Origin of the sequence: Flectobacillus sp. (genome assembly GCF_049240685.1) — a bacterium.
Lineage (GTDB): Bacteria > Bacteroidota > Bacteroidia > Cytophagales > Spirosomataceae > Flectobacillus.
Genome location: NZ_JBMLSD010000113.1, coordinates 7587 through 49758 on the forward strand (window position 1 = coordinate 7587; position 42172 = coordinate 49758).

General features: G+C 37.5%; 34 protein-coding genes. 12 read left to right on the plus strand and 22 right to left on the minus strand.

The window, feature by feature from the left end:
* Window positions 1–245: 245 nt before the first annotated feature.
* Window positions 246–1736: a cysteine--tRNA ligase gene (cysS, locus tag ACOVQ4_RS04985; RefSeq protein ID WP_421819554.1), complete on the minus strand. Its 1491-nt coding sequence runs from the start codon at window positions 1734–1736 to the stop codon at window positions 246–248.
* Window positions 1737–1901: 165 nt separating this feature from the next.
* Window positions 1902–2282, minus strand: a complete 381-nt coding sequence (locus ACOVQ4_RS04990; protein ID WP_421819555.1) for a HEPN domain-containing protein — start codon at window positions 2280–2282, stop codon at window positions 1902–1904.
* A 227-nt stretch (window positions 2283–2509) separates the two neighbouring features.
* On the opposite strand from ACOVQ4_RS04990, the gene ACOVQ4_RS04995 reads away from it, so the two are divergent.
* The gene (locus tag ACOVQ4_RS04995; RefSeq protein ID WP_421819556.1) at window positions 2510–3685 is read left to right on the plus strand and encodes a hypothetical protein; all 1176 of its coding nucleotides are present in this window, start codon (window positions 2510–2512) and stop codon (window positions 3683–3685) included.
* A 90-nt stretch (window positions 3686–3775) separates the two neighbouring features.
* Window positions 3776–4690 (plus strand): PfkB family carbohydrate kinase, encoded by a 915-nt coding sequence (locus ACOVQ4_RS05000; protein ID WP_421819557.1) that lies wholly within the window; start codon window positions 3776–3778, stop codon window positions 4688–4690.
* Between the two features lie 221 nt (window positions 4691–4911).
* On the opposite strand, the gene ACOVQ4_RS05005 is transcribed toward ACOVQ4_RS05000, so the two are convergent.
* The 12 genes from ACOVQ4_RS05005 to ACOVQ4_RS05060 all read right to left on the minus strand — a co-directional run bounded on the left by ACOVQ4_RS05005 (window position 4912) and on the right by ACOVQ4_RS05060 (window position 19628).
* Window positions 4912–5349 carry a CBS domain-containing protein gene (locus ACOVQ4_RS05005; protein WP_421819558.1) on the minus strand — a complete coding sequence of 146 codons (438 nt, stop codon included), beginning with the start codon at window positions 5347–5349 and terminating at the stop codon, window positions 4912–4914.
* 114 nt (window positions 5350–5463) lie between these two features.
* Entirely contained in the window at window positions 5464–6753 is a 1290-nt protein-coding gene (locus ACOVQ4_RS05010) for a M16 family metallopeptidase (RefSeq protein ID WP_421819559.1), read from the minus strand.
* Window positions 6754–6867: 114 nt separating this feature from the next.
* A complete protein-coding gene (gene porV, locus ACOVQ4_RS05015) occupies window positions 6868–8028 on the minus strand; it encodes a type IX secretion system outer membrane channel protein PorV (protein WP_421819560.1) in 1161 nt (386 codons plus the stop codon).
* 96 nt (window positions 8029–8124) lie between these two features.
* Window positions 8125–11541 carry a type IX secretion system sortase PorU gene (porU, locus tag ACOVQ4_RS05020; protein ID WP_421819561.1) on the minus strand — a complete coding sequence of 1139 codons (3417 nt, stop codon included), beginning with the start codon at window positions 11539–11541 and terminating at the stop codon, window positions 8125–8127.
* Between the two features lie 22 nt (window positions 11542–11563).
* Window positions 11564–12172 (minus strand): SprT-like domain-containing protein, encoded by a 609-nt coding sequence (locus ACOVQ4_RS05025; RefSeq protein WP_421819562.1) that lies wholly within the window; start codon window positions 12170–12172, stop codon window positions 11564–11566.
* 96 nt (window positions 12173–12268) lie between these two features.
* Window positions 12269–12457, minus strand: coding sequence for a hypothetical protein (locus tag ACOVQ4_RS05030; protein ID WP_421819563.1), 189 nt, complete (start codon window positions 12455–12457; stop codon window positions 12269–12271).
* Window positions 12458–12778: 321 nt separating this feature from the next.
* Window positions 12779–13276, minus strand: a complete 498-nt coding sequence (locus tag ACOVQ4_RS05035) for a GtrA family protein (RefSeq protein WP_421819564.1) — start codon at window positions 13274–13276, stop codon at window positions 12779–12781.
* A gap of 2 nt (window positions 13277–13278) precedes the next feature.
* Window positions 13279–14700 (minus strand): NADH-quinone oxidoreductase subunit N, encoded by a 1422-nt coding sequence (locus ACOVQ4_RS05040; RefSeq protein WP_421819565.1) that lies wholly within the window; start codon window positions 14698–14700, stop codon window positions 13279–13281.
* 52 nt (window positions 14701–14752) lie between these two features.
* Window positions 14753–16204 (minus strand): complex I subunit 4 family protein, encoded by a 1452-nt coding sequence (locus ACOVQ4_RS05045; protein WP_421819566.1) that lies wholly within the window; start codon window positions 16202–16204, stop codon window positions 14753–14755.
* Between the two features lie 75 nt (window positions 16205–16279).
* A complete protein-coding gene (gene nuoL, locus ACOVQ4_RS05050) occupies window positions 16280–18181 on the minus strand; it encodes an NADH-quinone oxidoreductase subunit L (RefSeq protein ID WP_421819567.1) in 1902 nt (633 codons plus the stop codon).
* A 67-nt stretch (window positions 18182–18248) separates the two neighbouring features.
* Window positions 18249–18578, minus strand: a complete 330-nt coding sequence (gene nuoK / locus ACOVQ4_RS05055; protein WP_421819568.1) for an NADH-quinone oxidoreductase subunit NuoK — start codon at window positions 18576–18578, stop codon at window positions 18249–18251.
* A 234-nt stretch (window positions 18579–18812) separates the two neighbouring features.
* Window positions 18813–19628, minus strand: a complete 816-nt coding sequence (locus ACOVQ4_RS05060; protein ID WP_421819569.1) for an exonuclease domain-containing protein — start codon at window positions 19626–19628, stop codon at window positions 18813–18815.
* 550 nt (window positions 19629–20178) lie between these two features.
* Between ACOVQ4_RS05060 and ACOVQ4_RS05065 the strand changes: the two genes are divergently transcribed.
* From ACOVQ4_RS05065 to ACOVQ4_RS05085, 5 genes are all read left to right on the plus strand, one after another.
* Entirely contained in the window at window positions 20179–21150 is a 972-nt protein-coding gene (locus ACOVQ4_RS05065; protein ID WP_421819570.1) for a polyprenyl synthetase family protein, read from the plus strand.
* Window positions 21151–21334: 184 nt separating this feature from the next.
* Window positions 21335–21967, plus strand: a complete 633-nt coding sequence (locus ACOVQ4_RS05070) for a rhomboid family intramembrane serine protease (RefSeq protein ID WP_095160132.1) — start codon at window positions 21335–21337, stop codon at window positions 21965–21967.
* 127 nt (window positions 21968–22094) lie between these two features.
* Window positions 22095–23246: a 1-deoxy-D-xylulose-5-phosphate reductoisomerase gene (locus ACOVQ4_RS05075; RefSeq protein WP_166552300.1), complete on the plus strand. Its 1152-nt coding sequence runs from the start codon at window positions 22095–22097 to the stop codon at window positions 23244–23246.
* Between the two features lie 136 nt (window positions 23247–23382).
* Window positions 23383–24771 carry an RIP metalloprotease RseP gene (gene rseP / locus ACOVQ4_RS05080; RefSeq protein WP_421819571.1) on the plus strand — a complete coding sequence of 463 codons (1389 nt, stop codon included), beginning with the start codon at window positions 23383–23385 and terminating at the stop codon, window positions 24769–24771.
* 141 nt (window positions 24772–24912) lie between these two features.
* The gene (locus tag ACOVQ4_RS05085) at window positions 24913–25452 is read left to right on the plus strand and encodes a DUF6702 family protein (protein WP_421819572.1); all 540 of its coding nucleotides are present in this window, start codon (window positions 24913–24915) and stop codon (window positions 25450–25452) included.
* Here the strand turns inward: ACOVQ4_RS05085 and ACOVQ4_RS05090 are convergent.
* The 5 genes from ACOVQ4_RS05090 to ACOVQ4_RS05110 all read right to left on the minus strand — a co-directional run bounded on the left by ACOVQ4_RS05090 (window position 25415) and on the right by ACOVQ4_RS05110 (window position 31611).
* Complete coding sequence (locus tag ACOVQ4_RS05090) at window positions 25415–26458, minus strand: 5-methylcytosine restriction system specificity protein McrC (protein ID WP_421819573.1); 1044 nt, start codon at window positions 26456–26458, stop codon at window positions 25415–25417. The genes ACOVQ4_RS05085 and ACOVQ4_RS05090 overlap by 38 nt on opposite strands.
* A 244-nt stretch (window positions 26459–26702) precedes the next feature.
* Window positions 26703–28028 carry an AAA family ATPase gene (locus ACOVQ4_RS05095; protein WP_421819574.1) on the minus strand — a complete coding sequence of 442 codons (1326 nt, stop codon included), beginning with the start codon at window positions 28026–28028 and terminating at the stop codon, window positions 26703–26705.
* A gap of 102 nt (window positions 28029–28130) precedes the next feature.
* A complete protein-coding gene (locus ACOVQ4_RS05100) occupies window positions 28131–29687 on the minus strand; it encodes an Rne/Rng family ribonuclease (RefSeq protein ID WP_421819575.1) in 1557 nt (518 codons plus the stop codon).
* A gap of 686 nt (window positions 29688–30373) precedes the next feature.
* Window positions 30374–31240: a tetratricopeptide repeat protein gene (locus tag ACOVQ4_RS05105; protein WP_421819576.1), complete on the minus strand. Its 867-nt coding sequence runs from the start codon at window positions 31238–31240 to the stop codon at window positions 30374–30376.
* Between the two features lie 86 nt (window positions 31241–31326).
* The gene (locus tag ACOVQ4_RS05110) at window positions 31327–31611 is read right to left on the minus strand and encodes an HU family DNA-binding protein (protein ID WP_095160139.1); all 285 of its coding nucleotides are present in this window, start codon (window positions 31609–31611) and stop codon (window positions 31327–31329) included.
* Between the two features lie 569 nt (window positions 31612–32180).
* On the opposite strand from ACOVQ4_RS05110, the gene mutY reads away from it, so the two are divergent.
* The 4 genes from mutY to ACOVQ4_RS05130 all read left to right on the plus strand — a co-directional run bounded on the left by mutY (window position 32181) and on the right by ACOVQ4_RS05130 (window position 36263).
* Complete coding sequence (mutY, locus tag ACOVQ4_RS05115) at window positions 32181–33263, plus strand: A/G-specific adenine glycosylase (RefSeq protein ID WP_421819577.1); 1083 nt, start codon at window positions 32181–32183, stop codon at window positions 33261–33263.
* A gap of 134 nt (window positions 33264–33397) precedes the next feature.
* Window positions 33398–33865, plus strand: a complete 468-nt coding sequence (locus ACOVQ4_RS05120; protein ID WP_421819578.1) for a single-stranded DNA-binding protein — start codon at window positions 33398–33400, stop codon at window positions 33863–33865.
* 83 nt (window positions 33866–33948) lie between these two features.
* A complete protein-coding gene (gene gldE, locus ACOVQ4_RS05125) occupies window positions 33949–35319 on the plus strand; it encodes a gliding motility-associated protein GldE (RefSeq protein ID WP_421819579.1) in 1371 nt (456 codons plus the stop codon).
* A gap of 20 nt (window positions 35320–35339) precedes the next feature.
* Window positions 35340–36263, plus strand: coding sequence for a hypothetical protein (locus ACOVQ4_RS05130; protein ID WP_421819580.1), 924 nt, complete (start codon window positions 35340–35342; stop codon window positions 36261–36263).
* A gap of 29 nt (window positions 36264–36292) precedes the next feature.
* On the opposite strand, the gene ACOVQ4_RS05135 is transcribed toward ACOVQ4_RS05130, so the two are convergent.
* The 3 genes from ACOVQ4_RS05135 to ACOVQ4_RS05145 all read right to left on the minus strand — a co-directional run bounded on the left by ACOVQ4_RS05135 (window position 36293) and on the right by ACOVQ4_RS05145 (window position 40953).
* Window positions 36293–36814, minus strand: a complete 522-nt coding sequence (locus ACOVQ4_RS05135; RefSeq protein WP_421819581.1) for a DUF192 domain-containing protein — start codon at window positions 36812–36814, stop codon at window positions 36293–36295.
* A 45-nt stretch (window positions 36815–36859) separates the two neighbouring features.
* Window positions 36860–39190, minus strand: coding sequence for an ATP-dependent helicase (locus ACOVQ4_RS05140; RefSeq protein WP_421819582.1), 2331 nt, complete (start codon window positions 39188–39190; stop codon window positions 36860–36862).
* A 152-nt stretch (window positions 39191–39342) separates the two neighbouring features.
* The gene (locus ACOVQ4_RS05145) at window positions 39343–40953 is read right to left on the minus strand and encodes an acyl-CoA carboxylase subunit beta (RefSeq protein WP_421819583.1); all 1611 of its coding nucleotides are present in this window, start codon (window positions 40951–40953) and stop codon (window positions 39343–39345) included.
* 338 nt (window positions 40954–41291) lie between these two features.
* Here ACOVQ4_RS05145 and ACOVQ4_RS05150 point away from each other — a divergent pair, with 338 nt between their 5' ends.
* Complete coding sequence (locus tag ACOVQ4_RS05150; RefSeq protein WP_421819584.1) at window positions 41292–41972, plus strand: response regulator transcription factor; 681 nt, start codon at window positions 41292–41294, stop codon at window positions 41970–41972.
* The last annotated feature ends 200 nt before the right edge of the window (window positions 41973–42172 follow it).

Sequence of the window (42172 nt, forward strand, 5' to 3'; positions counted from 1 at the left end):
ATTTAGCTTACGGCTTTCAGCTTTGAGCCTTCAACAAAAACATGTCTTTTCTTACTAAAAGCAATTTAACACTCTTTGCCTAGTGCCTGTTGCCTAGTGCCTTCAACAAACCATTTACTAGAAATAAGCCTTTAGCTTTGGGCGTAAAGCATAAAGCTAAAGGCGCTTTGTTATGAGCTAAGGTATTGATATTCAAAGTATAACATCCTGGACTATTGTTTGCAAAATAGCAAATTTTATGTAATCTATTCTTCGTAAGCCCAATCAATTTTTGTTTTCATATCCTTAATTACAAGACCATTCGCCTTGAAGTAGGATCTGATTTGGTCTACTTTGTCATATTGTTTAGCTTCTTTGTATTCTGAATAAAGCACCAACATGCCATTAGCAAAAGCATCGATGTTGGCATTTGATTCTTCTTTCAAGCCTAAGACATCTTCGGTTATTGCTACAAACGTTGCCTTCAATTCATTGAATACTTCTTCTCCCAATTGTGCTGGTAATACTTGTCCCATATACAGCTGGTTAATTTTTTTCAATAAATTAAATAAGCCTGCAATAGCTACTGCCGTGTTAAGGTCATCGTTCAAACCATCATAGCAGCTTTGAATTCCTTTTCTAACTTCTAAAACTTGTTTTTCATCTGATGCAGTGTTATCGTCGGCTTGATAGCTTAGTTTTTTGATAATTCTTAAACCATTCATCAAGCGTTTATAGCCTTTTTGGGCAGATTTTAATGCATCGTTAGAAAAATCTAGCGTACTTCTATACTGTGATTGCAACATAAAAAATCGCACTGTCATAGGCGAATACGCTTGTTCGAGCAATGGATGCGATCCTGCAAACAATTCAGCAGGTAGGAAAGAATTTCCTAGTGACTTTGACATTTTTTGGCCATTGACGGTCAGCATATTTGAATGCATCCAATATCTTACTGGATCAATTCCTGTACTACCTTTAGCCTGAGCTATTTCACATTCGTGGTGTGGAAATTTGAGGTCCATGCCACCTCCATGAATATCAAAGGTTTCGCCCAAGTACTTGGTACTCATGCACGTACACTCCAAGTGCCAGCCCGGGAATCCATCGCCCCAAGGCGAAGGCCAACGCATAATGTGCTCTGGAGCAGCTTTTTTCCACAATGCAAAGTCTAATGGATTGCGTTTTTCGCCTACTCCATCCAAATCGCGAGTTTCTACTAAAAGATCTTCAATTACACGACCTGACAATTTGCCATATTCACCGCCTTGCTCGTTGTATTTTGAGATATCAAAATAAACCGAACCATTAGATTCGTAAGCAAGTCCTTTTTCGATTAAAGTTTTGGTAGTTTCAATTTGCTCTACAATATGACCTGTGGCCGAAGGCTCAATACTAGGCGGCAATAAGTTGAATTGGGTCAAAACATGATGGAAGTCGTTGGTATAGCGCTGTACGATTTCCATAGGCTCTAGTTTTTCTAACTTCGCCATTTTCCCAATTTTATCTTCACCCTCGTCGCCGTCACCTACCAAGTGTCCCACATCGGTAATATTGCGAACATAACGAACTTTGTAACCGATATGTGTTAAATAACGATAAAGCGTATCAAAAGTCGTAAATGTTCTTACATTGCCAAGATGTACATAATTGTAAACAGTAGGGCCACAAACGTACATGCCCACATGTGGAGCGTTGATGGGTTGAAAAAGTTCTTTTTCTCTGGAGAGGGTATTATATATTTTTAATGGTTGCATCGGATTGATTGATTATCCAAATGTACAGCGAGGCAGTACATTTAAGTAAAATAAAAGGTTGTTTTTGGAAAAGCAATGTATCAGAGGCAACATCGAAAATGTGCACTAAGTTCTGTAGGATTAAAGTTCATAAGAGTATAACACATTGAAATTGATTCACAAATTCTAATTACTACGCTCGGACAAATCGGCTTGGGTTTTGACAAAGCACAAAAAGTCTTCCGTTTTTTCGATATATGACAAAATTTCATCTGCCACAAAATCTCCAGCTATATCCTTCTGAAGTACTTGATATTCTTGCACAAGTATTTTGATAAATTGCTGAATTCCGTTTGGAATAGGCTCGTTTTTGGCGATATATTCCTCAAAGAAAGCAAATGCTGAGTCTAGCATTTTGATAATGATGCCTCTTTCTGCAAGCAATCCACGCATTAGCCAAGTACAGGCATAATAGCAGTGGTTGAGTGTGCCACGATAAAAATCATTTTGATAAAGGTATTTGGCACTTTCTATCTCGTCTTCGGCTCTGAGTATATAATTTTTCATCTTGAGCTATCCGATAGGATTGAGTTTACAAAACTAATAAAACTTATTGGCTTTCGCCTGTTGGCTAGAGGCTTTCGGTAGAAGTATTTCGAAATATACTAATTCCCTGTTTAACTTGGGTAAATGGCTCGCTTAGTCTCCAGAAGAATCTCTCCAATCAAATAACGTAAAAAAGACTATCTTTGAAGGATTTTTTCGCTCAAAACTTTTAATCAACAACCAAACAGATGAGGATTTTAGAAGTTGCTAATGATAAAAAGCTTCAAAAAGAGTTTTTGGAATTTCCAGTAAAATTATATGCATCAGATAAAAACTGGATTCGCCCTCTTGATCAAGATATTGAAAATACTTTTAACCCAGCTAAAAATAAACTTTTTAAACATGGCGAATGTACGCGTTGGGTTTTGCAAGATGACCAAGGCGAAACGCTCGGTCGTGTAGCTGCTTTTATTAATCATGAAACCTCCAAAAACGAACCACAACCTACTGGCGGGATGGGTTTTTTTGAATGTATTGATAACAAAGATGCGGCTTTTTTACTGTTTGATACTTGCAAAGAGTGGCTCCTCAACCGTGGGATGGAGGCTATGGATGGGCCAATCAATTTTGGCGAGCGTGATTCTTTTTGGGGCTTGATGGTGAAAGGTTGGGAGTTTGAGCCTACTTATAAAATGCCTTGGACCAAGCAATATTACATTTCATTTTTTGAAGAATATGGCTTCAAGGATTATTTCCAACAGTATGTTTATTCGGCTTATATTTTGGCTTCTACGGCCGACAAGAGCGTAATGGATAAGGCTTATCGAATTTATGCAAATACGAATATTACCTTCCAGCATATTACCAAGCGTGAGTTATCAAAGTTTGGTGAAGACTTCCGTACGATTTATAATGAAGCCTGGGCAAAATTTCCTGGCGTAAAGGCCATGAATCAAGAGCAGGCTCAAAGCTTGGTTGCCCAAATGAAGCCAATCATCGAAGAAAAGCTGATTTGGTTTGCCTACGATGGCGATAGACCCATTGCGTTCTTTATCGTAATTCCAGATTTGAACCAAATTGTGAAACATTTGAACGGAAAATTTGGTATTTGGGAGAAAATCAAATTTATGCTTTTACTTTGGAAGGGGGTTGTTACTCGTACATGTGGATTAATTTTTGGGGTTGTGCCCGATTATCAAGGGAAGGGAGTCGAATCGGCTATTGCTATTAAACTTCGATTGGAGGCACAAAGTAATCCATTCTTTCAGTATGAAACGATTGATATGAACTGGGTAGGAGACTTCAATCCCAAAATGAACCGTTTTGTATCGCAATTAGGTACTACTCGCGACAAAGAATATATAACTTATCGTTATTTATTTGATCGTGAAAAACCATTTACCCGTTGCCCTAGGGTTGGTTAAACCGCAAATATGGGTTTCCTGTTTCTAACACTCTCAGGATTGCAGAGTATTTTGTATCTTTGCCAATTATTCAACTATAACAAAAACTAAATGAGTTTATTAGCTATTGGTTCGGTAGCATTTGATGCTATCGAGACGCCTTTTGGAAAGACAGATAAAATTATTGGTGGCGCAGGAACATTTATTTCTTTGTCATCTTCATATTTCAAAACACCAGTAAACCTTGTAGCTGTAGTAGGAGAAGATTTCCCTCAAGAATATATTGAATTACTACAAAATAAAGGGATTGACACTACGGGTCTTCAAATCAAACAAGGAGAAAAATCTTTCTTCTGGGCTGGTCGTTACCACAACAACATGAACTCTAGGGATACCTTGGTTACGGAACTGAATGTATTGGCAAATTTTGACCCAATTGTTCCTGCTGAATACCAAGATTGTCAGTATCTTATGTTAGGTAATTTGACACCAGCGGTACAAAAAACTGTAATCGAGCGCTTATCAAATCGCCCTAAGTTGATTGTGATGGATACCATGAACTTTTGGATGGACATTGCCATGGATGACCTCAAGGCGGTTCTTAAAATGGTAGATGTGTTGTGTATCAATGATGAGGAAGCTCGTCAATTATCTGGCGAATATTCTTTGCGCGTTGCTGCAAAGAAAATCTTAGGAATGGGACCCAACACCTTGATTATTAAGAAAGGTGAACATGGGGCATTACTTTTCCAAGGAGATAAATTATTCTTCTGTCCAGCACTTCCTTTAGAAGAAGTATTTGACCCAACTGGTGCTGGTGACACTTTCGTTGGTGGTTTTATTGGCTACCTTGCTAAAACAGATGATATTAGTTTCGAAAACATGAAACGTGCTATTGTTTATGGTTCGGCTATGGCTTCTTTCTGTGTCGAAAAATTCGGTACCGAGCGTTTGATTGATTTGTCATACGAAGAGTTGTTGTCGCGGGTACAAGAATTTAAAGAGTTGGCTGGTTTCGAAGTATAGAGATTTTCTCCACTTTATTTTCAGGAAAAATGGGTTCTCTCGAATAATAGTATTGGGATAATTCTCCAAGTTTTCATCAAAAAAGGCGTTCGAAAAACTAATTTCGAACGCCTTTTTTGATACTATATTTCAGAATGACAATTCTTCATACGCAATGCTTTGCGTCTTTATGGTAAAATTCATACTAAAAAATAATCACTCATTTGCACAATGAGTTATGATTATGAGACTGCTCCTGAGATGAAATTTTGTAAATGATTAATCGTGTTTTTCTGATCTTCGATAATAAAACGAACCAAATCCCCCATCGAAACAAGTCCAACCACGTGCTTATCGGCAATAACAGGTAAATAGCGAATATGTTTGTCGGACATAATTTCCATACATTTCTCGATAGAATCCTCAAATTTGACCGAAGCAGGGTTGGTTTGCATAATCTCTGAAACCTTTGTATCATGGGAGTTTTTACCCATAATAGCAACCTTTCGGGCATAGTCACGTTCTGTAAGTAAGCCCTTGTACTCACCATCCTGATACACTATGAGTGCTCCAATATTTTTGGAAATCATGATTTCCAGTGCTTCAAAAACTGGTTTGTGAGCCTCAATAGTGTTAACCGTGTTCCCTTTGTGTAAAATAAGATGAGATACTTTTTTCATAATTGTCGGTTTTAAGAATTTGATTACTAATAAATTAGCCATCTTCTTTCTTAAAAGCAAATAATTCTTTCAAAAATCCATCTTTTTGTCTAAAAATAAAGGAAACTACCTATCTTATTTGCCACCAACAACCACTTCGACTAGCGTTTGTGGATCCAAGTGCTTTTGGGCTGCCTCTAAGATATCCTTAGAAGTAATTTGTTGAATATGCTGAAAATATCGCTGATAAAAGTCAAGTGGCAATTGTTCTGACATGATAACCTTATAGCGGTCTGCAATTTCAAATGGTGTGTTTAATGAACCTGCAAAAGACCCCGACATATAATTTCGAACAGTAGTTAATTCTTCCTCAGATACAAGCTCTGTTCGGAGAAGTTCAATCTCCTTCATTATTTCGTCGATGGTGAGCTGTGTAAACTCTTTTTTGACATCAGTTCCAATGATGAAATATCCTTCTTTCGAGAAAGGCACTACGTTTGAGCCAATGCCATAGGTAAGTCCTTTTTCCTCACGAATATTTTTCATAAGTCTAGAGCCAAAGTATCCGCCCAAAATCTCATTTACAATAAGCATGGTATAATAATCGGGGTGTGAGCGAGTAAATAGTTGTTTTCCCAATCTTATTGAAGATTGAAGTGCATTTTCTTTTTCGATTAAAATAGGACTAGAGCCTTGCGGAAATAGATTATGATTTGGCATCGAAACAGTCGTATCGCTGATAGGAATATGGCCAAGTATGCGGTCAACTAAAGCTATTTCGGTATCAGTAATTTTGCCTGAAAGAAACACTCTAAAGGGTTGATGCTGCCAGTGTGATTGATAATAAGAAATCAAGTTTTCTCTGGTAATACCTTCAATAACCTCTTGAGTTAGGCCTGCACCATAGGGGTGGCTTTCGTCAAAAAGGGTATTTCGCATTTGTTGATTAGCCAGATAAGACGTTTTTTCCTGATTTACCTGAATCGTTTGTTGCTGTATTTTCTTGATAGTATCTAACTCTTTTTGTGGAAAAACAGAATCCAGCAAAATCTCCTGAACCATTGGTAGAAGATGCTCCAAGTGTTTGCTTAAACCATATAGAACAAAACTTGCTCTGTCTACGGTATGTGTAAATTCTGTAAAGGCGCCATATTGGTCAAAAAACTGACTTATACTTCCTGAATTATGAGAGGAAGTGCCTTCATTGAGCATTTTTGAAGTGAAGAAAGACACACCTCGACCTGCTTCAAACCAATTACCTGCATTGAAAATCAGCTCTAATTTAATAATAGGTTGTTCGCCCACATTGATAATATGTAGAGGTAAACCATTAGAGAGGGTTTCATTTCTTACAGCGGGGATAAACACCTCATTGATAGTTTGAAAAGAAGGAGTAATAGAACGATCTAAAATATCTATAGCCATGAATTGAGAATTCTTTGTGTATAAAGTGAAAGTTGAAATTAGCAAGAGAACTGTATAAAAACAAAAAAGACATTTCTCAAGAAATGTCTTTTTTGTTTTCAAGATTCTAAAATCTTAATTAGCCGATACTTTTGGCGCCGAATTTAGGTTGGCTTGTAACGAAACTCTAAGCGTATTTGCTAACGGACTTCCGCTTCCTGTAGGAACCAAGTAAGAGAAATCTAAGCTATATTTCTTCTCGAATTTGATACCGAAACCAACGGTAGCGTATTTACGATTACCTTTCCATCCGTTTTCGTAGAAGTAACCCACACGACCCGCAAACATATCGTTATATAAGTATTCTGTACCAAATGAAAGACTCACTTCTTTCAACTCTTCACTAAAGCCACCAGGCGCATCACCAAATGAACCCAAGATACCACCGATAGCCGTAGATGGTTGAATCAATTTGCCATTTGAATCATATTTTGGCGTTGGTACCATCAATTTGTTGATATCCAATGTTAACGTAAGCTTATTACTAGCATCGATAGAGTTGATAGCAGCAAAACCAGCCTTTAAGTTAGTTGGAATGAAGTTAGATTCATTACCACCATAAGATACACGACCAGAGATATTCTGGATTGCTACCCCCCAGTTGTAGTTCCAAGGCTTATCAGTTTTTGATGTATGGAAAATACCGATATCCGCAGCTACAGAGTTTACTGGTTGAGCCGTAAATGAACCACCAGAAGAGTTTGTTACCGTTCCGTTAAACAATGTAGAGTTGATATACTTGATATTTACCCCTAAACCTAGTTTGTCTGACAACTTACGAGAATACGAACCAGTTAAAGCATATTCTTTTGAGTTGAAGTTACCAAGAATAGCACCAGTTCCATCAGTTTGTTGGAAAACGCCCATATCGAAATAATGGATGGATAAACCAATTACCTGATCTCCTTTAAGTTTTTTATAGCCACTAACATTAAGTAATGCCATGTCATTTACCAATTGGCGTAGCCATGGAGTGTATGATAAAGAAACGCCAATATCTTTATTTGAGAAAGGCATTTTTCCTGGATTCCAAAAGATTGCATTCGCATCACCATCAGCGTTTGATGTTGCAACGCCAGCGTCACCCATACCAGCAGCGCGCGCATCTGGAGTTTGAATTAAAGAAGTAATTACCGGTGACGGTGCATTTCTAACTTGAGCTACAACACTTGCAGCAGACATTGTCAATCCAAGCATCAAAGACGCTCGTAGAGCGTTTGTAACTTTTCTAATCATTGTTTTTAAAGTTAAAGTTGTTCGGATGAGGCACATTCCAAAAGTAATATATTTTTAACCTAAACTGAAGCTGTGCCCTAAAATCCTTTACTTAAATTATTTAACGGATACCAATTTGCCGTTTGCTGAAGCCTGATATGATATTGTTAGTGACTTTACAAAAATACGATAAAAGTAAATATCTCTTACAATCAAGCCAGAATCTTCTGTTAAATCCCAATAAATTTTATCGTAGGGACTGGGAATATCGAATGCCTGTTGAGAAATCTCTTTGACAAGTGTTCCTCGTGAATCAAATATTTGGAGAGTAATTTCAACATCATCGCCCTCTCTATTATGCTCAAAGCTAAAAAAAACTTTATCAATAAATGGGTTAGGAAAGGATTTGATGTTTTTTAAAGAAGAAATGTTTTCTTGAATAACCTTAAATCGCAACGTTTTTTCTGATGAATTATTGTACGTGTCCCAAACTTTTATTGATAATTTATGTTCTCCTTCACTCAACCCCTTCAAATCATAGATAATATTGCCTCTTTGATAGGTGTCGAGTGCACTTGTATAATAGGGATTTAATATAATTTGGGTTGTATCATCAAGGGTTAAAAGAATTTGATGACCCAAGCCGTCTGTTGCAATATTAATGCCACTTTCATCCTCTAAATCTATGAGTAAGCGCGAGTTAGAAGTTGTAATATACGTCTCTTTTTCAATTTTTTCATCCAAATATGCTTGAATTTTTGGCCCTGTATTATCAACTTTTTCTATTTTGCCCGAACCTCCAATAATAGGTCTCTCAAAACCTGCCGCATCTTGAGTTCCTGCGCTGTTTTGAGCATACAAAGATAGCTTCCCTTCTCCGTATTGATAATTGATATCTTTAGGTAAAAGCATATTTATTTCAAATCGCCCTTTAGTGACAGTTGCGGTTCCTTTAAACAAAATATTATTATAATCTTGATAAATAAAAGCTGGGCCGCTTGCACCAAGGGTACTTACTTTTTGAACTTTATCATAAAGTATTACTGATATGTTTCCATTAAATTGTGTATCTATTAGGCCTGTATTTGTTCGAATTTTTCCTACAAATTGTACTCGCTCCAAAGCTCTTATAGTATCAGTTAGGCCTCTATTTTGTACTATGGTACTATCAATGTATATATCTTTTTGAGGATAAAGTAATTGCATTGACGGATCGCCCAACAAACTAAAGTTGCGGTTGACTACCCCTACAATACTTGCATTCTTCGTAACTTTGACAATGTCACCTAGTCGTTGCGTTGCCTGTGTGGCCTTCGGAAACACGTTTTTATAGAATGCTTCATTGATTAGGTAGTTAGTACTTTGATATACTGGCCTTGTCGTAGTAAGTAGTGCTATGGCACCACCTTTATTACTTAATACTGCCAATTCTGCCCCAGAAACCTGATTTGGGTCATCATAACGCCCAAACTGACATGTTGCAGTGAGCATGACAGGGAGAGTTTTCAAATTACTGAGCTGGTCTATATCGCTAATCGTAAGAATTTGTTCTTCTGTCCAGCCTGTTTCTGCTCCGTGTCCGTTGTAATTTACTATTAATGAACCATTTTGTAAGGCTTGAAAGAGCGTATTTTTGGCTTGTGGGCTTCGCTGTCCTTCAGCTAGTGATAATAATGGATAATTATCCAAATATATCTTCTGACTGCGATAGGTAGGTGAAAGTTGCTCTATAAGTTGAGAAAAATCTTCTGCATCATTTTGATGAAGGTTGTTGTCTCCATTATCTGCTACAAAAGTGATGGTTGAGCGCCAGTCACCGATTTTACTGGTATTTTGATAGTTAATAATTTTATTGACGACATCCTCTGCTTCCACTCTGGTTTTTGCAGGAAGTCTTCCCACTCCTATGTCGAGTGTATGGGTATTGGCACCATTTTCATCCCAGTCGCCCTCTTCAGGTTCCATAAAGCCAAAGTAATCATCGGAGGCATAACTCAAAATAGGATGCAATGATTCCCTGCTTTGATAGGATGGTATGTAAATATTCTTAACCTCATCATTTACGACCTGACTTCTCCTCTTAAAATCGTACGAAGCATCGCCCAACAAGAGAAGATATTTAACTTTAGAGGGATTTTGGTCATATAAAAATTTGACAAAATCTCGAATGGCAGTTATGTCTTGTTTTCCAGATGAAAACTCATTATAGATTTTCTCTTTTGTTGCTACTACTACCTCTAATTTATCATTACTTCTTCGAAAACTTGCTAAAGTTTCAGCACTTTTTTGGATGGAAGCTCCACATACAATGATTAAATCTGCAGCTTTTAAGCTATGAAGGTTTTGGTTATCAATTTTCTCACTCGATACAGGCGCTAGTGCTAAGGCCTCATTAAATAGTAAATACTCTTGAAGTAAACCTTGATTTCCCGAAATAGTCCAACCTTCTGTGTTTTTGGTAAGGGTCTGATTTATAGGAAATAAAGGGTTTGTGATATTCCAAACGCTAAGGTCGTTGTTGGTCTCACTGATTAACAATTGAAAGTCATTGTATTGCAATTGTTCGAAAGACCTAAAGCGGAGCGACGGCGCACCATTGAGTTTTATGCTACGTTTTAGTTGTATTGCCAAAAAATTTAGAAACGCTCCTCCTGAACTGATATTTTTTCGGTCGAAGGTCAAGCCTACAGCGATAGCATCGGATGTGACAATACTACTGCTCAGATTGAATGAATTTTTTATTCCTTTTCCTTTGTAATCATAAGTGCTAGCGGTAATACCTTCCATATTTTGGGTACCTATACTTTGGCTATTAAGGCTGAGGTTAAACGCAGTAGAACCAAACGAGGTGTTCAATACCGAAGAGGTTAGCAGTACTGTGCTGTTGCTTACTATACCTTGTCCACTGAAGTTGAAAACTTGTTGAATACCTGGGATAAACTCTTCACCGTACCATTCTTGACCCGAGCCAGCAAATGGAGCTTGTGCCAAAATGTTGCGTCTATCTATTTCATGAAACTGATAATCATCAAATGATTTAATCAAATTTGTGGATTTGGCATCAATTGCGGTTTGGATTCTCTGACCTTTGGTATTTGCAAGGGTCAAAAAATAATAAGTAGTATCGGAGTAGACATTGACTTGATGCGAGATGAGTTTTTGATTACTGTCAAAAGATAACTGTTGAGGTGCATCTCCATAAAACAAGATGTAGTCTGTATCATCCCATTTGCTGTCTTGTTCTCCTCTCACGACGATTGCGTTCTCGATAAGATCGACGGGGCGAGGGGGACTATTTTTTTGAGGGAGTTGTTTTCCTCCGTTGCCAAATAATTTGATATTTTGAGGATTGATTTGGTTTAGATTCCATCCTCCTTTTGTTAATATATTTTTATCAATTTTATAGACTCCGTTTTGAGTGATGCCTATTTTTATCCAATTTCCATCTGATAGAACACTGTTTTGAGCGAAACCTTCAGGCAAAAGGCACATCAACAAACAAGTAATTTTTACTCCCAACAACCAATTTTTCATTTTTAGAGATATTATCCTATTCTTATAACAATTCTACTAGCGCATTTGCTGCTACTACATAACGTTTGCCAGTAGCCTTTTCTGTACACAAAAAGCGTGTTCTTCTTAGTTCTCCTTTGATGAAACTCCGTCCATTTATGACAAAATCTTTTCCTTCCTCTACTTCTGTGAGAGGAATACGGCTTTCTGCGTGTGTGGGTTCATCAAATGTTCGAAGTGCGTTACTCAGAGGTATACATCCTTGCGTACTAGCCGAAGGATTTTCTAAGTATTGAGTTAGTGGTAAAAGGATACTTTCTGGAAAAACCTCAAGATTAAGAATAGGAAGAAATATTTTTTTAAACATCATCTTCCACTCTTTTCCATGTGGCTCCTTACGTCGTTTATAGTGGGTAAAAGTTACCAAATGAGCAACTTCATGAATATAGGTGATTGTAAAAGCATAAGCGTTTAAGTTACCATTTACGGTTATTTGATGCCCAGTTTCACGTCGAAAAGAATAGTCTCCAAGTTTTGAATTTCTAGGACGAGTAATTTTGAAATTAAACTGATATTTTTTCCAGAGTTGGAAACAGTAAGGGACAGCTTTTGCAGGAAAAAACTGTTGAAAGGTTGCAATATCGTTTTTCATAACACTAATATACAGAAAAACGGAAGTAGTATAAAAGCAAAAAGCCTCATTCTAAATGAGGCTTTTCCTAATTTCTTTCGAAACCGTTCAGAAATACTAGTGAGCAGCAGGAGCAGCAGCAGCAGTATCAGCAGCAGCTGAATCAGCAGCAGCAGTATCAGCAGCAACTGTAGTATCTACAGGAGCAGCAGCTGAATCAACAGCAGTAGTTTCAGCTTTCTTTTCTGAACAAGCAGCCAATGACATCATACCAGCTACTAATGCGAATGCGAACAATTTTTTCATTTCTTTTGTGGTGTTTAAGGTTTGAGTTACAAAGTTAAGTACAACTTATATTCCCTCCAAGTTATTAGACAAGATTTTTAATTAATTTTTAATAATTCCTGATAAATTCTTTATTTATTACCTGTTTTTACTTGAAAAGTTATATTTTTAGGGCTTAATCCTTGTAAAAAATAATTAGAAAGTTTTAATTTTTAGTATTTAATGCACTAGCAATGACGAGTTTATATCTTGTTTTTGTGATATTTTATGGCTAAAGCATTTGGGAGTAATGCCAAGTATACTAAAAATCCCTGCCAAGAATATCTCAGCAGGGATTTTTATTTATCGAATAAAAGCTTTTAGTCTATTATAAAAACCAGTACTTCTAAAGGTGAATGTCTTGTGCATGATATAATTGAATACAAAACTAAACCCCATTCCAACTATCTGGCATCCTAATTCATTTGGATTGATACTTTTGTGTAAAATAGGTAGCACAAGCGTGTGTGCTCCCAAAAGGTCATTGACAAAAGAAAGAGATGCTACAGCAAAAAACCATGTTACTCCCCATGAGCCAGCTGCTACCATCATAAATTTTATCATTTCACGTCGTGTTTGATTCGAATTTCTTGCATCAAAAGCAAACATTTTTGTCAATGTAAAACCTACAAAAAAGGAGATGATATAACCATAGGAAACCGAAGCTCCGTAAGTTAAGTCAAATTGATTTCTTAATATACTACCTGAGACTAATTGAACTACTGCTCCTGTACCTGCTACGAGAAAGTAAGCAATGAAATCTTTCTTGTTTAGCAGCTTTGATTGTTTTTGTTTAGACACTTTTAGAAAATATTTTTAACTAGGTCTGGAGCAATACCCAATAGGATTGTCAAGGCTGTTGTTATAATCAAGGTTAGTTTATAAATAGGAGATAATTCTATTTTTTCTATATCTCCTTTTTTCATGTAAGATGCAATAATTGGCTTGAAGTAATAGTAAATACCAACTGCCGACATTAAAATAGCAACAACCGCAATAGTTTTAAATAAACTTGATACATTACTAAATGCATCTGCAAAGATGAAAAATTTACCAAAGAATCCAGCAGTAAGTGGAATACCCGCCAAAGATAACATGGAGACGGTCAGTGCAAATGCCAAAAATGGGTTGTTTTTTGAAAGCCCATTAAGAGCATTGAAACTTTCGTCTGGATTTCCTGATTTTGACTTTGCTTCAGATACAACCATTAATACTGCAAAAGCAGAAATTGTAGCAATTGAATAAGCTAAAGAATAAAATAGGATAGAAGAGTTTGTTGTAGGTGTTTTGGCCAAAACTGTAATCAATAGATAACCTGCATGCGAAATACTCGAGTAAGCCAACATACGCTTGAAGCTCTGCTGATATACTGCTGTAATATTACCAATGATGAGTGTTAAGCAAGTGATGTATACTAATGGATTACCCCACAAACCATATACTGCTGGGAATGAAATCGAAAGTAAACGATAAGTAGCAGCTACCCCTGCGGTTTTTACCACGGTCGACATGAATGCTGTAAAGATACTTGGTGCACCATCGTAAACATCAGGAGTCCAGAAGTGGAAAGGAGCTGCAGATATTTTGAAAAGTAAACCAACAAAAATCAAAATGATACCACCATAGAGAATAGGACCATAAGGATTCAGCATGATATCTTGTAATTTGGCTTGATTAACCATATTGCCTATGCCATTGATATCGAAAGAGCCTGTTGCTCCATAAACCAATGCAATACCAAATAACATAATACCTGTAGCAAATGAGCCCATCAAGAAATACTTCAACGCCGCTTCGTTTGAGCGTAAATTACGCTTGTCCGAACCTGTCAATACATACATTGCTACCGAGAGAATTTCGATACCAACAAATAACATAAACAAGCTCTGGAAAGTAACCATCATGATAGCTCCTACCACTGAAAAAAGCAATATTGCATAATATTCAGCTGGGTGAGTATGCTCTTCATCTTCGCCAAAACCACGTGAAATTGCTACAACCAATGCCGTTGCTACCAAGATAATAGAGGTAAAGTTGATAGAAAGGTTGTTAGTCTTGAGCATATTGTGAAACCAATAATACTCATGATTCCAGTCGGCTAGATTTAGCCCTAGAGCTATCAGAACGAATAGGAGGGTGGCTGGCAATAAGATTTTACGGTTATTCAAAAACCCTAAAAACAAATTGGAAATACCAAAGAGTGATAAAGCTATAATTGCGTTCATATCTGCTATATCCTAAGTCTGATAGTTACACCATCAGGCTTGATTAAATTTCTTACTTATTTATGATTGATAACAATTGACTTACCGCAGGCTCAGAAGCTTTTAGTATAATATTAGGCACAATACCCAATACAATTACTAATACTGCAATCGGCAATAAAGTTGCTCTTTCTGTTAGGCCAAGGTCTTCAAATCCTTCAGTCAACGAAGTGGTTGTTCCAAACATTGATTTTTGTACTAGGCGAAGCATATATACTGCACCAAGGATAATCGTAAGTCCAGCTACAGCACCCATCCAAGCGTTGTACTCAAATACGCCTTTCAATAACAAGAATTCACCAACGAATCCATTTGTTAGTGGAAGAGCTACAGAACCCAACATAATAATAATGAAGAAAACGGTAAGCTGTGGAGTAGTTTGGGTGATACCACCTAGGCTTGATAGTTCGCGAGACTTGGTACGCTGGTAGATAATTTCTACGATAAAAAATAAACCAACAACGTTGATGCCATGCGCAAGCATTTGTATCAATGAGCCTTGAATACCATCTATATTTCCTGAGAAAATACCTGCAGCCATCAAACCAACGTGTGCAAATGATGAATAAGCAATCAAGCGCTTCATATCTTTTTGCTGAATGGCGATGATTGAACCATACACGATTCCGATAATGGCCAAAATCACAGCTACTGTTCCCCAAGCTTTAACTCCTAGTGGTGCAATTGGCAACAACAAACGAATCAGACCGTAAGTACCCATTTTTAGCATAATACCCGACAATAACATTGTACCAGCTGTTGGAGCTTCGACATAGGTGTCTGGTTGCCATGTGTGGAATGGGAATAAAGGCATTTTAATAGCAAAAGCGATAAAGAACGCCCAGAAAATAAAGCCTTGTTGAGAAGCATCAAGCAATCTTGCTGTTTCGTATAATGCTGTAATTTCAGAACTATGCGTTGGAGTTTTGATGTACAAATACACCAAGGCCAACAACATAAATAATGATCCAAAAATAGTATAAACAAAAAATTTGAAAGTTACTTTGATTCTATTTTCACCACCCCAAATCGCAGCAATGAAATAAATAGGGATAAGGGCTGCTTCGAAGAAGAAATAAAACAAGAACGCATCTTTTGCTGTAAATACTCCTACCAAACCAGCTTGCATAAACAAGATGAGTGAGTAGAAAGTAGAGGCTTTGTCGTAATTGTTTTGAAAAGTAGATAAAATAATAAACGGCACTACCAAAGTGGTAAGGCTTACTAAGATAAGGCTAATGCCATCGATACCCACTGAGAACTTGATGCCTGCTGATGCAATCCAATTATACGATACGCCAAACTGGCTAGTAGCGTCTGGTACAAAAGCAAAAAATGTATAAGCTCCTAATGCTAGCTCGACTAATGCGGCTACCAAAGCTATAACTTTCGCATTTTCTCCTTTCGTGCTAAGGGTCAACAACCCTGCGATAATGGGAAGAAGTATGAGTGTAAGTGTTAACATTATAAAAACGTTATCTGTTAATCATTCTATTTAGAAAAACTGTTTTGAAAACAGCTGAATACCTTTGGGGAAATATTAACCTAAAATGAAGATTCTTAAACCCCATATCAACATCACAGCAATCGAGATTACCATAGCGAAGATATAATAACCTGTTGTACCATTTTGTACCAAACGTGCTTCTCCCGAAAGTCCTTTTACTAATTTGCCAATTCCTTCAACAATTAAGTCAATAACCAAGAATTCTACAAATGAAGAGAAGATGTTTGAAAGTGCTGTGATTGGTTTTACAAACACTGTATCATATAGTTCGTCGATATAGTATTTGTTATACACCACTTTTTGGAGACCAGTCTCCGTACCATCTGCATCAGGAACAGCCTTTTTGCTTACATAAATCACATAAGCAACACCTGCTGATACCAACGCAGCTATTACAGAAATAATCATTAACATTTTTTCTGTAGCTTCGTCTGGTGCATGAGCTTCTACGTGACTTTGAGCAAACAATGGTTCCATGAATGTGGCAAGACTTGCATGTCCACCAAAAATATGTGGCAAGTTGAAGAAACCACCCGCTGCCGAAAGTACAGCCAAAATCATCAATGGTGCTGTCATGGCAATTGGTGATTCATGCAAATGATGCTCTTGTTCGTGAGTTCCTCTAAATTCTCCAAAGAAAGTCAAGAACAATAATCTAAACATATAGAATGATGTCATCATAGAGCCTGCCAATGCCAATACCCACATCAATTTGTTGTGCTCGTATACATGAGCCAGAATTTCATCTTTTGAGAAGAAACCTGCAAATGGAGGAATACCCGAAATCGCAATCGTGGCAATCAAGAAAGTAATGAATGTAATGGGTAATTTTTTACGTAAACCACCCATCGAGCGAATATCTTGTTCATCAGACATCGCGTGAATTACCGAACCTGCACCCAAGAACAATAAGGCCTTGAAGAATGCGTGAGTCATTACGTGGAAGAAAGAAGAACTATAAGCCATAACGCCTAAGCCCATAAACATATATCCTAACTGCGAGACAGTTGAATAAGCCAATACTTTTTTGATGTCGTTTTGTAACAAACCAATTGAGGCTGCCAACAATGCTGTAGCTGTACCTACCCATCCAATCACTTCAAGTGTTTCTGGTGAAAGGCTATACAACACATTAGAACGGATAATCATATAAATACCCGCAGTTACCATCGTTGCTGCGTGAATCAGGGCTGATACTGGTGTTGGACCCGCCATCGCATCTGGCAACCAAGTGTACAATGGAATTTGAGCTGATTTACCCATAGCACCAACAAATAATAAAAGTGTGATGGCCATCAGCGTTTTATCGCCCGACTCATAACCGCCCTCTACCACTTTACTAAATACATCAGCGTATTCGACGGTACCAAAGTGCGTAATGATAAGGAAAATACCCAACAAAAAGCCTAAGTCACCAATACGGTTCATAATAAAGGCTTTGCGAGCTGCATTGCCATAGTTGGTGTTTTTGTTCCAAAAGCCAATCAGCAAATAAGAACACAAACCTACACCTTCCCAACCGATAAACATTACCACATAGTTTGATCCCAATACCAACAAAAGCATGAAGAACAAGAAAAGGTTTAAGAAAGCAAAAAACTTCCCAAAACCTTCGTCGTGGTGCATATAACCAATTGAGTATATGTGAATCAAAGAACCAACTCCTGTGATAATTAACAACATCAATAAGGATAATTGGTCGATTTGAAATGACATCGAAATATTGAGGTCTCCGATGGTAATCCAATCGAAGATATGCGCAACTTCTGGCTGACCAGAAAAGTTAAGGAATAGGCTGAGCGCACAGGCAAATGAAGCCAACGCTGCCGCCGAGCCGATTACGCCGACTAATGATTTTGGTACACGACGGAATCCAATCCCGTTGATTAAAAAACCAATTAGTGGAAAAAGGGGGATAAGTACTGCTAATGACATAATTTTTAGAGCTATAAGCAGTGAGCTTTGACTTAAATGAATTACTTCAAATACTCACACCTGATAATTACCACTTTAATTTATTCAAAATACCTACATCAATTGATTGAATATTGCGATAAATCATCACAATGATAGCCAAACCAACCGCTACTTCGGCAGCCGCCACAGCCATAATAAAGAATACAAATACTTGCCCAGTAGGGTCAGCTTTGTACGAAGAAAAGGCTGCTAACAGAAGGTTGGCTGCATTTAGCATCAATTCGACTGACATAAAGATGATGATAGCATTTCGGCGTGTTAATACTCCAATAATGCCGATACAAAATAGAGCCGTACTGAACCAGACATAGTAGTTCAGTGGAATTTGTCGGATAACGTCAGGTATTTGTTGCATAAGTCTTTAAGTTTGGTGAATAGATGAAGCCTAATTCTTCCTGCTTTTTTCAAAATCAGTAAAGGATAGTTTCGTCTAAACATTCAACTTTAAATGGTTAACCTCGAAGTGCGAGGCTCATTTATAGTTCTTACAGTTTTCGGAAAATTCGGGGCAAAAATAAGGAATATGTTTGAAAAGTCGCTAAAATATGAACCAAATACAAGCGGTTTTTCATTATAATTATTTTCCTTATTATCGATTATTAAAAGCTCGTAACTTTATCTCGGTAAGTTTTCGCTTTGTATCAAGTGGAAAATCGCCTTTCATCATCCAATCATAGTACGATGGTTCGTCCTTAAGTACTTGTACCACAGGCTTTCCAGCGTGTTTTCCAAAGTTGATTACTTCTACGCCTTCACGGTTGAACACAATTCTTTGCGCAAAATCTACCAATTTGGCAGAAGTTAACTCGTGTAGCGCATCCATATCGTTTTTGATAGGGACAAAATCTTCACCTTTTTCATTTTTGATTACGATGCCTTCATATCGTTTAACTTGGGCATTCAAAATTTCCAAGGTCGCAATCGTGTCTGCCTCTGCCGAATGGGCATCTATGAGCTCTTTATTACAATAGAACTTATAAGCCGCCGAAAGGTTTCGTGGTTCCATCATGTGAAAAATCCTTTGAGCATCGATAAGTCGACGGTTTTTGACGTCAAATTCTACATCATTGCGCAAAAATTCTTCAACTAACATTGGTACGTCGAAGCGATTAGAATTGAAGCCTGCTAAATCACAACCCTCCAAGAATTGAGCCATAGATTTGGCAATTTGCTTGAAGGATGGCTCATTGGCAACATCTTCATCATAAATACCGTGTACCATCGATGACTCCACTGGAATAGGCATTCCTGGATTGACACGACGAGTTTTGACCGTTACTGTCCCATCAATATTTGCTTTTGCAATACTGATTTCGACGATGCGGTCTTTGATAACATTCACGCCTGTTGTTTCTAAATCGAAAAAGGCGAGTGGCTTGCGAAGGTTTAATTGATGTGTAAGCATAAGGCTAGCCCTCAGGTGAGATGAGGCTTTGCAAAGTTAGAGAAAATATACTTGATTCCTGTGTTGGGTTTCACTTCTTATTTCTATTTTTGACAAAACATAACAAAAAATGAGTATTTTCAGTTATTTCACTAAATAGATTTGATACAACGTTTGTTGTTTATAGTTGGATTACAATTGCTTCTTAGATGCTCTTTTATCGTAAGTTTATTCAGTAAGTAAGTGGGCAAAATAAAATTTAAGTTTAGCTTTCGGCTTTCAGCTTTGGGCATTAGGCAGAATATATCTATTGTTACTAAAAACCAATTTAACACTCTTTGCCTTGTGCCTGTTGCCTTGTCCCTAAAACACAAAACTTAAATATAATTCTGCACGATTACTTAAGATTAAAGACAGATTTGAAGCGATATACAATAAGAATACCCCAAAATACATTGAAAGTTATATTCTGAACATTCAAAAAGTGTTTGTTTAGAACAAATTTTGACAAACTTATTCACCAATCATTATTTATCACCCTTAGTATCCAGCTTAGTAGTTGGATTAAAGTATGACCACAAAACAGTTTATCCAAGCTTTAGAAGAAGAATTTCAGCAACAACAATACGGGCAATCGCCTGTCGAACTTTATGAGCCTATTCGCTATCTGATGTCTCTGGGAGGCAAACGCTTACGCCCGCTCATGACCTTGATGTCGACGGCTTTGTTTACAGATGAATGGCAAAAAGCTATTAAGCCAGCAACTGCCGTAGAAGTTTTCCATAATTTTACCCTAATGCACGACGATATTATGGACAAAGCGCCCTTGCGTCGTGGAAAGCCCACCGTTCATGCCAAATGGAATGACAATACTGCTATTCTTTCAGGAGATGTGATGTTGGTACAAGCCTATGAGTTGATGCTTTTTGTAGAAGATAAAAACTTGAAAAAAGCATTACAACGCTTCAATCGTACAGCGGCCGAAGTATGTGAAGGACAACAGTTTGATATGAATTTTGAGACTCGTGAAAATGTGACGGAGGACGAATATATCGAAATGATTCGCCTGAAAACTAGCGTACTTTTGGGTTTTGCCCTCGAACTAGGCGGAATCATGGGTGGCGCAAGTGATAAAACTTGTCAAACATTATATGATTTGGGTATTAATATTGGTTTAGGTTTTCAGTTGAAGGATGATTTGTTAGATGTTTATGGCGACCCAGCTAAGTTTGGTAAGCAAGTGGGAGGGGATATTATTTCTAATAAAAAAACTTATATGCTGATTGAAGCACTAGGTCAAGCTACTGGCGAAACTAAAACACAGCTTGAATATTGGTTATCCTTAAAAACTTTTGACCCGGCTGAAAAAGTAAACGCCGTGAGAGGTATTTATGACAAACTTGAAATTCGCAAAATGGCTGAAGCTAAAATCAATGACTATTTCCAAAAAGCCTTTGAATTGCTAGATAGCCTAAAAGTTGAAGCTGAGCGTAAAGCGGAGTTGAGGGCATTTGCTAATATTTTGATTGATAGAGAAGTTTAGTTTAAATTTGTAGAATACGGCTATTGTCCGTAAGCTGTGGGCGGTAGGCTTTTGGCTTATTTTATTGATAAAACTGGTAGTTTTAAAGAAGCTCCTGAGTTTCATAGAGTCTATACACTCAATATTCAAAAACTTTATGAACAGTCGGACCTGGTCTGACTGTTTTTATTTTTATTTCTAACAAATGGCAGATTTATCTCTAAATGAAGTACTAATCCTGATTACAGCGTTGGTTAGTATTCTCGCCTTTCGTAATTACGAGCTTATGGATAAGCTTGTTTTGAATCCCTATTCAATTAGTCGCCGTCAAGAGTATTGGCGTTTTGTAACTTCAGGTTTTGTTCATGCAGACTTTGGTCATTTGTTTGTAAATATGTTTACCCTGTATTCTTTTGGTAATATGATGGAGCAGATTTACAATCAAATTTCACCCGGGAATGGTGCTTTGCTCTATTTATTGCTCTATATCGGAGGTATCATTGTTTCGGATTTACCTACTTTTTTTAAACATAGGAATCAATTTAGTTATAATTCTCTTGGTGCTTCAGGTGGTGTATCTAGTGTGTTGTTTGCTGCTATTTTGTTTGCACCAACTCAAAGCCTTTATATTTTTGCTATTTTACCCATTCCTGCCATTGTTTATGGATTTTTGTTTACAGGCTATTCTATTTATATGTCCAAAAGAAGTATGTCGAACATCAATCATGATGCACATTTGTATGGCGCTTTATACGGTGTAATCATTACTATTATTATCTATCCAAAAGTACTTATGATTTTTACAAATCAGATTTTACATTGGGGAGGTGGGCTTTAAGTATTATTGGTGAATTTTGAATGCAAATATTTATACTCACAACTCTTCACTCAAATTTCATCACTCATAGAACCCTTCAACTATCTGAGTACAACAAACAGAATAGATTGTTTCATCATTAAGATTTATGCAAAAAAGGAATATTGCTATTTTAGGTTCGACAGGTTCGATTGGCACACAAGCCCTCGAAGTAATTCAGGCGAATCCTACTATTTTTGAAGTAGAAGTACTTACAGCTCAAAGTAATGCTCAGTTGTTGATTGAACAAGCCCTCGCTTTTCGTCCCAATTGTGTTGTGATTGGTAATGAATCACTTTACAGCCAAGTTTTTGATGCCCTCGACCCATACGGAATTAAAGTATATGCAGGCGCACAAGCCCTCGAGTCGGTTGTACAAATGGAAGCAATAGATATGGTATTGACTTCGATGGTAGGATATGCGGGCTTACTTCCAACAATCAAAGCTATCGAAGCTGGCAAACATATTGCTTTGGCTAATAAAGAAACTTTGGTGGTGGCGGGTGAGTTGATTACTGCCTTGGCACAACAAAAGGGTGTTAATATTTATCCTGTCGATTCTGAACACTCGGCTATTTTTCAATGCTTGGTAGGGGAGTTCCATAATCCTATCGAAAAGATTATTTTGACAGCGTCGGGTGGCCCTTTTAGAGGAAAAAAACGTGAAGAACTGGCAAACGTAACCAAAGCTCAAGCCCTGAAGCACCCTAACTGGGTGATGGGCGCCAAGATTACGATCGACTCGGCTAGCTTGATGAATAAAGGTTTGGAGGTAATTGAAGCAAAATGGCTTTTTAATCTTAATGCCTCTCAGATAGATGTGGTCGTGCATCCCCAATCTATTATTCACTCGTTGGTACAGTTTGAAGATGGTTCTATCAAAGCTCAAATGGGTTTGCCTGATATGAAGCTCCCGATTCAGTTTGCACTGGGTTTTCCAAACAGACTAAAATCAGACTTCCCTCGTTTTGATTTCATTAATTATCCAAATCTTACATTTGAGCAACCTGATAAAGAAACATTTCGTAACTTGCAACTAGCATTTGACGCAATGGCTCAGGGCGGAAATATGCCTTGTATCTTGAACGCCGCGAATGAGATAGCCGTGGCTGCCTTTTTGGAAGATAAAATTGGCTTTTTACAAATGTCAGATTTGATTGAAACTTGTATGGCAAAAGTTCCGTTTATCAAGCATCCAACTTTGGATGATTATATCCAAACAGATGCCGCAACGAGAGTATTTGCAAGTGAAAATCTCTAAGAGTTTATCCACAGGAGAAATAGGAATGTAGATAAAAGTATCGAAAACGAACTTTCTCAGCTAAATTATATTTTTAAAACCTTAATAGAAAACAGTATTGGTCTGACAAGTTCAGGCTGGGGCTAAAAGCTAAACAATGGAAGGACTAGTGAAGGTTGGACAACTCATTTTGGGTTTGTCAATTTTAGTAAGTTTACACGAATTTGGGCATTATATTACTGCCAAATGGTTTAAGATGCGAGTAGATAGATTCTACTTATTTTTCGATTTTCTTTTTCCAATACCTACTTTATTGAATTTTGCTTTGTTCAAAAAGAAAATTGGCGAAACAGAATATGGTTTAGGTTGGTTTCCGCTCGGTGGTTATGTGTCAATCGCAGGTATGATTGATGAAACACAGGATGCGTCTAAACTTTCAGCTACTCCTGAGCCTTGGGAGTTTCGTGGAAAACCCGCTTGGCAACGATTAATCGTAATGTTGGGTGGTATTATCGTCAATGTAATTTTAGGGGTATTAATCTTCTGGGGTATTAGTTTCAAAGAAGGTAATAACTATATTTCTAAAGCTGAGCTAAACAAAGAAGGTTTGTACGCTGGAGCACTTGGTAAAGAAGTAGGCTTTCAGTTAGGAGATAAGGTATTAAAAGTAAATGGTGAAGACTTCCATAGTTATACAGATATTGCTGGTGCTATTTTAGAAGACAAGACGGTTTATACAGTTGATAGAAATGGGAAAACGGTAGAAATCGTTATTCCGAGCGATTTCTTGAATAAGCTATCTGATCAAAAAGGAGAATTTATCCAGCCTTTGTACAAGTTTAAAGTAGGTAGCGTGCTAGAACCCAAAGAGGCCTCTTTCTTAGATAAGCTTTTAGGGAATCCTGCACCTGCACCCGCACCAGCTTACACAGCAGGCATGAAGAGTGGTGACGAAATAGTATCGATTAATGGAACACCCGTGAAATTCTTCCAGACATTCAAAGAAGAACTTCAAAAGTACAAAAACAAACCAGTAACCTTGGCTATTATGCGTGCTGGCAATGCTGATACGCTTCGTATGACTACCGCTGAGGATGGTACTTTAGGTTTTTTTCCAGAGTATTTGGTTCAAAAATCGCATGAAGATTATACCCTGGGACAAGCTTTTGTGGTAGGAGCTGGCAATGCATTTGATGTAGTGTGGAAAAATATTCAAGGTTTCAAGAAAATCTTTGCGGGTCAAGTACGTGCTGACAAAGCTTTGAGTGGCCCATTTGAAATTGCCGACATGTATGGTTCACGCTGGGATTGGTTAAATTTCTGGAGCTTGACAGGCTTACTTTCAATGGCATTGGCATTTATGAATTTATTGCCAATTCCTGCCTTGGATGGTGGTCATGCTTTATTCTTGTTGTTTGAAATCATTACAGGACGCCCACCATCAGAGAAATTCATGGAGCGTGCTCAACAAGTAGGAACAGTGATTTTACTAGGTTTGATGGTATTCGTTTTAGGTAATGGTGCTTTTAAGAAATTTTTCTCATAAACTCATTATGAGTAACAGGAAGTTATTGTTTAACAGTATATCAGTTATTAGAATAGATTCATAATTGGAAGGATATATTCAATGTATACCGTAGCAATATTATTAATTTCTTCTTTTCTGTTACTTACATTCAACAAACGTATGTTAATAAAATCAAAAAAATATATTCAAAAACCTGTGAGACTCTCTTACAGGTTTTTGCTTTTGGGCGTAATGCTATCGCTCGGATTGATGGCTTTCAAAAAGCACGCCTTCCATACTAGCATTACCGAAATGCGTTATAACGCCAAGGAAAAAAGCTTTGAGATAAGTCTGCGTGTTTTTAAGGATGATTTAGAAACAGTGTTGACCAAAGAAAATCAAGGCAAGAAGATTGTGTTGGACAAAACGGAAAAGTTTGACCCACAAATTGATAAATATATCCAAAAACATTTTGTTTGGTTCAACGCTCGTAATCAGCGAGTATCTTATCATTATCTAGGAAAAGAGCAAGAGGGAGATGCGATGTGGTTGTATATCGAAATGCCTGCTCAAGAACCTATCAATGGCTCAAAACTTCAAAACGATGTATTGATGGATGAGTTTGACGACCAAACCAATGTAGTTAATTTGTTTTATCTGTCAGAAAAAAAGTCCTTTATTTTTAATCAAAAGAATAAGGTATTTGGGGTAAGTTTTTAGTCACTATCTCCAATAAGTCTTCGTGGATTTTCTCCCAAGGTTGAGCCAAATTGATAGTTTCTATTCGGATTTGATGTTGTTCGGAAGTATATGATAGGCTCAAAGATTGCTTAACCGTTGGATACAATAAGATACCTTCAGCCTGCTCGTCAGGCTGATTTTTTAGGTAGGCAAATAACTGATAAAGGTTTTCGGTATGTATTTTTTCTGAACTAAAATAGGTATTTAAAGTACGAGCATAGTACTTGGTGTCGATAATTAGTTTTTTGCCATCGTTCAAAATCAAGCTGATGTCTGTTTGCATTTTTGGCAAATATTGTGGTTCTGTTCCTGTTAGTTTCCATTGAAGTCTTTCTCTAAAAACTTTCGCACTTTTGAGTTCTATTTTATAAAAATTACGTACAAAAGCTTCAAACAATCCCGCCATTTTACGGTCATCTTGCTCAAAATCTCTGAATAAAATACTTTCTCCTTGCTCACTTACCATGCTTTGAGCGTAAAGCAATTCACAAATATGTAGTAAAAAAGTATAGGTCGTATTTCTATGACATTGGGCAAAAGCCTGACGGAACAATGCTTCGTGTAGAGATATTTCTTGGATATAATGTAGTCTTCGTAATTCCGTATGTAGATTTTGGTGAATTTTTTCTGAAAGAGTTGATACTTTTAGAAGTCGGACTAGGCTACTTTTTAAAATCTGATTGGCTAAAATATTTTCTGAAAATTCATCAAACTCACAATACGCCATTCCTTTCTCAAATGCGCCAATTGCCAAAGAAGGAGAAATATGTACTTTGCCTCGTATGCCTTGGATATATTGATTTTGTTCTGTGTAATTTTTGAAATATCCTTTCTTCCAAAGTGTAGGTAACTCTCTAACCAAAATACTAGCCAATAGTTCATAGATGCTTTTTTGCCCCGATACACCAGCCTTTATCAAGTGACGTTGCTCAAGTTTATCCCAAGCATAACAAAGCAAAAAGTAAATATTTTCTATTGGAATCATGTAGGGTCTATGTTAGAAATACTCAACGACTAGTTCGAGACTTAGTCTTGGACTTATTTTTTATAAGTAAAAGAAAAGATTAAATTAAAAGTATATCTGAGGTGAAAATTAGCTATAACCATTTGATTATAAGCACCTTCAAATAACCAATATACTGTTAACTAATAACGTTTTCCTACTTACAGTTTATAAACTGAAACAAAAGCTTGTCTGAGACTAAGTCTCGAACTAGACAAGCCCATAGCTACCCAAGCAGTTCTTCAACGCAATTTTGTACCTTTTCGGGCTGGTCGTACCAATATTCTTCCAGCAAAGGAGCTATTTCTAGTTGAATAATACGCTTATACCATTTTGGGGCGTTTTCGCCTGCAGGAAAATGTGTAAAATAGCTATGTCCGATTTGAAAGCCTTTTAGTAAATGCCTATCTTGACTAATTTCCTGATTGAGTAGGTTGAATTTTCGAGCAATACCTTCTACAAATTCCTTATCTAGTCCTTGCCCGACTAAGCAATTTACCCATCGTTCATTAAAACATGGTTGTAAACTGATAAAAGCAAAACGACGACGAAGCGCATAGTCAATCGTAGTTAATGAGCGGTCGGCGGTATTCATAGTTCCGATAATATGCAGATTTTCTGGAACCGAAAACGGTTCAGCATCTTTATCTCCATAAGTCAAAGGGATTTCGTTGGCTCGTCCACGTTTATCATTTTCAATGAGTAAGAGTAATTCGCCGAAGATACGACTAAGATTTCCACGATTTATTTCATCAATAATAAAAAAATGGTCTATTCCTGCATTGCGTTGAGCCAATTTACAAAACTCATAAAATACGCCATTTTTGAGCTTAAAACCGCCGTCGCCATCGGGGCGTAGGCCTTGGATAAAATCTTCGTACGAATAAGACTGATGAAACTGCACCATTTTGATTCTGGATTCGTCTTTTGTACCGATGAGCGTATAAGCGAGCTTTTTGGCGAGGAAGGTTTTACCGACCCCAGGAGGCCCTTGAAGGATGATATTCTTTTTGTATTTAAGAGTTTCAACGATTTCGTCAAATTGTTCGGCTTCGATAAATAAATCAGCTAGAGCATCATTTCTTTCAAATGGAACAATGATATTTTCGGCAACGATAGATTCCTTTTGTAAATCTATCATTGCCTGAATTGCTTCAAATTCGTCTTCAGAGATTTGAAATAAACTTCCTTGATTATTTTTTAGAATATCAGAATCTTTCAAAAAATGGATTTGCTTAAGCTCTGCCCATTCAATCGGGAAAGGGAGTTTTTCTTTTAGACAAAAGGCGATAGATTCGCCCGCTACAGGATGAAGGTGTAATGGTTCAGTAATTTCGAGAATTGCTTTGATTTGTTTGACGGGTGTACTTTCATAGCCAATCACCCAATCGCCCTGTTGTACGGTTTGAAAGTGTTGATAAATACGGCGTTTATTTCCGAATTCGTTATGTGAGGTAAAGAGTTGTGACTGATGATAGCGGAGCTGTTCAATCGACCCAGTTTTAGGATTGAGATTAAGCCACCAATAGTTTCTATTTTTTTGAAAAGACATAAAGCAAAGATAAACATTCGAACAGCTCAAGGCAAGCATCGGATAGGGGTAGAGCTACAATAAAAAACCCATCTATGAAGGATAGATGGGTTTTTATATTCATTAACCATTGAGTTCGATTTCTTCTCCGTGGTTGTTATGAAATTTAAAATCTGTAATACCAAAAGAGCTATCTTGGATAATATTGACCCAAGTTTTGTATTTGAAATACCATCTCATTCGAAGAGAAGGGAAACCTTTGGTAAAGTATGCATGTAAGAAAGGATGCAATACGATGGTTGGTTTTTTCTCATTTTGCTTGATAATGATATGCTCGAGGTGATGCTCGATTACATCCGAAACAACAATACTAGCTGTGATTTTGCCTGTACCGCCACAAGTAGGGCAGTTTTCAGACGTTACCACGTTCATCTCTGGGCGAACTCTTTGGCGAGTAATTTGCATTAAGCCAAATTTGGTAAGCGGCAAGATGGTGTATTTTGAGCGGTCAGATTTCATTTCCTCCTTCATGATATCATGAATCAGCTTTTTGTGTTCAGCTTTCTTCATATCAATAAAGTCGATAACGATAATGCCACCCATATCGCGAAGACGTAACTGACGAGCAATTTCTTTGGCTGCTTCGATATTTACGCTTACGGCGGTTGCTTCTTGGTCTTCTTCGCTATTTGATTTATTACCAGAGTTGACGTCGATTACGTGCAAAGCTTCGGTATGTTCGATAATCAAATAACCACCAGCAGGAAGACTTACTGAGCGTCCGAAAAGCATTTTTAATTGCTTTTCGATGCCGTATTGTTCAAATACTTTGGATTTGCCCTGATGTAATTTTACAATACGTTCTTTTTCTGGTGCGATGTGCTGTACATAAGCACGAGCTTCTTGGAATAATTCTGGCGTGTCAACAATTACGCTATCGAAGTTTTCATTCAACAAATCACGAAGCATAGAGGTAGCACGGCTCATTTCGCCGATGACCTTGTCGCGAGGTTTTGCTGATTTGAGCGCTTTCATACCTGAGTCCCATTTGGCTAAAGACTCCTTCAAATCTTTATCCAATTCCTCTACATCTTTGCCTTCAGCAACAGTTCGAACGATTACGCCAAAATTGGCAGGCTTGATAGACGACATCAATTTGTGTAATCTTTGGCGTTCGGATTTGGCAGTAATTTTTTTCGAAATATTTACGCCATTCGAAAACGGTACCAAAACTGTATAGCGACCAGCGATAGAAATATCGCAAGATAAGCGGGGGCCTTTGGTCGAAATAGGTTCTTTTACGACTTGAACAAGAATAGGGGAATTTTTCCCTAATACTTTATCAATTTTATCGTGCTTGTCTATTTCGGGTTCAAGCTTAAAGTTGTCTAATCTTCCAGAATTATGTCTTCCAGCGATAACATCTTTGGTGAATTTGTTCAGGGAATTGACATTAGGGCCAAGGTCATGATAGTGCAAAAAAGCATCTTTTTCATAACCAATATCGATAAAGGCCGCGTTCAATCCCGTAACCATTTTCTTGACTGTGCCGAGATAAATATCTCCAACAGAAAAGTGTGGTTCGGACTCCTCTAAGTGATACTCCACAATCCTTTTGTCTTGCAAAAGAGCAATGCGGTCACCTTTGGGAGTCGAATTGATGATTAATTCGTTACTCACAGGTGATTGAAGGATTAGAAGTGAATAGTATATAAGAAAACGAATATATCTTGTCGCTGTGAGCGGTTGGTGAATAGAAAATCAAAGCCATCAAACTACATATAGAAGGGTTCGTGCCGAAGAGTAAAAAGCAAGTTGTAAGAAATAGAATAAAATAAAGCAACTGAATTTTACAATTGGGAAGTCATTCCAAGGGAATGCAATAAAGTAATAGTAAGTCTATAGTATTTTATTGGTTTTTTGATTTTTAATATCGCTGACTTATTGCGTGGCTGTGTACTACGACTAATCTATAATACAACGGGAACCATGCTGTCATGAGCAGGTAAATTATTGCCAAAAAATAAAGTAAATAAGCAATGAATTTGGGTTTTACCGAGCAATCTCACAAAAACGACAAAAACAGGCTCTTTTCTACGGGAGAAAATAGCCTGTTTTCTAGTAATTAGCAACTAAGGATTAGCACCAATATGTACTAATCATTAGCTACAGATTACTTCTTCTTATGTCTATTCTTTCTAAGACGCTTCTTTCTTTTGTGTGTTGCAATTTTGTGTCTTTTTCTTTTCTTTCCGCAAGGCATGACTTTAAAAGGTTTTAAATGTTACGAAATCTGTTTTAGTTGTTTTCACAGAAGATTCCTATTCAAGCACAATTTAGTGATAATGTAGGAACTTACCGAGAACTTATTTTAATTTTGATAAAATTTCATTGGCAGCTGCCTTTTCCTGAGGGTCTTTACTATTTGACATAACTTTCTCAAGGATAGTGCGAGCCTCATCGGTACGGTCGAGTTCTGCTAAGCAATATCCCAAGTTTAATGCAGCTTTTGAATTAGCAGGATTAATTTTTAGGATTTGCTTAAAACGTCCAACGGCCTTCTCAAACTGATTCGACCGAATCGCCAGAATCCCCAAATTGAACAAAGCTGGTTCAAATTCTGGTTCTTTAGCAATCACTTCGCGAAGCATCGAAATACCCTGCATAGGATTTGACGTCGAAACGAAAGTCATTGCCATGTTTGTTTTGGCTAAAAGGTTGTTCGGATTTTTGTTTAAAATCTCCTGATACAAGCTTCTAGCTTTTTCTCCCATTTTTTGGGTTTTAGCATCGTCGAGTGCATAGGTAAAGGCTTCATAATATAAATCTGCTGCCTTCATCAAGTTGCCCTCATTATTATCAAGTCTTACGATTTCTTCTGCATAGTAAGCAGCACTGTCGTATCTTGTAAATGCTGTAAACTTCGAAATAAGTGCGTTTGCTGCCTCGATTTTAGCTTGCTTGCTTGAACTTCCTAAATATTTCGCTCGTAAACTCTCAACTACCTTGCTTTGTTCGGGGCTAAGGGTTGACCCATGACTTTCACTAGCTTCACCTTCGGTGTGCTGATGGGTGTCTTCCGACTCAACGGCTTTATCACGATTGGCTGAGCCAGTCTGTGCTGTTTGCTCTAAGGTCTTTTTTTCGTCACTTACCACAACCTTCGGAAGGCTATATAAAGCTCCTACCGTACCCAGTGCAACCACTATAATGAAGATAAAAGACTTTTGCATGTTGTTTACAGATATGTTATCTGTTACGGGTTATCGGCTATGAGTTCATAACTGATAACCTATAACGGACAACTTATTGCGAAAAATTACTTAGCGTTAGTTTTAACTTGCTCGATAAAGATTTTAGCAGGTTTGAAGCTTGGAATAAAGTGCTCGTCAATCACAATAGAAGTGTTTTTCGAGATGTTACGAGCAACCTTCTTAGCTCTTTTCTTGTTCACAAAACTACCGAATCCACGAACGTAGATAGGTTCACCTCCAGCCAAGTTATCTTTAACTACAGTGAAGAATGACTCTAGTGTGCTAGATACATCTGCCTTGTCAATGCCCGTCTTGTCTGCGATTTCTGCGATTACGTCTGCTTTTGTCACTTTTTTAAAAAATTTAGGAGTTAATAAAATATGATAAACAATGGTTGTTGATTGCCATAAGTTTCCAAAAAATTCAGTTGAATTAGCATCGAATGAAGTCGATTTCAGTGAATTTTGCTAACTCTCACAGCCTCAAATTATAAGCCCCTGATTATTAAGGGTCACAAAGGTACGACTTTGCTTTCAAATATGAAAGAATCAATAAATAAATGTCTGAACTTTTTTTTCGTAATTGCTTAATTTTTAGCCATTTGAATTGTAATTCTAAATTTAATCTAATTCAGACTTCTTTCTTTTCTCCTATTATTCCTTGGTTTTTATGGTACTTCTTTCAGGAATCATGGATTATTCTGGGATTGTTTTATTCCAAATCTTATCCTTAAATTTTAGGAAATCAACTAGAATGGATTTGTGAATGTATTTCAGAAAGATTTTTCCTTTCGTAAACCTATTCTTTATTTTATGGGTTAAATCAAAACACGATTTGACTTTACTTAGTTTGATAAGAGCACAAAAAATCGTGGATATTTACCAACTCTTTTCTTTAGCAGGAAGTTTTTTTACTTTGCATGACTGACTTATCTAATTTCCCTTTTTCTCAAAAACTCATACAATGGTATGAAATCCATAAACGAGATTTGCCTTGGCGGAATACCACTAATCCTTATTATATATGGTTGTCGGAGGTAATTCTTCAACAAACCAGAGTGGTTCAGGGAATGCCCTACTATTATAAATTTATCGAAGCTTTTCCTACGGTTTTTGACCTAGCGGCCGCTGAGGAGTCTGAGGTATTACGACTTTGGCAAGGCCTTGGGTATTATTCTCGTGCCCGCAATTTACATGCAACTGCCAAAATGGTTGTTTATGATTATAAAGGTATTTTCCCCGACTCTTATCAGAAATTGCTTACACTGAAGGGAGTTGGGGCATACACAGCCGCGGCAATAGCCTCTTTTTCTTATAACGAACCTGTTGCTGTATTGGATGGCAATGTGTATCGTGTACTCTCAAGGGTATTTGGAATAGAAACAGATATTGCATCCAACGAGGCAAAAAAAGTATTTTCTGAATATGCACAGGCACTTTTACCTAGCCATAATGCCAATACCCACAATCAGGCTATTATGGAGTTTGGGGCAATGCAATGCACTCCTGGAACCCCGTCCGATTGTATGTTTTGTATTTTTGCTAACGAATGCGTAGCGCATGCCCAAGGAAGACAAGCGGTATTGCCTATTAAGAGTAAAAAGGTGAAAGTGAAGGAGCGCTTTTTTCATTATTTCTTGATAGAACAAAATGAAAAATTTGTGATGCGTAAACGAACAGGACGTGACGTTTGGGAAGGTATGTATGATTTTTATTTGCTGGAGTCCTCAGAATCTCTTCCATTAGACGATGCGTTGGCGCAAGACCATTGGTTAATGGAGGTTGCCTCTAATGCTATGATTTTGAATGAGTCAAGAAATTTTACCCATGTATTAACTCATCAAAAGATTCAAACAAAGTTTTGGCATTTACGAGTAAATGCAGACTTTTCTATAAATTTGCCAGAAAATCATGCGTTTTATACCCTCGCCGAAGTAGACGATTTACCTAAATCTACTTTGGTAAACAATTATTTGACTCAAGAATCAAAAATTTTAATATAGTATTCAATAGAATAGATAGTTGGAGATTGATAGGTTTTTTATTAAATTCACTTACACGAATATTTGAAGCTTCACACCAAATTTAATTTTATGCCTATCAATTCATTTACAACTATTTTAAAAAATTAACCCAAATGGCTGGCGTAAACAAAGTTATTTTATTGGGCAATTTAGGCTCTGACCCAGAGGTGAGAGTTTTGCCAAGTGGCTCAAAAGTAGCAAATTTTAATATTGCTACTTCCGAAACCTACACAAATCGTGAAGGACAGCGTGTAGAACAAACAGAATGGCATCGCATCGAATTGTGGGATGGATTGGCCAATATCGCTGAACAGTATTTGCGTAAAGGCAATTCTGTTTATGTGGAAGGCCGTATCCGTGCCGAAGAATATGTGGATAAAGATGGTATCACACGTCGGGGTATTCGTATTCGTGGTACTTCTATGACTTTAGTAGGAGGCGGTAATCGCGACAATGGAGCAAATAACGAAGGTGCATCAGTAGCAGCAGCGCCTGCTCCTGCTCGCCCTAATCCAGCTCCAGTAACACCTCCAGCGCCTGCTTTTGATACTGGTGGGGATAGCGATGACTTGCCATTCTAATAACAGGTTCATCATTTGTTAGACTAATCGGATTATTAAGAGATTCGGTTAGTCTAAATTTGTTTAACTAAACAAACCAAACCTTGGAAACTCGATTATCTGACGATTATCACCCGATTAGGGTGCTTTTGGCTCAAGTTGAAAGCACCTCATCTTACAGCGTATATGGTATCGATGCGCTCATCCTGATTGCCCTGCTGGGTCTCTCTGCACTCTTGGCTGGCTCCGAAGTAGCCTTTTTTTCTTTATCTGCCGACGAACGCGCTGCCTGTCGTGAAAGCGATAGTGGAAGCGAACGTACTGTTGCCAAACTCCTCGACAAACCGCAACAATTACTGGCTACTTTACTCATTGCTATCAATCTTGTAAATATTACGTTTGTTACTATATCTACTTTTCTTACCGAACAAATTTTGGGAGAAGAGGAGAAAGAAGGGTTGGTGGCTACGCTTATATTATTGGTAGGGGTAACTTTTATCATTACTTTTTTTGGAGAATTAATACCAAAGGTTTGGGCTCAACAAAATAATTTGAAGTTTGCCAAACTGACAGCGCCACTAATCGAAGTAGCTAGTGTTATCTTCAAGCCATTGTCCTCCTTGCTCTTAGGTATTAGTAATATTATCGAAAAACGAGTAGAAAGAAAAGGATACACTATCACAGCCGATGAACTAAACCACGCACTCGAAATTACAACTGGACAGGGTACCTCGGCGCAAGAAAAAGATATCCTAAAAGGGATTGTTAACTTTGGTAGTACTTCTGCCAAAAGTGCCATGCGCCCCCGCCGTGATGTAACAGCATTTGATATCGAATGGGATTTTCATGAATTGATGGATAAAATCAATAAATCTGGTTACTCAAGGGTACCTGTTTACAAGGAAACAATTGATAAAATTGAAGGGGTTCTCTACATCAAAGATTTATTGCCTCATATTGAAAAAGACGAATATTTCAATTGGCAAGAACTTATTCATCAAGCTTTCTTTATTCCTGAAAGTAAAAAAATCGATGACTTGCTTTATGACTTTCAAGAAAAACGTGTTCACATGGCTATTGTGGTAAATGAATACGGCGAAACCGAAGGAATTATTACCATGGAGGATATCATCGAGGAAATCGTTGGAGATATTAATGACGAATACGATGAAGAGGATTTAGGCTATAAGCGTTTGGAGGATGGTTCTTTTGAGTTTGAAGGAAAAGTTACACTAAATGATGTGTGTCGTGCGTTGGCTATAGACAACGACTTCTTTGATAAAGTAAAAGGTGAAAGTGAATCTTTGGCTGGATTATTAATCGAGTTATTTTCTCGTTTGCCCCATGCTGGCGAAGAAATAGATTTTGATAAATTTAGATTCAGAATTGCTTCTGTTGATACGCGCCGCATCAAAAGAGTAAAAGTAACAATCAAAAACGAGGAAACTGACGAAACTAATCGCGAACTTACTTGAAAAGGTGCGATGAATACTCAATGAAATATTACCCATTATTAGTTATTTTGATACTACTTTCGGCTTGTAATAATAGCGATTGCCCTTCTCCAATTATCGATGATTTTGAGAAAGGTGTTGGAAGCTTGGTGGAAAATACCAGTCTGGATGAAGCTTCCGGATTGGCAGCAAGTTATACGAATCCAGGAATGATTTGGTCGCATAATGATAGTGGAGATTCTAATCGTATCTTCTTGATGGACAGTCTAGGCAAAGGAACCAAAGAATTTTATTTGGAAGGTGCAGTGAACCGTGATTGGGAAGATATGGCTATAACCAATTTTTCGGACGGAACTTATATTTATGTCGGAGATATTGGTGATAATCTGGCAGTATATCCTAATTGTACAATTTATCGAGTAAAAGAACCGAACGCTACTAGTCAGGCCGTACAATCTAGCAATAGTATTACCTTGAGAGATGTACAAAAAATTACGTATGTGTATCCAGATGGAGCCCGCGATGCCGAATGTATGTTTATCGATCATAGTACCAAGGATATATATATTCTATCGAAGCGCGACTTAAAACAGCGGTTATATAGATTGCCCTATCCACAATCTTACACCCAAACCATGACTGCTGAATTTGTGGAAGAAGTCACATTCTCGACCGCACTAAATACCATGTTTTACATAACAGCGGGGGATATTTCGCCAGACAATAAGGAAATTCTTATTCGAAATTATGGTCAAGTTTACCATTGGAGAAGAGCCGACGGCGAGTCAATTGCACAAGCTTTGCTTCGTCCTGCCAAATTATTGGATTACACTTACTCAGCAAGTGAAGAGCCACAAGGAGAAGGAATAGCCTTTTCAAGAACTGGAATAGATTATTATACCATTGGAGAAGCCACAGATTATAAACTTCCTGTCAAACTTTTTAGGTATGCTCGAAAAAAATAGGCAAGCACTATGCTTGCCTATTTTTTTGTTTAAAACGAAATTTTATCACCTTGCTTAATGCCGTTTCGCTGACAAAATCCCGCATTTACTTCCAACACATACTGAGCAGGCTTGTAAGAAGGTATTGCTTCTTCTGAAAAAGGTGGGCGATTAGCTTGTATCGTTATGACTTCCTTATCAGAATTGATAAACAAGAGATCCAATGGAATATAGGTGTTTTTCATCCAAAAGCTTCTTTCTTGACTATCCGGAAAAACAAATAACATCCCACAAGTATCTGGCATACTTTTGCGGTACATTAATCCTTGAGTGGTTTCGGCATCATTATCGGCAATTTCGATGCTAATTTTTTTCTGAATTTTCGGGAAAGTTAATTCTCCTTCCTTCTTGAAAGTAGGTTCATTTGAAACAATCGCAGATGAAGTAGGCGCAGTGATAGTACTGACTGTTCCTGCCTCGTTATCGCTTGAACTAAATAGAGCGATAAGCTTGGGTAGCATACTTCCAAACAGTAATAAGCCTACAAAAAGGAGCACTACAACTTTTTTCATTTCAATAGTATGTTTAATATTTTTAGAAATCTCAAAAAAGAGTATTTAAGATAAAATTCTCAGTTTTGCAAAACTGAGTAAAAGCGTTTTTTCACCAACTCCTCCTTCAAACTCAATGGTTGCCTTACGGTCATTTCCATTAATATCCATTTTTTTGACCTTACCAAAACCAAATTTTAAATGCTCCACACGGTCGCCTTCTTGTAGGTTTTTGGTATCACTAGGAGCAAAGTCTGGCGAAGGTACATACGTTGCTGGTGCCGAGTTGACCACAGGCTTTTTCTGAATCAGATTGGAGGTTGTTGTGGATATGCCAGTTTTGTTGCTTAGAGGCAAATTGTTAGATACAACTCCAGCCTGATTATCCACACGTCTCACAAATCCTTGTGGCACACGCTGTGTTTCCTCGACAGCACGACGGATATTTCTGGCAAACTGCAAATATTTCGGGTCTATTTCATCCAAAAATCTACTTGGCTCGCAAGGTTTTAATCTCCCGTACTGGTATCTACTTTCGGCATAAGACATCACTAGTTTTTTTTCAGCACGTGTAATAGCTACATAAAACAAACGACGTTCTTCTTCCAAATCTGCCCGACTTTGAAGCATCATTTGACTAGGGAAAAGGTCTTCTTCCATTCCGGCCACGTACACATGATTAAACTCCAAACCTTTGGCACCGTGAATTGTCATCATGGTTACACGGTCGTTGTCCCCATCTGGGTCATCTTCGTCGGCAGTAGTTAATAAGGATACTGTTTGCAAAAAGCTGGCTAATGAATGGTCTTCAGTTTCGGAGTTATCAACAAACTGTTTGATAGAGTTCAATAATTCCTGAACGTTTTCATAACGAGAAAGTCCCTCCACGGTTTTATCCTCATGAAGCTCTTTCAATAAACCTGAAGCCTTTGCCACGTGACTAGCAATTTCATAAGCATCTTTCCCCGGCACTTGAGTCATAAGAATAAATGACTTAATCAAATCGGCAAATCCTTCAATCGTTTCAGCAAATCGCCCTGCTTGATATTGACGAATATTACTTACAATTTCCCAAACAGATTTTTGTTGTTCGGCTGCTGTGATTTCAATTCTTGCAATGGTAGTATCTCCAATACCTCTTTTCGGTAAATTAATGATACGTTTGAAAGCCTCAATATCTCGTTGGTTTACAACAAAACGTAAATAAGAAAGAAGGTCTTTTATTTCACGTCTTTGGTAAAAAGACAAGCCACCTACAATACGATATTTGATATTTAGCTTACGAAGAGCCTCTTCAAAAGCACGAGATTGGGCATTGGTACGATACAAAATTGCAAAATCTGTATTACGCAAACCCAAGGCCATTTTGGCTTCGAAAATATTAGTCGCAATCAAACGTCCTTCCTCATTATCCGAAGCCGCCTTGATTAGCTCGATAGGAGAGCCTTCTTCGTTTTCAGTAAAAACATTCTTCTTTAACTGGTTTTTATTTTTAGCAATAACCGAGTTGGCTGCTTGTACAATGCTATTAGTTGAGCGATAATTTTGCTCCAACTTAATAGTTACCAAGTTTGGATAGTCCTTTTCTAAATTGAGTATATTGTCAATATTAGCCCCACGGAAAGCATAAATAGACTGAGCATCGTCACCCACTACTGCCAAGTTGTTATTTACGGCAGCAAGCTTTTTGATAATGAGATATTGAGAAACGTTGGTATCTTGAAACTCATCCACCATAATATATTGAAACTTCCGCTGATATTTATCTAATACCACAGGGTGGTCCCTAAATAATACATTGGTATTGAAAAGCAAATCATCAAAATCCATCGCATTGGCTTGAAAGCAACGTAAGGAATATAATTTGTACAATCGTCCTATCTCGGGTAGTTTTGCTGCGGCGTCATCTGCTTGAATGATGGGATTGTTGAGATATTCATCTGGGCCAATCAAGCGGTTTTTCGCTCCTGAGATTCTGTTGAATACTACATTGGGCTTATACACCTTATCATCGAGTCCTCTTTCTTTGATGATACTTTTCAGTAAAGATTTAGAGTCGTCGGTATCATAAATAGAAAAGTCAGGAGTATAGCCTAAATGTTTGCCCTCAAAACGTAGTATTTTGGCAAATACTGAGTGAAAAGTACCCATCCAGATATTTTTGGCATCGTTTCCTACAGCTTTTTCGACCCTTGCTCGCATTTCGCCTGCGGCCTTGTTGGTAAAGGTTAATAGGAGAATCTGAAAAGGGTCGATTCCTTTATCCAAAAGATACGCCGTTCTGTAAGTAAGAACTCGTGTTTTACCCGAACCAGCCCCTGCAATAATCATGAGGGGGCCGTTGATATGTTGTACTGCCGCTTGTTGCGGTTCGTTAAGACCTTCTAAATAATTCATATTTCAAAAAAACGCCTTCAATCTTGGTATATGATTTATAAAGCACAAGCCATCAATCTACCCTATGGAAAGACTGATGGCTTGTCATTCAAACCATTTTCCAAAATTACGAAGAAAAACTGTGTGAATCAGCTTATATCAAATATCCTTTACTAAGTTTGAATCACACCAACTTTAAATTCTTTTTCGATTGGCGCATTGTTGGCAGCTGCGATACCTTCTGAAATTACGCGGCGCGTCTGTAATGGGTCTATAATTTCGTCAACCCATAGTCTTGCTGCGGCATAATAAGGGCTTGTTTGAGTGTTATATTTTTCAATAATTTCTTTGAGTAATTGCTCTTCTTCTTCCTTCGACACTTCTTTTCCTTGCGATTGCATAGAAGCAATTTGTGTTTGTAATAAAGTCTTGGCTGCTTGTTCGCCACCCATTACGGCAATTTTAGCACTTGGCCAAGCATATATAAATCGAGGGTCATAGGCTTTGCCACACATCGCATAATTACCCGCTCCGTACGAATTACCTATTACAATCGTAATTTTAGGAACAACCGAATTAGCTACAGCATTGACCATTTTGGCGCCATCCTTAATAATACCCGAATGCTCCGAGCGACTTCCAACCATAAATCCCGTAACATCTTGTAAAAATACCAATGGTATTTTCTTCTGATTACAGTTCATAATAAACCTTGCGGCTTTGTCGGCACCATCATTATATATAACCCCTCCAATCTGAACCTCGCCTTTGCCACTTTTAGTAATCAAGCGCTGATTGGCGACAATGCCCACTGCCCAACCGTCAATACGAGCATAGCCACACAAAATAGTTTTACCATAATCTTTTTTAAACTCATCAAACTCTGAATTATCAACCAATCTCTCAATAATATCTACCATATTATAAGGCTTAGTTCTGAGTTCTGGTAAAATATCATACATCTCTTCCTGATTTTTGGTTGGCAAACTAGGGGTTGCTCTATTAAAACCTGCTTTGGTATCCTTGCCAAGCTTTCCAATAATTCTTTTTACCTGGTCCAAACACTCTTGTTCTGTTTTGAATTTATAATCCGCATTACCCGAAAGCTCAGTATGTGTGACAGCACCGCCTAGTGTTTCGGCGTCAATATTTTCGCCAATAGCCGCCTTTACCAAATACGGTCCTGCCAAAAAAATCGAACTCTGTCCTTCGACCATCAAAGTTTCGTCTGACATAATAGGAAGATAAGCCCCTCCAGCAACACAACTTCCCAGCACCGCCGATATTTGAGTAATTCCCATCGCACTCATAATAGAGTTGTTGTAAAAAACTCGACCAAAATGCTCCTTGTCAGGAAAAATCTCATCTTGCATTGGTAGAAAAACTCCCGCACTATCCACCAAATAAATAATAGGAAGTCTGTTTTGTAATGCTATTTCCTGCAAACGAAGATTCTTTTTTCCTGTAATAGGAAAATACGCTCCAGCTTTAACGGTTTGGTCGTTGGCAACAATCATACATTGTTTTCCCGAAACATATCCAATACCACCAACTGTACCTCCTGCTGGGCATCCGCCATATTCTTTGTACATGTCAAAACCTACAAAAGCACCCAATTCTAAAAAATCTGTATCAGGGTCGATTAGGTATGCAATGCGTTCTCGTGCCGTAAGCTTTCCACGGTCGTGTTGTTTGGCAATATTTTTGAGACCACCTCCTAGCTTTATCTTCTCTAGGTGATTCATCATTTGCTCCACCAGTTGTTGGTTAGAGGATTGATTCATAGTTGACATGAGTTTTAGATAATAATTTGTTGATGAATGTGTTTATAATAGTACTGTCTTTGTATAGTATATAACTTTGTCGAGTTATATTAATTATGCAAATATTAATAAATTGGATTATTTGACCAAATAGGCTACATTAGCAAATACTTAAATTTTCTCAATAGGGAATATTTCCTAATAAATTGTCTTAAGTAACGGGAATGATTAAATTGGTAATATATTGGTGGTAAGCTTGGATAATATTCTTCTTATGATGAGTAATCCAATAACTAGTATACTATTAATTAACAGCTTCTTCTTACTTATCATAAACTAACTATATACATATTGATATAATGACCAGAATTCTGCTCGTCGAAGATGATGAAAGCCTAGGGTTTGTAGTAAAAGATAATCTTGAACAAGAGGGATATCAAATCGATTTACAAGTAGATGGTAAAGCTGGACACAAGGCTTACCAACAAAACGAATATGATTTGTGTATTTTTGATGTAATGCTCCCCGAAATGGATGGGTTTACGTTAGCCGAAACTATTAGAAAAGCTGGAAGTGAAATTCCTATTATTTTCCTAACGGCAAAATCGCTCAAAGAAGATCGTATCAAAGGTCTCAAATTAGGAGCGGATGATTATTTGACAAAACCCTTCAGTATCGAGGAACTAGTCTTACGTATTGAAGCCATCCTAAAACGGACAGGCAAAAAAACTACAGTCTCCAATGGTGTGTTTCAAATAGGACGTTATATACACGATAGTAAAAACCTTAAACTGACTATCGATGATTTTCAACAAGAACTTACTCATCGAGAATCAGATTTGTTAGCGTTTTTGATTCTGCATAAAAACGAAACGCTCTCTCGTGACAAAATTTTGATTACTATTTGGGGAGATGACGACTACTTTAAAGGTAGAAGTCTGGATGTTTTTATTACTCGTTTGAGAAAGTACCTTAGTAAAGACGAAAAAATCAAGCTCAGCAATGTTCATGGAGTGGGATTTCGCCTGGAAGTAGGCTAGGTATTAAAAATATTTTTATAAATATTCAAAGTATTAATTGTATTTGAAAATTTGGAGAGATGACATCAATTGAGTTGAATCAATTTGATGTCATTTTTTTTAGGGATAGTAGTTTCTGATGTTCAACGACTTACAAAAAACTTTGAAAAATAGTGTTAAAAAGATTTGGAAGGTTGGGAATAAAGTAGGAATTTTGCACT

Excerpts from the sequence above, each read along its gene's own strand:
- ACOVQ4_RS05095 (WP_421819574.1), bottom strand. The coding sequence starts at position 28,028 with ATGTCTTTTCAAAAAAATAGAAACTATTGGTGGCTTAATCTCAATCCT.
- cysS (WP_421819554.1), bottom strand. The coding sequence starts at position 1,736 with ATGCAACCATTAAAAATATATAATACCCTCTCCAGAGAAAAAGAACTT.
- ACOVQ4_RS05060 (WP_421819569.1), bottom strand. The coding sequence starts at position 19,628 with ATGCTTACACATCAATTAAACCTTCGCAAGCCACTCGCCTTTTTCGAT.
- ACOVQ4_RS05145 (WP_421819583.1), bottom strand. The coding sequence starts at position 40,953 with ATGAATCAATCCTCTAACCAACAACTGGTGGAGCAAATGATGAATCAC.
- ACOVQ4_RS05120 (WP_421819578.1), top strand. The coding sequence starts at position 33,398 with ATGGCTGGCGTAAACAAAGTTATTTTATTGGGCAATTTAGGCTCTGAC.
- ACOVQ4_RS05040 (WP_421819565.1), bottom strand. The coding sequence starts at position 14,700 with ATGAACGCAATTATAGCTTTATCACTCTTTGGTATTTCCAATTTGTTT.
- ACOVQ4_RS05130 (WP_421819580.1), top strand. The coding sequence starts at position 35,340 with ATGAAATATTACCCATTATTAGTTATTTTGATACTACTTTCGGCTTGT.
- ACOVQ4_RS05090 (WP_421819573.1), bottom strand. The coding sequence starts at position 26,458 with ATGATTCCAATAGAAAATATTTACTTTTTGCTTTGTTATGCTTGGGAT.
- ACOVQ4_RS05085 (WP_421819572.1), top strand. The coding sequence starts at position 24,913 with ATGTTAATAAAATCAAAAAAATATATTCAAAAACCTGTGAGACTCTCT.
- ACOVQ4_RS05105 (WP_421819576.1), bottom strand. The coding sequence starts at position 31,240 with ATGCAAAAGTCTTTTATCTTCATTATAGTGGTTGCACTGGGTACGGTA.
- ACOVQ4_RS05030 (WP_421819563.1), bottom strand. The coding sequence starts at position 12,457 with ATGAAAAAATTGTTCGCATTCGCATTAGTAGCTGGTATGATGTCATTG.
- porV (WP_421819560.1), bottom strand. The coding sequence starts at position 8,028 with ATGATTAGAAAAGTTACAAACGCTCTACGAGCGTCTTTGATGCTTGGA.
- ACOVQ4_RS05140 (WP_421819582.1), bottom strand. The coding sequence starts at position 39,190 with ATGAATTATTTAGAAGGTCTTAACGAACCGCAACAAGCGGCAGTACAA.
- porU (WP_421819561.1), bottom strand. The coding sequence starts at position 11,541 with ATGAAAAATTGGTTGTTGGGAGTAAAAATTACTTGTTTGTTGATGTGC.
- mutY (WP_421819577.1), top strand. The coding sequence starts at position 32,181 with ATGACTGACTTATCTAATTTCCCTTTTTCTCAAAAACTCATACAATGG.
- nuoL (WP_421819567.1), bottom strand. The coding sequence starts at position 18,181 with ATGTCATTAGCAGTACTTATCCCCCTTTTTCCACTAATTGGTTTTTTA.
- ACOVQ4_RS05150 (WP_421819584.1), top strand. The coding sequence starts at position 41,292 with ATGACCAGAATTCTGCTCGTCGAAGATGATGAAAGCCTAGGGTTTGTA.
- ACOVQ4_RS05065 (WP_421819570.1), top strand. The coding sequence starts at position 20,179 with ATGACCACAAAACAGTTTATCCAAGCTTTAGAAGAAGAATTTCAGCAA.
- nuoK (WP_421819568.1), bottom strand. The coding sequence starts at position 18,578 with ATGCAACAAATACCTGACGTTATCCGACAAATTCCACTGAACTACTAT.
- ACOVQ4_RS05070 (WP_095160132.1), top strand. The coding sequence starts at position 21,335 with ATGGCAGATTTATCTCTAAATGAAGTACTAATCCTGATTACAGCGTTG.
- rseP (WP_421819571.1), top strand. The coding sequence starts at position 23,383 with ATGGAAGGACTAGTGAAGGTTGGACAACTCATTTTGGGTTTGTCAATT.
- ACOVQ4_RS05000 (WP_421819557.1), top strand. The coding sequence starts at position 3,776 with ATGAGTTTATTAGCTATTGGTTCGGTAGCATTTGATGCTATCGAGACG.
- ACOVQ4_RS05010 (WP_421819559.1), bottom strand. The coding sequence starts at position 6,753 with ATGGCTATAGATATTTTAGATCGTTCTATTACTCCTTCTTTTCAAACT.
- ACOVQ4_RS05135 (WP_421819581.1), bottom strand. The coding sequence starts at position 36,814 with ATGAAAAAAGTTGTAGTGCTCCTTTTTGTAGGCTTATTACTGTTTGGA.
- ACOVQ4_RS05075 (WP_166552300.1), top strand. The coding sequence starts at position 22,095 with ATGCAAAAAAGGAATATTGCTATTTTAGGTTCGACAGGTTCGATTGGC.
- ACOVQ4_RS04995 (WP_421819556.1), top strand. The coding sequence starts at position 2,510 with ATGAGGATTTTAGAAGTTGCTAATGATAAAAAGCTTCAAAAAGAGTTT.
- ACOVQ4_RS05025 (WP_421819562.1), bottom strand. The coding sequence starts at position 12,172 with ATGAAAAACGATATTGCAACCTTTCAACAGTTTTTTCCTGCAAAAGCT.
- ACOVQ4_RS04990 (WP_421819555.1), bottom strand. The coding sequence starts at position 2,282 with ATGAAAAATTATATACTCAGAGCCGAAGACGAGATAGAAAGTGCCAAA.
- ACOVQ4_RS05005 (WP_421819558.1), bottom strand. The coding sequence starts at position 5,349 with ATGAAAAAAGTATCTCATCTTATTTTACACAAAGGGAACACGGTTAAC.
- ACOVQ4_RS05045 (WP_421819566.1), bottom strand. The coding sequence starts at position 16,204 with ATGTTAACACTTACACTCATACTTCTTCCCATTATCGCAGGGTTGTTG.